The organism is Mycobacterium neglectum, from assembly GCF_002591975.1.
In the GTDB taxonomy this organism is placed as follows: Bacteria; Actinomycetota; Actinomycetes; order Mycobacteriales; family Mycobacteriaceae; genus Mycobacterium; species Mycobacterium neglectum.
Genome location: NZ_NVQE01000044.1, coordinates 1 through 47,126, shown reverse-complemented (window position 1 = coordinate 47,126; position 47,126 = coordinate 1). Strand labels below are relative to the sequence as shown.

The 47,126-nt window shown below is 65.4% G+C and carries 43 protein-coding genes; 20 read left to right on the top strand and 23 right to left on the bottom strand.

Annotated features, from left to right (window positions below; translation table 11 throughout):
• Positions 1-166: 166 nt before the first annotated feature.
• Positions 167-1,291 (bottom strand): dual-specificity RNA methyltransferase RlmN, encoded by a 1,125-nt coding sequence (rlmN, locus tag CSQ99_RS25330; RefSeq protein ID WP_099041755.1) that lies wholly within the window; start codon positions 1,289-1,291, stop codon positions 167-169.
• Between the two features lie 69 nt (positions 1,292-1,360).
• Between rlmN and CSQ99_RS25325 the strand changes: the two genes are divergently transcribed.
• Positions 1,361-2,320: a DMT family transporter gene (locus CSQ99_RS25325; protein ID WP_425437875.1), complete on the top strand. Its 960-nt coding sequence runs from the start codon at positions 1,361-1,363 to the stop codon at positions 2,318-2,320.
• On the opposite strand, the gene CSQ99_RS25320 is transcribed toward CSQ99_RS25325, so the two are convergent.
• The 4 genes from CSQ99_RS25320 to CSQ99_RS25305 all read right to left on the bottom strand — a co-directional run bounded on the left by CSQ99_RS25320 (position 2,228) and on the right by CSQ99_RS25305 (position 5,325).
• Positions 2,228-3,106, bottom strand: a complete 879-nt coding sequence (locus CSQ99_RS25320) for a phosphatidate cytidylyltransferase (protein WP_099041753.1) — start codon at positions 3,104-3,106, stop codon at positions 2,228-2,230. The genes CSQ99_RS25325 and CSQ99_RS25320 overlap by 93 nt on opposite strands.
• Positions 3,106-3,663: a ribosome recycling factor gene (gene frr / locus CSQ99_RS25315; RefSeq protein ID WP_099041752.1), complete on the bottom strand. Its 558-nt coding sequence runs from the start codon at positions 3,661-3,663 to the stop codon at positions 3,106-3,108. Before frr ends, CSQ99_RS25320 begins: the two co-directional genes overlap by 1 nt.
• Positions 3,664-3,703: 40 nt before the next feature.
• Complete coding sequence (gene pyrH / locus CSQ99_RS25310; protein ID WP_099041751.1) at positions 3,704-4,561, bottom strand: UMP kinase; 858 nt, start codon at positions 4,559-4,561, stop codon at positions 3,704-3,706.
• Between the two features lie 86 nt (positions 4,562-4,647).
• Complete coding sequence (locus CSQ99_RS25305; RefSeq protein ID WP_099041750.1) at positions 4,648-5,325, bottom strand: class I SAM-dependent methyltransferase; 678 nt, start codon at positions 5,323-5,325, stop codon at positions 4,648-4,650.
• Positions 5,326-5,361: 36 nt separating this feature from the next.
• Here CSQ99_RS25305 and CSQ99_RS25300 point away from each other — a divergent pair, with 36 nt between their 5' ends.
• The 3 genes from CSQ99_RS25300 to CSQ99_RS25290 all read left to right on the top strand — a co-directional run bounded on the left by CSQ99_RS25300 (position 5,362) and on the right by CSQ99_RS25290 (position 8,127).
• A complete protein-coding gene (locus CSQ99_RS25300) occupies positions 5,362-5,796 on the top strand; it encodes a MarR family winged helix-turn-helix transcriptional regulator (RefSeq protein WP_176561215.1) in 435 nt (144 codons plus the stop codon).
• A 130-nt stretch (positions 5,797-5,926) separates the two neighbouring features.
• Positions 5,927-6,904: an arginase family protein gene (locus CSQ99_RS25295; RefSeq protein ID WP_099041749.1), complete on the top strand. Its 978-nt coding sequence runs from the start codon at positions 5,927-5,929 to the stop codon at positions 6,902-6,904.
• Positions 6,905-6,999: 95 nt separating this feature from the next.
• Positions 7,000-8,127, top strand: a complete 1,128-nt coding sequence (locus CSQ99_RS25290) for a glycerate kinase (RefSeq protein ID WP_099041748.1) — start codon at positions 7,000-7,002, stop codon at positions 8,125-8,127.
• Between the two features lie 2 nt (positions 8,128-8,129).
• On the opposite strand, the gene CSQ99_RS25285 is transcribed toward CSQ99_RS25290, so the two are convergent.
• From CSQ99_RS25285 to rpsB, 4 genes are all read right to left on the bottom strand, one after another.
• Complete coding sequence (locus CSQ99_RS25285) at positions 8,130-8,915, bottom strand: class I SAM-dependent methyltransferase (protein ID WP_245909085.1); 786 nt, start codon at positions 8,913-8,915, stop codon at positions 8,130-8,132.
• Positions 8,894-10,336 carry an amidase gene (locus tag CSQ99_RS25280; protein WP_099041747.1) on the bottom strand — a complete coding sequence of 481 codons (1,443 nt, stop codon included), beginning with the start codon at positions 10,334-10,336 and terminating at the stop codon, positions 8,894-8,896. Before CSQ99_RS25280 ends, CSQ99_RS25285 begins: the two co-directional genes overlap by 22 nt.
• A gap of 115 nt (positions 10,337-10,451) precedes the next feature.
• Entirely contained in the window at positions 10,452-11,267 is an 816-nt protein-coding gene (tsf, locus tag CSQ99_RS25275) for a translation elongation factor Ts (protein ID WP_099041746.1), read from the bottom strand.
• A gap of 12 nt (positions 11,268-11,279) precedes the next feature.
• The gene (gene rpsB / locus CSQ99_RS25270; RefSeq protein ID WP_099041761.1) at positions 11,280-12,125 is read right to left on the bottom strand and encodes a 30S ribosomal protein S2; all 846 of its coding nucleotides are present in this window, start codon (positions 12,123-12,125) and stop codon (positions 11,280-11,282) included.
• 283 nt (positions 12,126-12,408) lie between these two features.
• On the opposite strand from rpsB, the gene CSQ99_RS25265 reads away from it, so the two are divergent.
• From CSQ99_RS25265 to CSQ99_RS25230, 8 genes are all read left to right on the top strand, one after another.
• A complete protein-coding gene (locus CSQ99_RS25265) occupies positions 12,409-12,894 on the top strand; it encodes a M23 family metallopeptidase (RefSeq protein WP_099041745.1) in 486 nt (161 codons plus the stop codon).
• A 285-nt stretch (positions 12,895-13,179) separates the two neighbouring features.
• A complete protein-coding gene (locus CSQ99_RS25260; RefSeq protein WP_099041744.1) occupies positions 13,180-14,163 on the top strand; it encodes an ABC transporter substrate-binding protein in 984 nt (327 codons plus the stop codon).
• Positions 14,164-14,194: 31 nt separating this feature from the next.
• Positions 14,195-15,682 carry a sugar ABC transporter ATP-binding protein gene (locus CSQ99_RS25255; RefSeq protein WP_099041760.1) on the top strand — a complete coding sequence of 496 codons (1,488 nt, stop codon included), beginning with the start codon at positions 14,195-14,197 and terminating at the stop codon, positions 15,680-15,682.
• Between the two features lie 50 nt (positions 15,683-15,732).
• Entirely contained in the window at positions 15,733-16,815 is a 1,083-nt protein-coding gene (locus CSQ99_RS25250; RefSeq protein WP_099041759.1) for an ABC transporter permease, read from the top strand.
• Complete coding sequence (locus CSQ99_RS25245; RefSeq protein ID WP_099041743.1) at positions 16,812-17,813, top strand: ABC transporter permease subunit; 1,002 nt, start codon at positions 16,812-16,814, stop codon at positions 17,811-17,813. Before CSQ99_RS25250 ends, CSQ99_RS25245 begins: the two co-directional genes overlap by 4 nt.
• A complete protein-coding gene (locus tag CSQ99_RS25240) occupies positions 17,810-18,847 on the top strand; it encodes a LacI family DNA-binding transcriptional regulator (protein WP_245909083.1) in 1,038 nt (345 codons plus the stop codon). Before CSQ99_RS25245 ends, CSQ99_RS25240 begins: the two co-directional genes overlap by 4 nt.
• A complete protein-coding gene (araA, locus tag CSQ99_RS25235; protein WP_099041742.1) occupies positions 18,844-20,355 on the top strand; it encodes an L-arabinose isomerase in 1,512 nt (503 codons plus the stop codon). Before CSQ99_RS25240 ends, araA begins: the two co-directional genes overlap by 4 nt.
• Positions 20,352-21,299 (top strand): aldose 1-epimerase family protein, encoded by a 948-nt coding sequence (locus CSQ99_RS25230; protein ID WP_099041741.1) that lies wholly within the window; start codon positions 20,352-20,354, stop codon positions 21,297-21,299. The genes araA and CSQ99_RS25230 overlap by 4 nt, the downstream gene beginning before the upstream one ends.
• Here CSQ99_RS25230 and galK read toward each other — a convergent pair.
• The 6 genes from galK to CSQ99_RS25200 form a co-directional block, all read right to left on the bottom strand.
• Positions 21,296-22,507 (bottom strand): galactokinase, encoded by a 1,212-nt coding sequence (galK, locus tag CSQ99_RS25225; protein WP_099041740.1) that lies wholly within the window; start codon positions 22,505-22,507, stop codon positions 21,296-21,298. The two genes, CSQ99_RS25230 and galK, sit on opposite strands and share 4 nt — an antisense overlap.
• Positions 22,504-23,643 carry a galactose-1-phosphate uridylyltransferase gene (galT, locus tag CSQ99_RS25220; RefSeq protein WP_099041739.1) on the bottom strand — a complete coding sequence of 380 codons (1,140 nt, stop codon included), beginning with the start codon at positions 23,641-23,643 and terminating at the stop codon, positions 22,504-22,506. The genes galK and galT overlap by 4 nt, the downstream gene beginning before the upstream one ends.
• Positions 23,644-23,649: 6 nt before the next feature.
• Positions 23,650-24,909 carry a multiple monosaccharide ABC transporter permease gene (gene mmsB, locus CSQ99_RS25215; RefSeq protein WP_425437874.1) on the bottom strand — a complete coding sequence of 420 codons (1,260 nt, stop codon included), beginning with the start codon at positions 24,907-24,909 and terminating at the stop codon, positions 23,650-23,652.
• The gene (mmsA, locus tag CSQ99_RS25210; RefSeq protein WP_099041738.1) at positions 24,906-26,447 is read right to left on the bottom strand and encodes a multiple monosaccharide ABC transporter ATP-binding protein; all 1,542 of its coding nucleotides are present in this window, start codon (positions 26,445-26,447) and stop codon (positions 24,906-24,908) included. Before mmsA ends, mmsB begins: the two co-directional genes overlap by 4 nt.
• Positions 26,444-27,526 (bottom strand): multiple monosaccharide ABC transporter substrate-binding protein, encoded by a 1,083-nt coding sequence (gene chvE, locus CSQ99_RS25205; RefSeq protein ID WP_099041756.1) that lies wholly within the window; start codon positions 27,524-27,526, stop codon positions 26,444-26,446. Before chvE ends, mmsA begins: the two co-directional genes overlap by 4 nt.
• A gap of 150 nt (positions 27,527-27,676) precedes the next feature.
• On the bottom strand, positions 27,677-28,630 hold the full coding sequence (locus CSQ99_RS25200; protein WP_245909081.1) for a zinc-dependent alcohol dehydrogenase: 954 nt from the start codon (positions 28,628-28,630) through the stop codon (positions 27,677-27,679).
• 229 nt (positions 28,631-28,859) lie between these two features.
• On the opposite strand from CSQ99_RS25200, the gene CSQ99_RS25195 reads away from it, so the two are divergent.
• The 3 genes from CSQ99_RS25195 to CSQ99_RS25185 all read left to right on the top strand — a co-directional run bounded on the left by CSQ99_RS25195 (position 28,860) and on the right by CSQ99_RS25185 (position 32,350).
• Positions 28,860-29,909, top strand: coding sequence for a LacI family DNA-binding transcriptional regulator (locus CSQ99_RS25195; RefSeq protein ID WP_245909080.1), 1,050 nt, complete (start codon positions 28,860-28,862; stop codon positions 29,907-29,909).
• Between the two features lie 84 nt (positions 29,910-29,993).
• Entirely contained in the window at positions 29,994-31,667 is a 1,674-nt protein-coding gene (araB, locus tag CSQ99_RS25190) for a ribulokinase (RefSeq protein ID WP_099041735.1), read from the top strand.
• Positions 31,664-32,350 carry an L-ribulose-5-phosphate 4-epimerase gene (locus CSQ99_RS25185; RefSeq protein ID WP_099041734.1) on the top strand — a complete coding sequence of 229 codons (687 nt, stop codon included), beginning with the start codon at positions 31,664-31,666 and terminating at the stop codon, positions 32,348-32,350. Before araB ends, CSQ99_RS25185 begins: the two co-directional genes overlap by 4 nt.
• Positions 32,351-32,408: 58 nt before the next feature.
• On the opposite strand, the gene CSQ99_RS25180 is transcribed toward CSQ99_RS25185, so the two are convergent.
• From CSQ99_RS25180 to CSQ99_RS25155, 6 genes are all read right to left on the bottom strand, one after another.
• Positions 32,409-33,311, bottom strand: coding sequence for a tyrosine recombinase XerC (locus CSQ99_RS25180; RefSeq protein WP_099041733.1), 903 nt, complete (start codon positions 33,309-33,311; stop codon positions 32,409-32,411).
• A 33-nt stretch (positions 33,312-33,344) separates the two neighbouring features.
• Positions 33,345-34,505: an alpha-hydroxy-acid oxidizing protein gene (locus tag CSQ99_RS25175; RefSeq protein ID WP_099041732.1), complete on the bottom strand. Its 1,161-nt coding sequence runs from the start codon at positions 34,503-34,505 to the stop codon at positions 33,345-33,347.
• A gap of 24 nt (positions 34,506-34,529) precedes the next feature.
• Positions 34,530-35,381, bottom strand: a complete 852-nt coding sequence (locus CSQ99_RS25170) for a siderophore-interacting protein (protein WP_099041731.1) — start codon at positions 35,379-35,381, stop codon at positions 34,530-34,532.
• A gap of 68 nt (positions 35,382-35,449) precedes the next feature.
• The gene (gene dprA, locus CSQ99_RS25165) at positions 35,450-36,571 is read right to left on the bottom strand and encodes a DNA-processing protein DprA (protein ID WP_099041730.1); all 1,122 of its coding nucleotides are present in this window, start codon (positions 36,569-36,571) and stop codon (positions 35,450-35,452) included.
• Complete coding sequence (locus CSQ99_RS25160) at positions 36,568-38,079, bottom strand: YifB family Mg chelatase-like AAA ATPase (protein ID WP_099041729.1); 1,512 nt, start codon at positions 38,077-38,079, stop codon at positions 36,568-36,570. Before CSQ99_RS25160 ends, dprA begins: the two co-directional genes overlap by 4 nt.
• Positions 38,079-38,459, bottom strand: a complete 381-nt coding sequence (locus tag CSQ99_RS25155) for a YraN family protein (protein WP_099041728.1) — start codon at positions 38,457-38,459, stop codon at positions 38,079-38,081. Before CSQ99_RS25155 ends, CSQ99_RS25160 begins: the two co-directional genes overlap by 1 nt.
• Before the next feature lie 122 nt (positions 38,460-38,581).
• Between CSQ99_RS25155 and CSQ99_RS25150 the strand changes: the two genes are divergently transcribed.
• Positions 38,582-39,400, top strand: a complete 819-nt coding sequence (locus CSQ99_RS25150; RefSeq protein WP_099041727.1) for a DUF1206 domain-containing protein — start codon at positions 38,582-38,584, stop codon at positions 39,398-39,400.
• An 18-nt stretch (positions 39,401-39,418) separates the two neighbouring features.
• On the opposite strand, the gene CSQ99_RS25145 is transcribed toward CSQ99_RS25150, so the two are convergent.
• Complete coding sequence (locus tag CSQ99_RS25145; protein ID WP_099041726.1) at positions 39,419-40,120, bottom strand: DUF899 domain-containing protein; 702 nt, start codon at positions 40,118-40,120, stop codon at positions 39,419-39,421.
• A gap of 84 nt (positions 40,121-40,204) precedes the next feature.
• The gene (locus CSQ99_RS25140; protein WP_099041725.1) at positions 40,205-40,597 is read right to left on the bottom strand and encodes a heme-binding protein; all 393 of its coding nucleotides are present in this window, start codon (positions 40,595-40,597) and stop codon (positions 40,205-40,207) included.
• Positions 40,598-40,803: 206 nt separating this feature from the next.
• Here CSQ99_RS25140 and CSQ99_RS25135 point away from each other — a divergent pair, with 206 nt between their 5' ends.
• The 4 genes from CSQ99_RS25135 to CSQ99_RS25120 are packed head-to-tail and all read left to right on the top strand — an operon-like array spanning position 40,804 to position 46,957.
• A complete protein-coding gene (locus CSQ99_RS25135; protein ID WP_099041724.1) occupies positions 40,804-41,820 on the top strand; it encodes an iron ABC transporter substrate-binding protein in 1,017 nt (338 codons plus the stop codon).
• Entirely contained in the window at positions 41,821-43,398 is a 1,578-nt protein-coding gene (locus CSQ99_RS25130; protein WP_099041723.1) for an ABC transporter permease, read from the top strand.
• On the top strand, positions 43,395-44,438 hold the full coding sequence (locus CSQ99_RS25125) for an ABC transporter ATP-binding protein (protein WP_099041722.1): 1,044 nt from the start codon (positions 43,395-43,397) through the stop codon (positions 44,436-44,438). Before CSQ99_RS25130 ends, CSQ99_RS25125 begins: the two co-directional genes overlap by 4 nt.
• Positions 44,435-46,957, top strand: a complete 2,523-nt coding sequence (locus CSQ99_RS25120) for an AMP-binding protein (RefSeq protein WP_099041721.1) — start codon at positions 44,435-44,437, stop codon at positions 46,955-46,957. Before CSQ99_RS25125 ends, CSQ99_RS25120 begins: the two co-directional genes overlap by 4 nt.
• Positions 46,958-47,126: the final 169 nt, after the last annotated feature.

Here is a 47,126-nt window from a genome sequence, read left to right as displayed (position 1 = left end):
CCTGCCACCCATGGCGGCACCCCTTCGGCCACCAAATCCCAGTACCGACGCAGCACTGACTTCAACACCAAAGGACGAGCCATCAACACTCCTACGCGAAGTGTTGCAATCACCCATTGAAATCAGGCGAGTAGCCGTCTGCAAAACGTGTATTTCGTCGAATAACTCAGCTTTCGGCGGCCAATTGACCGCAGGCGGCGGCGATTTCGCGGCCGCGGGTGTCACGCACCGTGCACGACACGCCCCGCTCTCGCACGCGCTTGACGAACTCGCGCTCTGCGGCTTTGGGACTGGCGTCCCATTCGCTGCCCGGCGTCGGGTTCAGCGGGATGAGGTTGACGTGCACCAACGGTCCGAGCGCTCCGTGCAATCGCTTGCCCAACAGATCGGCCCGCCATGCCTGGTCGTTGACGTCACGGATGAGCGCGTACTCGATCGACACCCGCCGACCGGTCACATCCGCGTAATACCGTGCCGCGTCAAGCACTTCGGCGACCTTCCACCGACTATTGACTGGGACCAGCGTGTCGCGCAGTTCGTCGTCGGGCGCATGCAATGAGAGCGCCAGCGTCACACCGAGCCGTTCGTCGGCCAGCTTGCGGATCGCCGGGGCGAGGCCGACCGTCGACACGGTGACCGAACGCGCCGAGATGCCGAATCCGTTGGGCGGCGCCGCGATGATGCGTCGCACCGCCGCGAGCACGCGGTTGTAATTGGCCAGGGGCTCACCCATGCCCATGAACACGATGTTGGACAGCCGGCCACCGCGCGCGGGCGGCGCTATGCCCTCACCGTCGCGGTCGCGCAGTTCGACCGCCGCTGCTCGCACCTGCTCGAGGATCTCCGCGGTCGACAGGTTGCGCTGCAGCCCGCCCTGGCCCGTGGCGCAGAACGGGCAGGCCATGCCACAACCGGCCTGCGACGAGATACACACGGTGTTGCGCTGCGGGTAGCGCATCAGAACCGATTCGAAGGTCGAACCGTCGACCGCGCGCCAAAGCATCTTGCGGGTCTCGCCCTTATCGCATTCGATTTCACGGACCGCGTCGAGCAGCTTCGGGAATAGTGCATCTCCGATCTGATCGCGAAGGTTCGCCGGCAGGTCGGTCATCTGATGCGGATCGGCGATCAGCCGCGCGTAGTACTGATTGGCCAGCTGCTTACCCCGGAATGCGGGCAGCCCAAGGTCCACAACAGCGGCGGTGCGCGCGTCGTCGTCGAGGTCGGCGAGGTGACGCGGCGGCATCGCACGTCGCGGAGCATCGAAAACAAGAGGCAGGGAAATGGCCATGAGGTTTCACCAGTATCTCATTGGTGAGCGCCTGAAATTAATTCGCGAACTCAGGCGTTGGTCGCAACTATGGTTCCTATGCCCACCAGGACCATGCCGCTCGGCTCGGCGTCGGCACTGACGTTCTTTTATGCTCTCGGCTATCCCGTTGGTGCACTTGCTGTTTCGGTGATGTCCCCGATGGCGGTGCTGGTGTTCCGATTCGGCCTGGCCGCGGCCATCCTGGCGATGTGGGCCACGTTGGCGCGGGTGAGCTGGCCCACAGGCCGCACCCTGGTGCATGTACTGATCAGCGGCCTGCTTGCGCAAGGACTGCTGTTCACCTGCCTGTATATCGCGCTGATGCATGGCGCGCCCGCCGTACTCGGTGCAGTGATCATTTCCATGAATCCCGTCGTCACGGCGGTGTTGGCGGCGATGTTCCTCGGCGAGGCGCTCACCAGGACCCGGATCGTCGCGCTGGGGCTTGGCGTGGTGGCGGTGCTCGCGTCCTGTGCGGGACGGCTGATCGCGGTCGGCGGGGTCGATCCCGCGGTCCTGCTCATCCTCGTCTCGCTGTTCAGCGTGGCCGCCGGCGGCGTTTACCAGCAGAAGTTCTGCTCAGGCGTGGACTTCCGGGCGACAGCGGCACTACAGAACGCCGCCTGCATCCTGCCGGTCGTAGCCCTGGCCGCGGCGATGCCGTGGACGGTCAACGATCCGTGGAAGGCGGTAGGCGCCGTCGCGGCGGTGGTGCTGCTGAACGCGGTGCTGTCCATGACCCTCTACGTGCGCGGCATCAACGAGTACGGCGCGGCCGCGGTGGCGATGTTGTTCGCGGTGATCCCGGCGGTCGCGGGTGTACTGGCGTGGGCGATGCTCGGTGAACGCCCCGATATCGGGATCGCCGTCGGCCTCGTCGTCGGCGCCGCCGCATGTTGGCTCAACGCCAAGGGTTCACGCCAACGTTGTCAGCACGATCCAGCCGGCGACCGCAGAGGGCAGCATCGCGTCGATCCTGTCCATGATTCCCCCGTGACCGGGCAATAGCGTGCCCATGTCCTTGATACCGAGGTCGCGCTTGACCTGCGACTCGACCAGGTCACCGAGGACGCCGGTGATGACCAGCATCAGGCCCAGCGGAATCCCGACCCACGCGGGCTTGTCGAGCAGGAATGTCACCGACAGCACGGCCGCGGCGACACCGAACAACACCGAGCCGCACAGGCCCTCCCACGACTTCTTCGGGCTGATCGCGGGCACCATGAGGTGCTTGCCGAACAACACTCCGGCGACGTAGCCGCCGATGTCGGCGAATACGACGGTGACGATCACGATGAACGTCCGAACGCCGCCGTCCTCCTGGAAGATCAGCAGCGCACTGAAACTGGCGAACAGTGGAACCCATGTCGCCAGCAGGACCGTCGCCGAAATATCGCGCAGATAGTTGACCGGCTGTTCGCGGACCCCCTGCCCGACCAGTCGCCACACCATGCACACGACGATCGTGCCGCCGTAGGCTCCCAGTGTCCCCGCGACGCCGTAGGGCCAACTCAGCCAGATCATGGCCTGGCCGCCGATCAGCAGTGGAACCACGGGAAGGGCGTAGCCGGCCTCACCGAGCCGGCGAACGACCTCGTAGGTGGCGATCGGGATCGCCACGGCGAGCACCGGCAGCCATCCGATGGGTGCGAACAACAGAACGCCGATTGCGATTGCGCCGAGGACGACACCCACACCGATGGCGGCGGGCAGATCACGACCGGCTCGGGACGTCTTCTTGGGCGGCTCGTCGACCGGGGTATCTGTCACGGGAGTCATGTGCTGTTCGGTCACTAGACCTCCAGCAACTCGCCTTCTTTGTGCTTGACCAATTCGTCGATCTGGGTGCTGTAGGTGTGGGTGGTCTTGTCGAGATCCTTCTCGGCCCGGCTGACCTCGTCCTCGCCCGCCTCCCCGTCCTTCTTGATGCGGTGCAACTCCTCCATCGCCTTGCGCCGGATGTTTCGTACCGAAACCCGCGCGTCCTCCCCCTTGGCCTTCGCCTGCTTGACCAGATCGCGGCGACGCTCCTCGGTCAGCTGCGGGATGGAGACCCGGATGACGTTGCCGTCGTTGGTCGGGTTCAGGCCGAGGTCCGAGTTGCGGATCGCATCCTCGATGTTGCGCAACTGATTCGACTCATAGGGCTTGATCACGACCAGCCGCGGCTCGGGGACGTTGATGCTCGACAGCTGCGTGATCGGCGTCGGCGAGCCGTAGTAATCCATGTTGACGCGGGAGAACATGCCGGGATTCGCGCGCCCGGTCCGGATGGACGAAAGGTCGTCGCGCGCCACCGACACCGCCTTCTCCATCTTCTCTTCGGCGTCGAAGAGGGTCTCCTCGATCACGTTGCTCTCCTTATGACGGGCTCCTCGCGGGCGCGCGCTGTTAGGTGGTGACCAGTGTTCCGATCTTCTCACCTGCGACGGCACGCGCGATATTGCCGTCGGTGAGCAGATTGAACACCAGGATCGGCATGCCATTGTCCATGCATAAGCTGAATGCGGTCGCATCGGCGACCGCCAGGCCGCGGTCGATGACCTCACGATGGCTGATCGCGGTCAGCAACTCGGCGTCGGGATGCACCCGCGGATCAGCCGTGAACACTCCGTCGACGGCCTTGGCCATCAGCACCACCTCGGCGCCGATCTCGAGCGCTCGCTGCGCGGCCGTCGTATCTGTCGAGAAGTAAGGCAATCCCATGCCCGCGCCGAAGATGACCACGCGTCCCTTCTCCAGGTGCCTGCGGGCGCGCAGGGGGATGTATGGCTCGGCGACCTGGCCCATCGTGATCGCGGTCTGAACGCGCGTTGCGATCCCCTGCTTCTCCAGGAAATCCTGCAGCGCAAGGCTGTTCATCACGGTGCCGAGCATGCCCATGTAATCGCTGCGCGTTCGCTCCATGCCACGCTGCTGTAGCTGTGCTCCGCGGAAGAAGTTGCCGCCGCCGATGACGACGGCAACCTGCACACCGCTGCGAACGACTTCGGCAATCTGTTGGGCCACCTGCTGCACGACATCGGGGTCCAGGCCCACCTGGCCACCGCCGAACATCTCGCCACCGAGCTTGAGCAGCACGCGGGAGTAGCCCGGCCGCAGCGGCGAATCGCCAGAGGTAACAGGGTCGGCACCGTTGGGGCTGGTTGGCTCGGGAGCCGCTCCGGCGGCGACATTAGGCTTGGGAGCCGCTCCGGCGGCGACATCAGGCTCCGGAGCCGCCGGGCCGGTGACATTAAATTCCGCCATCCGACTCCTTCGGGGTCCTCGCTGAGATTCCCCTAATCCTGCCTCATGGCGGCTCTCCGGCCCTTAGGCGGGGTGGCGCGTCGCCGTTAGCCGGGCAAATGTGCGGTCAGCAGGAAGGCGGGCACCGACCTGCGGCCCTTTGGCTCATCCCGCACGTCGATCACCGGAAAGAACTGCTCGAAGCCCTCCGGGAAGACGCCGTGGATCCGCGCCGGCCTGATCTCGTCGATGGTCCAGTATTTGGACACGATGTCGCGCAATTCGTCCTCGGTGACCGGGTTGGCCGGGCCGTCGGGCATCCCGGCCTTGTCGAATACCAGCACGAAGTACGACGCGCCGGGGGCGGCGGCCCGCACGATGGACCGTTGGTAGCCCTCGCGTAGCTCCACCGGCATCGAGTGGAACAGGGTCGAGTCGACGATCGTGTTGAACCGGCCGTCGTAGCCACCGAAATCGCTGATGTCGGCGACCTCGAAGGTGGCGTTGTCCAGGCCACGCTTGGCCGCCTCCGCCTTCGCCAGTTCGATCGCCGTCGGTGACTGATCCAGCCCCACCGTGGTGGATCCCTTTTCGGCCAGATACAGCGAGATGGCCGCCTCGCCGCAACCCGCATCGAGAACGTCGCCGGAGAATTTTCCCTGCTCGATCAGCACCGCGAGCTCCGGTTGCGGCTCGCCGATGCTCCACGGCGGCTTCACCCCTGCCATCTCCGGCGCCTCGCCCCGGTAGGCGGATTCGAACATTTCATTCGTGGGTTGAGTCATGAATCCGGTATATCAATCTGATTGATATGTGTCAAGATGGTTGATATGGACGACCTGCTCGACGATCAGCCGCTGGGATATCTCCTGGCCCGGGTGACGAACGCCCTGCGCGCAGAGGTGAACGCGGCCGTCCTGGATCCGATGGGACTCGCGTTTCCGCAGTACATCTGCCTGCGGATCCTGTCGAAGTACCCGGACCGGACCAATGCGGAACTTGCCCGCTACACCAACGTCACCCCGCAGGCGATGAATATGGTGGTGCGCCGCCTCGAAGACCGCGGACTGGTCACACGGCCGGCAAGCGTGACGTCGGGACGGTCACTTCCCGCCCGGTTGACCCGCGAGGGCGAGGACCTGCTGAAGCGCACTGAGACGGGAGTGCGTTCCGCCGAGCGGAAACTGATGGCGGGATTGACCGCCGAGCAGCAACACGAATTCAAGCGCGTTCTCGTGACACTCGGCTCGGACTAGGCTCTGCGAAAGCGGTGTGTCCTATCCCATTAACGAAACAACTGACGCGTGCGACAATCTTGTCGTAACGAGAGGCGCGCGCGCCGGACGCGCCTTTGCTCACACACTCGACGACGAGGGGTGCGCCGCTATGAGCTTTACACCTACCGCTGATGAGGCCCTGAATCTACTCGAAGGGTACTTTTACTGGAGCGGCTTCCCGAGGTTGCTGGGTTGCGAAATCGAGACAGATTTCACCAAGGCCGACATCGCGTTGGTGGGACTACCGCTGGCGGTCAATCCAATCGAGCGGACCCAGTATCTGGCGCCCCGCGCCGTCCGCCACCGATCTCAGGCGTATCACCGTGGACACCGCGAATTCGGGATCAACCCCTTCGAGCTGGCGCGGATTCGAGATTTCGGCGACGTGCCGATTCCCACACCGACAATCGCCGATCAAGCGGTCCTCGACATCGAGAAGTTCTACGCGCGGATGGATGCAGCCGGAGTCCTTCCGTTCACCGTGGGCGGAGACCACGCCTGCACGCTTCCGGTGCTGCGCGCGATCGCCGGCCCGAACTCGCGACGCAAGGGGCCGATCGGAATCATCCATTTCGACTCGCACACCGATACATACGGCGATTCAGCGGGCGTGCATTGCCATCCAGGGAACGGCTTCCGGATCGGCAATGAAGAGGGCTTGATCGATGCGTCCCGTTACGTGCTCGTCGGCCTCAACGGCCCGATGGTGCATCCGAACATGGACGACTACTCCAAGGATGCCGGTTACCGGTTGCTTTCCCTCACCGAGATCGAGGACATCGGGATACCCGCCGCGGTGCAGGAGATTCGCAACGTGGTGGGCGACGGACCGGTCTACGTGACAGTTGATTTGGATGTGCTGACGCTAAGCGATGCACCGGCCGTCGCCGACCCCGAGGCGGGCGGACTGACCATGCGGGAAATGCAGAAGATCTTGCGCAGCTTCCGCGGTATGGACGTCGTCGGCGGCGACGTGGTGTGCTTCGTGCCCCATCTCGACCCGGCGCAGATCACCGCGCTCCATATCAGCGCGATCATGCATGAGATCGTGACGGTCATGGCCGAAGGTGTCGCCAGGACGCGGTAGCTCCACGTCGGGTCGCGCTGGCAGCAAGAGCGTCAGTGTGGTCAACTGTGGCCAGACGTCGTCCGTTTTCACTGACCCGAACGCTGATCCCGTTGATGAAGATAGTCCTGGCTCCTGACTCGTTCAAGGAGTCGATGAGCGCGACCGAGGCGGTCGCCGCGATGCGTGCCGGTGTTCTCGAGGTGATACCCGACGCCGAATGCGTCGGTGTTCCCATGGCCGACGGCGGAGAGGGCACTGTCGACGCTGTCGTCGACGCTCTGCATGGCCAGCACGTGGAGGCCGAAGTCTTCGATCCGCTTGGCCGACCGATCAACGCACGCTACGGCTACATCCCGCTTCGTCAGCTGGCGGTTATCGAAATGGCGGCCGCCTCCGGACTGGAACTCATTCCGCCGGACCAGCGAGACGTGTTGCGCGCCAGTACTTTCGGTGTCGGTCAGCTCATCCGGTCCGCACTCGATCGCGGGGCCGAGGAGCTGCTGATCGGACTCGGTGGATCGGCCACCAACGACGGCGGCGCCGGAATGCTCACCGCGCTGGGTGCGTCGTTCGTCGGCGCCGACGGCACCCCGCTGGCACCCGGCGGCGCCGCGCTGCGACACCTCGACCGCATCGACGTGTCCGGTCTGGACCCCCGGCTGGAGCATATCCGCATCCACGTGGCCTCCGACGTCACCGCACCACTTCTGGGATCCACCGGCGCCTCCGCGGTGTTCGGGCCTCAAAAGGGAGCCACACCAGCGGATGTGGAGATTCTGGAATCCGCGCTGACCCAGCTGGCCACCGTGACCTCGACTACGCTGGGGAAGACGAGCCCGCAGCGCCGGGGGGCCGGCGCTGCCGGTGGTTTGGGCTTCGCGCTGGTCGAGTTCCTCGGCGCCGAGAGCAAGCCCGGCGTCGACGAGGTCGCCGAGACCGTCGGTCTCGAGCGCGCGCTCCGCGGCGCCGCCTGGGTGTTCACGGGCGAAGGTAGCGTTGACGCTCAAACCGTCATGGGCAAAACACCTTTCGGCGTCGCCCAGACCGCGGGTCGGACCGGCGCGCGGGTAGTCATCTTCGCAGGCCGCGTGGCACCCGATGCCTCGGTGCTACTGGAGCACGGGGTGGAGCGCCTCGTCGCGATCACCGCGGAGGGCACACCTATCGAGCAGGCGCTGCGCGAGGGCGCCCAATCCCTGACGCGCGCCACCGCCGACTTCTGCCGCCACATCATCGGCTGACGTCAGAGAGGCCGTCGACCGATCCCAGCCATCATCATCGGCGTGCACACTCGGAGTTCCTCCTTGAATCGGGCAGATGCCGTCTCGGCGTCCTCGGCTGTGATCAATCCGGCATCGACGAGCCCACCGCGAAGGCTTTCGAAGGTCAACCGGAAGAAATCGAAACCCGGCGAGTCGGAATCGATGATGCGAACCCTGCCCTCGCCGCAGACCTCGGTGAACCCGGCGCCGGCGAGGTCGCCGATCACACGATTGCCGTAGTTTCGCTCGAATCCGGCTTGAGCCATGAAATCCAGAATCGAATCGGTGATCTTGCCGAATCGCTCGTCTTCATCATCGAAGCGGAAGGCGCTCCAGTCGTAATCCTCGATGACGATCCAGCCCCCGGGGCGCAGGGCGCTCGCCAACCGGTCGAGAATTTGTCGCCGATCAGTGAGATGTTCGAGGACAAGGCGCGAATGGACCAGATCGAATTCGGCCAGAGGCAGCTCGTCTTCGCGAATATCCATGCAGCGAACCGTGATCGAGTCACCGGCCAGGTGCTCGAAGAATCGGGTGTCGATGTCGACGGCAGTGACATGAGCACCGCGGCTCGCCATCCACTCGACGAGCGATCCGCCGCCCGCGCCAACCTCGAGACACTTCCAGCGCGGGCCGATGCCGAGGTCGTCGAGGAGCACCCGACTGCCCGGATCCCATAGCGCCTCCATGCCGGAGAGCCGTTCACGCTCGTGGGCGAACCCCTGATCGAGGATGTAGTCGCGGGTCATGACTGGATCCGCGCCCACGGGTGCGCCTCTTCGAGTTCGTAGGCCAACTCCAGCAGGCGGGCCTCGCGGCCGCGCGGACTCGACAGCATCATGCCGACCGGCAGGCCCGCAGAAGATTCCGCCAGCGGCAGCGAGATCGCAGGATCGCCGGTCGCGTTCTGCAGAGGGGTGAACGCCGCCCAGTCGACAAGTCGTTCCATCACGGTGTCGAAGTCCTGCAACGGGTCGAGGTGACCGATCGGTGGTGTGGCCTCGGCGAGCGTGGGCATCAACACGGAGTCGTATTGCTCGCCCAGTCTGGCAGTGATGCGGTATGACGCGGATAGCCTACGAATGGCCAGCGGCACCCTGTACAGGTTGCGCGCGGCCTTGCGGTCCAACCCGAGCGTGATGTTGTCCAGGCGCGTGCGATCGAAGCTGGGGCCGAACATCCGACGTCCCCCGCGGACCACCGCCATCGCCAAAAACGACCAGTAGACCAGGAAGTCGTCCTTGAAGCGGGCAGGGACCGGGTTATCGATCTCGGTGACCCGATGCCCCAGTTCCTCCAGCATGGCCGCTGTCTTCAGGGTCAGCTCGCGGATCTCCGGTGCCGAATCACGCGAAATCGATTGCGTGCACACGGCGATGCGGAGTCGCTGCTTGCTGGGCCGCGTAACATCGCCGATCGGTGCGAGCTTGGGGTTGCGATATACGCGCTCGGCTTCACGTAGGAACGCGGCGGTATCGCGCACCGATCGGGACACCACACCGTTGGCCACCAGGTGAAGCGGCATCTGGGCCGTCTCCTTGTCCAGCGGGATGCGGCCACGCGTCGGCTTCAATCCGACTAAGCCGTTGCAGGCAGCTGGAATTCGGATCGAACCGCCGCCGTCGTTGGCGTGAGCGATCGGAACGACGCCGGCTGCGACGAACGCGGCGGAGCCCGACGATGATGCGCCTGCGGTGTACTCCGTGTTCCACGGATTACGCACCGGTCCGATGCGCGGATGTTCGGCCGAACCGCTAAAGCCGAACTCCGACATCTGCGTCTTGCCCAACGGCACCAGCCCGGTGCCGAGGAACACTCGAGCGAATGCCCCGTCCGCGGACATGGGGTGCGGGTCCCACGCATCGGTGCCCTGCATCGTGGGCCAGCCCTTGACGGCGACGTTGTCCTTGATGAAGGACGGCACCCCGTCGAAGTAGCCGCCGAAGGCTCTCGTCGCAGCGGCGCGCATCCGGGCACGGTCGTACGCCTCGAACGCCAGACCGTTCAGCGCCGGGTTGACGGCCTCGGTGCGGGCGATCGCCGCATCGATGAGTTCGGCGGCCGATACGGTGCCCGCCCGCAAAGCCTCGACGAGGCCGACGGCGTCAAGGTCGCCAAGGGCGTCGTCGCCGAAGGCATGGCATCGGCCGTCTGCGCTTCGGCCGATGGCCTCATCACCACGTGTCATGTAGCGACGGTACCAAGTCGTACCACCGCGACGTACGAATGTGCGGCATTGCCGCCCATGGGCGAGAAACGCAAAAGACCCCCAGAAACCTGGGGGTCTTCGCGATAGAGCGAGGTTACGCCTGGCCGACCTCGAAGCGCACGAACCGCGTGACGGTAACGCCCGCCTCGTCGAGCAGCGCCTTCACCGTCTTCTTGTTATCGGACACCGACGGCTGATCCAGCAGCACGACGTCCTTGTAGAAACCGGTGACCCGGCCTTCGACGATCTTGGGCAGCGCCTGCTCGGGCTTGCCCTCTTCCTTGGCCGTCTCCTCGGCGATGCGTCGCTCGTTGGCGACGATGTCCTCGGGCACGTCCTCACGCGTGAGGTACTTCGCCTTCAACGCCGCGATCTGCAGTGCCACGGCGTGCGCCGCGTCCTTGTTCGACCCCGCGTACTCGACCAGCACACCCACAGCCGGCGGCAGGTCGGCGGCACGCTTGTGCAGGTACGTCTCGACGGTGCCGTCGAAGTAGGCGACACGGCGCAGTTCGAGCTTCTCGCCGATCTTCGCCGACAGGTCGGCAATGATCTGCTCGACCGTGGTGTCCCCGACCTTCGCGGCCTTGAGTGCCTCGATGTCGGTTGCCTTTGCCGCGGCAGCGGCGGCCACGATCTGGTCGGCAACAGACTGGAACTCGGCGTTCTTCGCGACGAAGTCGGTTTCCGAGTTCAGCTCGATCAGCGCACCGTCCTTCGCAGCGACGAGGCCCTCGGCGGTCGCACGCTCAGCGCGCTTTCCGATGTCCTTGGCGCCCTTGATGCGAAGAAGTTCGACCGCCTTGTCGAAGTCGCCGTCGGCTTCGACAAGTGCGTTCTTGGAGTCGAGCATGCCGGCGCCGGTGAGGTCGCGAAGGCGCTTCACATCGGCAGCGGTGTAGTTCGCCATATCAGCCTTTCCCTATGACTCTTGGGGTGTCTCGGTGGCGGGGGCGGCTTCGGCCCCGCCAGCCGCACCGGCCTGGGTGGATGCGGTCGCACCGGCGAGCAGTTCCTGCTCCCACTCGGCGAGCGGCTCGGCACCCTCGGCCTCGGGCTTGTCACCGTCACGGCCTGCGCCTGCGCGGGCCTGTAGACCCTCGGCGACCGCGGAGGCCACCACCTTGGTCAGCAGTGCGGCCGAGCGGATCGCGTCATCGTTGCCCGGAATCGGGTAGTCGACGAGATCGGGATCGCAGTTGGTGTCGAGGATCGCGATGATCGGGATGTTCAGCTTGCGAGCCTCCGCGACCGCGAGGTGCTCCTTGTTGGTGTCCACGACCCAGATTGCCGAAGGCACCTTCTGCATGTCGCGGATACCGCCGAGGGACCGCTCGAGCTTGTTCTTCTCGCGGGTCAGCATCAAGATTTCCTTCTTGGTGCGACCCTCGAAGCCACCGGTCTGCTCCATGGCCTCGAGTTCCTTGAGGCGCTGCAGGCGCTTGTGCACGGTCGAGAAGTTGGTGAGCATGCCGCCGAGCCAGCGCTGGTTCACGTAGGGCATGCCGACGCGGGTCGCCTCTTCGGCGATCGACTCCTGAGCCTGCTTCTTGGTGCCGACGAACATGATGCTGCCGCCATGGGCGACAGTCTCTTTCACGAACTCGTAGGCTTTGTCGATGTATGTCAGCGTCTGCTGCAGATCGATGATGTAGATGCCGTTGCGGTCGGTGAAGATGAACCGCTTCATCTTGGGATTCCAGCGACGGGTCTGATGCCCGAAGTGGGTGCCGCTGTCAAGCAGCTGCTTCATGGTTACAACAGCCATATCGGCCATGTCCTCTGGTTGTCGGTTGTCGTCCGGCGTCGGGGTGATGCCGAACCCTGGTGCCCGCTGGGATGCCAACCCGTCGGTGAGACGGGACCGTTGGCATCCGGATTGACCTTGTTGGAACCGGGTCATGTGCAGACACGCGAAGTCAGCCCGCGCAAGCGAGCTGCGGATAGGAGTTTACACGCTGAAACGGGTGCTTTTTCCACAGTGACCTGGCGGTCCACAGATCGCGGCCGGCGGCTGGCCTGGCGGCGGCCCGTCACGGTGAGCTGGGATCATGCGATGGATAGCGCTGTTGGCGGCGGCCCTCGCCCTAGCAGCACCGGCCTCCGCCGATGGCGAGCGACTGGAATGGCCGCTGAGGCCACGACCAGCGGTTATGCGCACATTCGATGCCCCGTCACCTGACTGGAAACCCGGCCACCGCGGCGTCGATCTGGCCGGGGTGCCGGATCAGCGGGTGTACGCGGCGGCGCCAGGGACCGTGGTGTTCGCCGGTGAGCTCGCCGGCCGGCCTGTGGTGTCGGTCGGCCATCCCGGCGGGTTGCGCACCAGCTATGAGCCCGTTTCGGCGTCCGTGCGGGCCGGCCAGCGGGTCGAGGCGGGCACGATGCTCGGCGAACTGCAGGACGGCCATGCCGGCTGCCCCGCAGTCGCCTGCCTGCACTGGGGTGCGATGTGGGGCCCCGCGTCGCAGGCCGACTATTTGGACCCGCTGGGCCTCGTCGTGAGCACGCCGATCCGCCTCAAGCCGGTGCGATAGCCGGCCCACCTCCTTGTCGAGACTGCTGACAGATCGCGAAATCACGGGAAATCGCGATCTGCCAGGGCCCCCGCGAAGCTGGCGACAGTCTCGACACACGGTCAGGCGCGGCGGTGTTGTGAGCGATCACAACTTCGACAACAGCACTATGAGCTGGGCATGCGAGCCTTGACAACCTCAAAAAGTGAACGCTAACATTTTGGCTCTGTAATGCGGGCCACTTTCGTCTTCTCTTGTGATGCGAGACATCTCTGGGGATACCCGCCGGACACAAAGGAGTGACGGATGAAAAAGGCGTTGATGGCGGCGATTGGGGCGGCGCTGATCGCAGCGACTGCAGCATGCGGAAGCGGGCCCGCGCCGGACGGAGGCGGAGGCGGAGGTGACGACGGCACCATCACGATGGGCTTTTCCCAAGTCGGCGCCGAGAGCGGATGGCGGACCGCCAATACCAAGTCGGTGCAGGAGGCCGCCGAGGCCGCAGGCATCGATCTGAAATTCTCCGATGCGAATGGAAAGCAGGAGAATCAGATCTCGGCGATCCGGTCGTTCATCCAGCAGGGTGTCGACGTGATCGCCTTCAGTCCGGTGGTACGGACCGGTTGGGACGCCGTACTCCAAGAGGCCAAGAACGCCAACATTCCCGTGATCTTGACCGATCGGGCCGTGGACACCCAGGTGCCTGATGCTTTTGAAACGTTTGTCGGCGCCGACTTCGTCGACGAGGGCAAGCGTGCCGGGCAATGGGTCGTCGATCAGTACCAGGGACAGACGCAGCCGGTGAATATCGTTGTGCTCGAGGGCACCACCGGGGCCGATCCGGCCATCGATCGCAACACCGGATTCAATGAGGCCATCGCAGTGGCGCCGAACCTGACAGTGATCGCCTCGCAGACAGGCGATTTCACCCGCTCTGGCGGCAAGCAGGTGATGGAGGCGTTCTTGAAGGCCAATCCCGACATCGACGTCGTGTTCGCGCAGAACGACGACATGGGCCTGGGCGCGGTCGAGGCCATTCAGGCGGCGGGTAAGGCACCCGGCGAGGACATCAAGATAGTCGCCGTCGACGCGACGAATGACGGTATGAGTGCGCTGGCCGAAGGCAAGTTCAACTTTCTCGTTGAGTGCAACCCCCTTCTCGGTCCGCAACTGATGGAGTTGGCGCAGCAGGTAGTGGCCGGCGAACCGGTGCCACAGCGCGTCGTGGTGCCCGACCAGACCTTTGATCAGCAACAGGCGATCGAAGCATTGCCGAGCAGGCAGTACTGAGCCCGTGGTTGCCACCACGCCGATCGTGCAGATGCACGACATCAGCGTGACATTCCCTTCGGTCAAAGCGCTCGAGAGCGTGGACTTCCAGTTGTTCGGGGGCGAAGTCCACGCATTGATGGGCCAGAACGGCGCCGGCAAGTCGACGCTGATCAAGGCGCTCACAGGTGTGTATGACATCGACTCCGGCGTCATCACCGTCGACGGGACGGCGCAGCGGTTCACAACACCACGCCAGGCGCAGGACGTCGGAATCTCCACGGTCTATCAGGAGGTCAACCTGTGCCCCAATCTGACCGTGGGCGAGAACATCCTGCTGGGCCGCGAACCACGGCGCTTCGGTCGGATCATCTACCGGGCATTGCACGATCAGGCAGGCACCCTGTTAAACCAATTGGAACTCGACGTCGATCCCAGGTCGACGCTGGGCTCACACCCGATTGCCGTTCAACAACTGGTCGCGATCGCGCGAGCCACCGCGGTGTCGGCCAAGGTGCTGGTCCTCGACGAGCCGACATCCAGCCTGGACGCCGACGAAGTCAGCGAACTCTTCCGCGTCGTTCGCCGACTCCGCGATGCGGGCACGGCGGTGCTGTTCGTCTCCCACTTCCTCGACCAAGTGTACGAGATCGCAGACCGAATGACGGTGCTGCGCAACGGAAAGACCGTCGGCGAGTGGATGGTAGCTGACCTGGATCCTCATCGCCTCATCGCCGCGATGCTGGGCCGCGAACTCGACGTTCTCGACGAAATCGCCGACGAAGCTTCAGAACTCAGAGTCGATACTTGCGCGGCGCCGATCGTGTCGGTCGAACGGATCGCACGGACACCGCGCATCAAGCCGACGGATCTGACGTTCCGCGCGGGCGAAGTGGTCGGACTTGCCGGACTGCTCGGGTCCGGCCGCACCGAGTTGGCCCGACTGGTGTTCGGCGCCGACCGGGCGACCGGCGGACGCATCCTCGTCGACGGCGTCTCGACGTCCATCCGGTCACCTCGGTCGGCCATCGCAGCCAGGTTCGCGTTCAGCTCCGAGAACCGGAAGGGTGAAGGGATCGTCGCCGAGCTATCCGTCCGCGACAACTTGGTGCTGGCATTGCAGGCACGACGCGGGTTCGCCAGGCCACTGTCGAGCCGGACGAAGAACGAACTCGTCACGCGTTACATCGAAATGCTCGACATCCGGCCCGCCGAACCCGATATCGCCATCAAGGATCTCAGTGGCGGCAACCAGCAAAAGGTGCTTCTCGCTCGCTGGCTGATCACGGCACCGCGGCTGTTGATACTCGACGAACCGACGCGCGGCATCGACATCGGAGCCAAGGCCCAGATCCAGAAACTGATCACCGAGCTGTCTGCCGACGGTATGGCAGTGCTGTTCATTTCCGCCGAACTCGACGAGGTCGCCCGAATCAGCAACCGCATCGCGGTGTTGCGCGACGGCCTCACGGTGACCGAGATCGACGGCGGTTGTGCCGTATCCGATCTCACCGAACTCATCGCAACAGGTAACCGGTGATGGCGCGGGCGCTGACGAAGAACCCGACGCAAAGTCCTGCCGTCCGGAAAATGCTTGCCTCACCGTTGATCTGGCCAGCGTTGGCCTTGCTCGCACTGATACTCATCAACGTCGTTCTCACCCCGCAGTTCCTGTCAATTCGGGTACACGACGGGCATCTGTACGGCAGCATGATCGACATCCTGCGCAACGGCGCGCCGACCATGCTCGTCGCCTTGGGGATGACCCTCGTGATCGCCTCGCGTGGAATCGATCTCTCAGTAGGCGCGGTGGTCGCCATCTCCGGCGCGCTCGCATGTTCACATTTGGCCTCCGCGGCCGACGCGGCAAGCGCCACGGCCATCGCGACAGCCATGGCCGTGGCCCTGGGTGCCGCGGCCGTGCTCGGGCTGTGGAACGGCGCACTGGTCTCTGTCTTCGGCATCCAACCGATCATTGCAACGCTGGTGTTGATGACGGCCGGCCGCGGTATCGCTCTGCTCATCACCGAGGGCCAGATCCTCACCGTTACCAGTGAACCGTTCAAGGCGCTCGGCGCGGGATACGCGTTCGGGCTGCCGATTGCGGTTCTGGTGAGCCTGAGCGTGTTCGTCTGCGTCGGACTGGTTACGCGGCGCAGTGCATTGGGCATGCTGTTGGAAGCCGTCGGCGTCAACCCCGAAGCAAGCAGGCTCGCCGGGGTACGGCACCGCTCCATCGTGTTCGCCGTGTACGTCTTTTGTGCGTTGTGCGCCGGTGTCGCGGGACTGATGATCGCATCCAACATCTCGGCTGCCGACGCGAACAACGCCGGGTTGTGGATCGAGATGGATGCCATCTTGGCCGTCGTCATCGGCGGGACGTCACTACTGGGTGGCAAGTTCAGCCTGACCGGAACTCTACTGGGCGCGTTGATCATTCAGACGTTGACCACCACGGTCTACACCGCGGGCATCACACCGGAGACCACGTTGGTCTTCAAGGCCGCTGCGGTCATCATGGTGTGCCTGCTACAGGCGCCAAAGTTCCGGCAGATGTTGCGCCGCAAAGGCCGTAACGACACCGCGGGGCAGACGCGCAAACCCGCCGCGGCTCCCGACCCCGCGGCGACCGAGAACGCCGCGACAACGTCGGGGAAGGTGAACGCCTCGTGAGTGTCGACACCGCACCGCGGCCCCGTTTCCTCGCCCCCGCCGCAGTCAACCGCCTCCGGGGCCGATATATCTCGCCGTTGGCATCGGCACTCTTGTTCGTCGCATTGTTCGGGTTCGTCGTGATGCGCTACGACTTCGCGAGTCCGACGCAGCTCTTCCTGAACCTGTTCATCGACAATTCCTATCTGATTGTGCTCGCAGTGGGAATGACGTTCGTGATCCTCACTGGTGGAATAGATCTCAGCGTCGGATCGGTTGTCGCACTAACCACCGTCGTCCTGGCCAAGACCCTGCAGGCCGGCTGGCCCACACCGGTGGCCCTCGTGGTGGTGCTGGCGATCGGTCCCCTGCTGGGTCTGGTCATGGGTTTGATCATCGAGTACATCGAGGTGCAGCCGTTCATCGTCACATTGGCCGGAATGTTTCTGGCCCGCGGACTGTGCTACGTGGTCAGCGTCGACACCCTGCCGATCAACGACCCCTTCCTGCGGGGGCTCGGTATGAAATACCTGTATGTCTGGGATGCGAACTTCATCCGCCCCGCCGTCGTCGTAGCGCTGGTGGTGGTAGCGGTGGCCGCGTACGTGCTGCACCAAACTCGCGGCGGACGAACGATCTACGCGATCGGAGGTAACCGCCAGTCGGCGACCCTCATGGGGCTGGCAGCGGCGCGCGCACGCGTGTCGGTCTATGTGGTCAGCGGCTTCTGCGCATCGCTTGCCGGCTTGCTGCTGGCCGTGCAGAAGCTATCCGGATACAGCCTCAACGGTGTCGGGCTCGAACTCGATGCCATCGCGGCGGTGGTGATCGGCGGCGTGTTGCTTTCCGGCGGAGTCGGTTTCGTCATCGGCTCGGTGATCGGCGTACTGGTGCTCGGCACCATACAGACCCTGGTCACCGCGCAGAACCTCGACTCGTACTGGACACGAATCGTCACCGGCGTGCTACTCCTGCTGTTCGTGCTGGTGCAGCGCGCCCTGTCCAGGAAGTCACCGTGACCCCCGATCCGGCATCGCGGCGCCCGGTGATGGCGGACGTGGCGCGCCTGGCAGGGGTATCGCATCAGACGGTTTCGCGAGTGATCAACGGATCCAGCAACATCAAGCCGGCCACCAGATCCCGTGTAGAGCATGCGATCGCGGCATTAGGCTACCGGCCAAACACAGCCGCGCGCGCGTTGGTCACCCGACGCTCCAAGACCATCGGCATCATCGCCAGTAACACCTCTCAGCACGGCCCGGCCAGCATCCAGCACTCGCTGCAAGAGGCCGCCAGGGCCGCCGGTTACTTCAGTAGCGTGGTGACGCTGTCGGCGGTCACCCACGAAGAACTTCGCGACGCCCTCGACTATCTCGACCGCCAATCGGTCGAAGCGATCGTCATGATCGCAACGCAGCATGACGCACTTGCGGTGGTGCGTGCCGAAACCACTTCCACGCCATTGGTTGTCGTCGAGGGTGAGCTGTCCGGTCGCGGGCTTTCGGTCGGTGTCGATCAGATGGCCGGCGCACGGCTGGCCACCGAACATTTGGTCGAGCTCGGACATCGCCGCATCGTTCACGTCTCTGGCCCGCGAAGTTGGACTGAGGCCCGCGCCCGCCACGCCGGCTACGTCGATGTGATGCACGCGGCCGGGCTGCCGGTCGACACCGACTTCGAAGGCGACTGGAGTCCCTCGTGCGGCTACGAGATCGGCCGCCGACTCGCCAGCCGCGCCGACTTCACCGCAGTGTTCGCGGCCAACGACCAGATGGCGATGGGTGTGCTGCACGCCTTTGTGCAGTCAGGACTTCGAGTGCCCCAGGACGTCAGCCTCGTCGGGTTCGACGACATCCCGGAGTCGGCCTATACCAATCCGTCATTGACGACGATCCACCAGGATTTCCATCTAGTCGGGCAGCGGGCCATCGACGTTGTCACCGCAATTCTCAACGGGGTTTCGATGGCCACCCCCCTGATACCCCCTGAGCTGGTGATACGGGGTAGCACGTGCGGCCCCGCGCCGGAGCGCCAGAAAGGACACACGACATGATCGGTTCCCGCATCGTCGACAGCGAGGTGTGGTTCGTCACCGGCAGCCAGTCAATGTACGGCTCCGAAACCCTCGAACAGGTCGCAAACCAGTCGCGCGAGATCGCCGCTGTACTCGACGACGCCGCCGAAATACCGCTGCGTGTGCGCTGGATGCCAACTGTCGTGTCCTCCGACGCGATCGCCGCATTGATCTCCGACGCCAATCGGTCTCCGAACTGCGTTGGGGTCATCGCCTGGATGCACACGTTCTCCCCCGCCAAGATGTGGATCCGCGGCCTGCGTGAGCTGCACCGCCCGCTGCTACACCTACACACCCAATTCGGTGTCGAATTGCCATGGGCAACCATCGATATGGACTTCATGAACCTGAACCAGGCCGCGCATGGTGATCGCGAGTTCGGCTACATCCAATCGCGACTGTCGGTACCCCGCAAGACCGTCGCCGGTCATGTCAGCGACCCTGCGACCCGGCGCCGGATCGGCGCTTGGGTACGTGCGGCGCTGGGCCGCGCCGAGATCAGCACGCTGAAGGTGGCGCGTTTCGGCGACAACATGCGCAATGTCGCGGTGACCGACGGCGACAAGGTGGAAGCCGAAGCACACTTCGGCGTTTCGGTGAACAGCTATGCCGTCAACGACCTCGTCGACTCCGTCGCACGCGTCGCGGAGGAAGACGTCGACAAACTGATCCGGGAATACCGCGATCGCTATGAGGTGGCCGACGAACTGCTGCCCGGCAAGTCCCGACATTCATCACTGCGTGACGGCGCACGCATCGAACTGGGTCTGCGACGATTTCTCGAGCAGGGCGGATTCCAGGCCTTCACAACGAATTTCGAGGACCTTGGCGGACTTCGTCAACTGCCCGGACTGGCGGTTCAGCGGCTGATGGCCGACGGCTACGGGTTCGGCGGCGAGGGCGACTGGAAGACGGCGGTCATGCTGCGGACCATCAAGGCGATGGCCGAGGGTCTCCCCGGAGGCACATCGTTCATGGAGGACTACACCTACGACCTGACGCTGGGACGGGAACGCATACTCGGTGCCCATATGCTCGAGGTGTGCCCGTCGATCGCGGGTGCGCGCCCGACCCTGGAGGTTCATCCGCTGTCGATCGGCGACCGCGATGACCCGGTGCGACTGAGGTTCACCGCGGCTCCCGCCAACGCGGTGATCGTCGGCATCGCCGATATGGGTTCGCGATTCAGATTGGTGGCCAACGAGGTTCGTGTCGTTGAACCCGATGCGCCGCTACCCAAACTGCCGGTCGCGTGCGCGGTCTGGCAGCCGCTGCCGAATTGGGCGATCGCCACGGAGGCGTGGTTGACCTCCGGCGCACCCCATCACACTGTGCTGACAACCGCTCTGGGCACCGAATCGATCGAGGATTTCGCGACAATGACAGGGACTGAGTTGCTCGTCATCGATGCCGACACCACGATGCGATCCTTCGCCCGCGAATTGCGTTGGAACGACGCTTATCACCATCTGGCGGTCGGTCTGTGACGACGATACGCGACGCGCCTCGCACATGCGGCGACGAATATGAACTCAGTCTGCAGTCGACGCGCACGGTGCGAGCGGTGATCACCAGTGTCGGCGCGGGGATCCGGTCCCTGTCCGTCGACGGCGTCGCTCTATGCCCTGACTACGACACGAGGGACGTCCGGCCGTTCTACAGTGGCGTCGCGCTCGCGCCGTGGCCCAACCGGATCCGTGACGGCCGGTGGAGCCACGACGGCGTCCCCCACCAACTCGACATCACCGAGCCCGACCTGGGCAACGCGCTACACGGCCTGCTGTGCTTCACCGAGTACCGGATCGTGCATCGCGGTCCCGGCGAAATCTCACTCGCGGCACCTGTTCATCCACAACACGGCTATCCCTTCCACCTCCATACCGAAGTCCGCTACGTATTGACCGACGACGGCTTGCGCGTCACCCACTTCGTGCGCAACTCAGGTGATGCCAGTGCGCCCGTCGCGCTGGGAGCACATCCGTTCCTGACAGTCGGCGACGTGCCCGCGGACCAGCTCATCCTCACCGTTGCCGCCGACTCCCACATCGAGGTCGATTCGCGCCTCAATCCGGTAGGAGTGCACCGGGTGGACGGCACCCGGTGGGACCTGCGCTCCGGATGCGCAGTAGCAGAACTCGACCTCGATGATGCGTGGACCGATCTGCACATTGTCGCCGGGACCAGCACACACACCCTTTATGCGCCCGACGGACGATCTGTATCACTGTGCGCGGACCAGACATTCGGCCATGTGCACGTATTCGTCACCCGGCGCTACCCCCGTGCAGGCAGAGTGGTCACCGCAGTGGCGGTGGAACCGATGACTGCACCGGCCGACGCGTTCAACAGCCAGTCCGGCCTGCGTTGGCTGGCGCCGGGCGAGGCGTTTTCAGCATCCTGGTCGATCCGCTATCGGGAGGACGGGCCCTAGATTCGCCGCGCCGCAGCGGATGCGGCGACGATCATCATGTCCGGAGCGGGCAGATCGGCTGCCCGCGCAGCGCGGGCGACGGCGTCAGCGACTGTATCGACGCGGCCGGTGTCGACCAGCGCGATCGCCGACCCGCCGAATCCGCCGCCCATCATCCTTGCTCCGAGCGCACCCGCACCGAGCGCAGCGTCGACTGCCGAGTCGAGCTCAGCGCAGCTGACTTCGAAGTCGTCTCGCAGCGAGCGGTGGGAAGCACTCAACAACGGCCCGATGCCCCCCAACTCCCCCGCGCGCAGCCGGTCCACGACCGAATTGACCCGCCGGTTCTCGGTCAGCACGTGGCGCAGCGCGGGTCGAAGGCCGGGATTGCCCACAGTCGCCAGATCGAGGATGTCGTCGACGTCGGGTGCGTCACGCAACGTCGGAAGGTCCATCGCGGCGCACACCCGCTCCACCCGCGCCCGGCGGCGCGCATAGCCGCCGTCGGCGAGCCGGTGCGGAGCGTTGGTATTGATGGCCAGTAGCCGCAACCCGGCCGCCTCGGCGTCGAACGGATGGTGTTCGACGGTGAAGTCGGCGCAGTCGAGCACCATCAGATGACCGTCGCGGGCGCGTAGTGACACCGACTGATCCATTCCGCCGGTGGGGGCCCCAACCACGATGTTCTCGGCGGTCACGCAGTCTCTGGCCAAGACCACTCGCTCCGGCGGTCCGGTTTGCGCACCACACTGATCGGCAACAGCAAGGGCAACAGCGCATTCCAGGGCGGCCGAACTGGAAAGGCCGGCGCCCTGCGGCACGGAGGAATGCACCGCGATGTCGAGCCCGGGCAGGGACGGAATAGTTCCACCGCGGAACATGGCCCACGGAACTCCGGCCGCGTAACCGGCCCAGTTCGCCGGGCGGCCTGGACCGATGTCGACGATCCGACCTGCCCAATGCAACAACTGTCCGGTCGAAACGCACCGCACGGTGTCGTCGTCGCGGATGCGCACGGCGACGGCGGTCGCGTATGGCAATGCGAAGGGCACAACGCGACCGCGCAGATAGTCGACATGCTCGCCGATCAGATTCACCCGCCCTGGCGCCAGCCAGACACCGTCAGGCGATCCCCCGAAGGCGGTGTTGAATGCCGCCGTCGCGCGGCCGGCAAGCTCGTCGTCGGGAATCGGCCACACCCATCGTGTCTCGGTTACCGCGTGACTCATGCGATCTCCCTCATACGATCGGCAATCCGCTCCGGGGTGGTGTCGTTGATCCAGGCGCCCATTCCCGATTCAGAACCTGCCAGGTACTTGAGCCGCCCCGGTGAACGCATCACCGAGAACAACTGCAGATGCAGGCGGCCCAGCTCACGATCATCGCCAACCGGCGCTTGGTGCCAAGCCGCGATATAGGGCGTCTCGTGCACACCTTCGAAGAACCGGTCTACGCGGGCCAACAGATCAAGATAGACCGTTGCCAATTCATCTTTTTCGCCTTCGGACACCGCGGTGAAGTCCGGTACGTCGCGGTGCGGGACGAGGTGGACCTCCAACGGCCAGCGCGCGGCCGCGGGCACGAAGGCCGACCAATGCTCACCCCGGTACACGACGCGACGACCCGAATGTTGCTCTGCAGCCAGCACATCGGCGAGCAGGTGGCCACCGGTGCTGGCGCGGTGCGCACGGGCCTGACGTAACAGAGCTTCGGTGCGTGGTGGCAGATATGGGTAGGCGAAGATCTGCCCGTGTGGGTGTGTGAGCGTTACACCGATTTCGCGGCCGCGGTTCTCGAAGCAGAACACCTGCTCGACTCCTGGCATCGCCGACAGGTCGGCCGTGCGATCAGCCCACACATCGATCACCATCCGCGCCCTGCGGTGCCCGAGCGTGGCGAAGCGCGCGGTCGGATCGCTGGTGAAGCAGACCACTTCGCAACGGCCGGCACCGGCCCGGAGCGGCCACAGTGGTTCGGAGTCGACGAAAGGCGCAAGACGCTGTGCGGCCGCCCGCGGCGAGAGCGCCGGGAACCTGTTCTCGAACACCACCACGTCGTAGTCGGCCGCGGGAATCTCCGTCGGCGCAGTACCTGCTCTTGACGGTGCGAGCGGTGATGCCTCCGGCGGAGGAAGGAAGGTCCGGTCCATCCGCTCGGCCGCCACGGCGATCCACTCGCCGGTCAGCACGTCGTAACGCAACTGGGAATCCGAAACAGCCGGCGGCAGCGCACGCGTGTCGGTAGCGGCGCGGTAGTCAGTGGACACCGCCGTCGCCTCATCGTCGTAGTAGATCAGTTCGCGTCCGTCGGCCAGGGTCGTGACCGTCTTACGGATGGTCGGTGTGTTCGGGCGAGGTGTTGGCATCGCCGCCTATTGTCCGCCCCTGCGCTTGTTGTAGACGTCGAATCCGACCGCCGCCAACAACACGAGGCCCTTGATCACCTGCTGCACGTCGCTGCCGATGCCGAGGATCGACATGCCGTTGTTCAGCACACCGAGCACCAGACCGCCGACAATGGCGCCGAAGACCGTACCAACCCCGCCGCTGGAGGACGCCCCACCGATGAAGGCGGCCGCGATGGCCTCTAGTTCGAAGTTGATACCAGCTTGCGGTGTCGCGGAGTTCAGCCGTGCGGCGAACAGGAGACCGGCCACCGCGGCAAGCGCCCCCATGTTAACGAACACCAACAGCGTGACCCGCCGGTTGCGCACGCCTGAGAGTGCGGCAGCCGCGGCGTTTCCGCCGACGGCGTACACCTGCCTGCCGAACACCGTGTTACGCATCAGGAATGCGTACACCAACGTCAGCACCACCAGGATGATTCCGACGATCGGGACACCGCGGTAACTGGCGAGCAGCAATGTGACCGCGCCGAGCGCGGCGACGATGCCCGCACATTTGGCGACGAACAACCACGGCGCCGACACCTGCTGCCCGAAGCGGATCTGGGATCGGCGACGGCGGATCTGCATGATCACCGCGACGACCATGATCACAGCGCCGAGAATGATTGTGGGCCAATGGTAGAGCGCCTTGGTACCCCACTCCGGCAGGAATCCGCTACTGATGCGTTCGAGCCCAGCCGGCATCGGGGCGATGGATTGTCCCTGGAGAAGATACTGGGTGGCGCCACGGAAGATCAGCATGCCGCCGAGCGTCACGATGAACGACGGAATCCCGACGTAGGCGATCCAGAAGCCCTGCCAGGCTCCGATGAGAGCGCCCATCGCGACGCACAACACGACCGCGAGAATCCACGGTATGTCGTTGCGCACCATAAGCACTGCCGACAGCGCGCCGGTGAAGGCCGCGATCGAACCGACTGACAAGTCGATGTGTCCGTTGATGATGACGATGACCATTCCGATCGCCAACACCAGAATATAGCCGTTCTGCTGAATGATGTTGGTGACGTTCAAAGGCTTGAGCAGGATTCCGTCGGTCCAGATCTGGAACAACGCGACGATGGCCACCAGCGCCACCACCATGCCCGACTGGCGGACGTGGGACATCAGAAACCGGGTCAGCCGATCCCGCAAACCAGTTCGGTGGGGCGGTGATTCGCCGTTCTGCGGTGAAGCCTGCGAACCGCCAGATGATGGCATCTCATTTCGGATGGTGGCGGTCACTGTCCGCGTCCTTTCATCATGTAGCGCATCAGGGTCTCCTGATCGGCGTCGGCGCGGTCGACCACGCCCGTGAGTCTGCCCTGGCTCAGTGTGTAGATCCGGTCGCAAAGGCCGAGCAGCTCCGGAAGTTCGGAGGAGATGACGATCACCGCCTTGCCTCGCGAAGCCAATTCATTGATGATCGCGTAGATCTCGTACTTGGCCCCGACGTCGATCCCGCGGGTCGGCTCGTCGAGGATCATCACGTCGGGATCGGTGAACAGCCACTTGGACAGCACGACCTTCTGCTGATTGCCCCCGGACAGCTTGCCTGTCACCGTCGATGCGGACGACGCCTTGATCCGCATGGATTCACGGAACCGTTCGCCCACCTGTGTCTCACCGTGGAAATCGATGATCGAGCGACGGCTGACTTTTGACAGCGACGGCAGGGTGATACTGGTGGCTATGTCGTCCATCAGATTGAGCCCCAGCTGTTTACGGTCCTCAGTGACGTAAGCCAATCCATTTCGAATCGCGGCCGACACCGTTGCGGTGCTGATCTCGCGGCCGCCCTTCCTGACGGTGCCGCTGACGTAGCCGCCATAACTGCGACCGAAGACACTCATCGCCAGCTCGGTGCGGCCCGCTCCCATGAGTCCGGCCAGACCGACGATCTCACCCGCCCGAACCTCGAAGGTCACGTCGTCGACGACCTTGCGCTGCTGGTCGATCGGGTGCAGCACCGTCCAGTTTGACACCGAAAACGCCACCTCACCGATCTCGCGGTGCTCACGGGGCGGGAAGCGGTCTGTCAAGTCGCGACCGACCATTGCGCGAACGACACCGTCTTCGGTGAGGTCGTCGTCTACGGGCACCGTTTCGATGGTGTGGCCATCGCGCAACGTGGTGACCGTGTCGGCGATCTGAAGCACCTCGTTGAGCTTGTGCGAGATGATGATCGAGGTGATGCCGTTGCTGCGTAGACCGGTGATCAGGTCCAGAAGATGGCGGCTATCGGAATCGTTGAGCGCGGCGGTCGGCTCGTCAAGGATGAGCAGCCGCACATCCTTCGACAGCGCTTTGGCGATCTCGACAAGCTGCTGCTTTCCCACCCCGATATCGGCGACCCGTGTCTGGGGGCTCTCATGCAAACCCACCCGGTCGAGCAGTCGCTGCGCGGCCGCCAGTGTGCGATCCCATGCGATGACGCCGAATCGCTGATTTTCGTTACCGAGGAACATGTTCTCGGCGATCGACAGGTAGGGCACCAGCGCGAGTTCCTGGTGGATGATCGCGATACCGGCACGCTCGCTGGAACGAATGTCCTTGAATTCACACCGCTTGCCGTCGAGCAGGATTTCCCCGTCGTAGCTGCCGTGCGGGTACACGCCGCTGAGGACCTTCATCAGGGTGGACTTACCTGCGCCGTTCTCGCCGCAGATCGCGTGGATCGCACCCGCCCGCACCGTCAGATCGACGTCCGACAGGGCCCTGACTCCGGGGAATTCCTTTGTGATTCCACGCATCTCGAGTAGGGCCGTCGGCGACTCGCTCATTGCACCTGGGCCTCGGAGTAGTACCCCGAGTCCACCAGCACCTGCTTGTAGTTGGACTTGTCGACGCTCACCGGCTGCAGCAGATAGGACGGCACCACCTTGACCCCGTTGTCGTAGGTCTCGGTGTCGTTGACCATCGGCTCCCCGCCGGTGAGCACGGCATCGGATTCCTGCACAGCGGCCTTGGCCAACTCCCGGGTGTCCTTGAACACCGTCTGGGTCTGCTCACCGGCGACGATCGACTGCACGGATGCCAGCTCGGCGTCCTGACCCGTCACGATCGGCAGGGGCTTGGCGGCGTTCCCGTATCCGGCGCTCTTGAGCGCCGAGATGACGCCACGCGAGATTCCGTCGTACGGGGAGAGCACCGCGTGCACGGGCACCGTCGTATATGCCTGCGACAGCAGGTTGTCCATCCGCGACTGCGCTAGACCGCCGTCCCAGCGCAGGGTAGCCACCTGGTCGAAATTCGTCTGTCCGCTGCGGACCACGAACTCGCCGCGGTCGATGTGGGGGGCCAGCACGCTCATCGCGCCGTCAAAGAAGTAAATCGAGTTGTTGTCGTCGGGCGACCCCGCGAACAGCTCGATGTTGAACGGACCCGCGCCTTGCCCCGGCTTCAGCTGTTCGACGATGTAATTAGCTTGCAGCACACCGACTTTGAAGTTGTCGAACGTCGCATAGTAATCGACGTCCGGAGTGCCTTTGATCAGCCTGTCGTAGCTGATTACCGGGATGTTGTTGGCCTTGGCGTTCTGCAGCGTGCTCGTCAGCGACGAGCCGTCGATCGGCGCGATCACCAGCAACTGCACACCCTTGGTGATCATGTTCTCGATCTGTGAGACCTGGTTCTGGACCACGTCGTCGCCGTACTGCAGGTCGGTCTGGTAACCGAGGGCCTCGAACTGGTCGACCATGTTCTGACCGTCGGCCACCCACCGCTCCGAGGACTTGGTTGGCATCGAGATCCCAATGGTGCCCTTTGCGGTGTCGGCGCTCTCGGACTCGTCGGCGCGGCCGCAGCCGGCCAACGCGAGCAGGGCGACCAGAAGGGCGCCGATCCAGCGGACCTTTCTCATGTTTCCTCCTGAACGGATTGCGGATGCGAGAACCGCAGCCGGGTAATCACCGAATGTGAGCGTTAACATTTCTGGGTCAGTATGTGACCGTGCTCACTGGATTGTCAATCTCGACTCCGTTGGCGGCACCGCTACCCGGGATCAAGCCGGTCACACGTCGACGAGGACCTTGCACCCGACACGGGCCTGCGCGCTGGTGAACGCCTCCGCCACCCGCGCCAGTGGAAAGCGGTGAGTGACGATGTGCGACAGGTCGATCACGCCACGATCCACCAGCGCGACCGCCCGCGGATAGGCGTCGTTCATGCGGCGAACCAGCGCCAGCGTGAGGCCCTTTCGACGGGCGGCACCGGCCGGAAGCACGGTTCGGTCGTCGTCGGGAATGCCACACAACACCACACGTCCGCCCGGGCGCGCCGCCCAGATTGCGGACGAAACGGCGTCTTCCGATCCCGCCATCTCGAAGACCACATCGGCACCACCCGCGGTGACCTCGAACAGCGCCGCCGCCATGTCGTCGACGCCGCCGGGATCAACCACCACGTCGGCTCCGAGGTCGGCGGCCAGCCGCCTGCGATGGGCCAGTGGTTCGATCACGGCGATCCGATCGACCCCTACGGCGCGCAGGGCCGCAACCAGCAACAACCCGATGGGCCCGGCGCCGACTACCACAGCGGAGGCACCGATTCGCACGTGCCCGAGATCGAGCGTATGCAGTGCCACACCGAGCGGTTCCAGCAGCGCTCCGGTCGCGTCGTCGATGCTGTCGGGCAACGGATGAAGTGCCCACGCGGGCCACGCGAGGTACTCACGAAGACCGCCGTCGCAGTCCCCGTGCCCGGCAAATTTCACCGACGGGCAGAGATTTCGATACCCGGATCGGCAGGTCCGGCAACGCAGGCAAGGCAACGCCGGGTCGACCGCCACCCGAACGCCATGACGCGGACCGCCTTCGATCACCCCGGCGAACTCGTGGCCGACTACCAGGGGCCGGCTCAGCGTGGCATCGCCGATACCGCCTTCGGTGAACCAATGCAGGTCCGAACCACACAACCCAACGGCGGTGACGCGAACCAACTCCTCGCCTCCACCGATGGCGGGCACAGGTTCACTGTGACATCGAAGATCCCCGACGCCATGCAGCCTGGCGGCCGTCATTGCCCGCGAACTCGTACCGCCATCGACAGCCGTTCGCGCATCGGTCACGGGGCCGAAATGTTAGCGTTCACAAAGCGGCAGGTCAAGCGCGGCGCGCTCATTCACGGATCTGCATGCGGCGGCGTCTATGTTGATGACGGGCAAACGGGGCCCGTCGGAGTCGAGGAGGTCGACAGTGACACCACCGCCCGCCGGAAGCGGCAGAGGGGTCAACATGCTCGATGTCGCCCGGCTCGCAGGGGTGTCGCATCAGACTGTTTCACGGGTTCTCAACGGGTCACCCGCGGTCCGCGAATCCACCCGCGTGAGGGTCAACGCGGCGATCGATCAACTCGGTTACCGACGAAATCTTGCGGCCCGCGCCCTCGTCACACGACGGTCGGCAACGCTGGGCGTGGTGTGCTTCAACACCACCCTCTACGGACCCGCGAGCATGCTCTACGCGATCGAACTGGCGGCGAGCGCCGCCGGGTTCTTCGTCAGCGTCGCAACGGAATCGACGATCGACAGCAGCACGCTGCCGCGGGCGCTGGCGCGACTCACCGACCAATCCGTCGAGGGCGCGGTCGTCATCGCCCCGTTGGCCGCGACCCGCGACGCCCTTCGCGGCGTGCGGAACCCGGTGCCGATCGTCGCAGTGGACGCCACCCCCGGCCTTGGCCTGCCGGTGGTAGGCGTTGACCAGTTCGATGGTGCCCGCCAGATCACCCGCCATCTCCTCGACTGCGGCGCCTCGACGGTGTGGCATGTCGCCGGTGCCCCCGATTGGACCGAGACCGACGCGCGGCTCGACGGGTGGCGTGCCGAGTTGAACACAAACGGGCGCGTCGCTCCCGAACCGCTACGCGGCGATTGGACACCGCAATCGGGGTATCTCGCCGGTTGCCGACTCGCGAGCGATCCGGCCGTCGAAGCGGTCTTCGTCGCCAACGACCAAATGGCCCTCGGCCTGATGCGCGCGTTCTTCGATGCGGGCCGATCGGTCCCCGGTGACGTCCTGGTCGGCGGTTTCGACGACGTCCCTGAGGCGGCGTTCTACTCGCCTCCGCTGACCACCGTGCGGCAGGACTTCGAGGCGGTCGGGCGGCGCAGTGTCGAGCTGCTGATCGAACAGATCGAGCAGAGAGCGGACGGACAGGCCGACGTCGCCACCGCCGATTCCACCGGCCGCGCCAACCTGATCGCTGCCGAACTGATCGTCAGAGCCAGCACCCAGCGGTCCTGAGCGAAGACTTCTGGCGTTGACCCGTGCCCAGTGTTAACGTTAACATGTGAGCGCTAACACACCGGGTAGACAGGATGTTGAAACGTGAGCTCCCGCGAGAAATACACCGTCGGAGTCGATTTCGGCACCCTGTCTGGGCGCGCGCTGGTGGTCCGGGTCTCCGACGGCAGGGAACTCGCCAGCGCCGACCTCGCCTATCGACACGCGGTCATCACGGATCATCTGCCAGGGGATTCGACCACTGCCCTGCCGGCCGACTACGCGCTGCAGGTGCCGTCGGACTACCTCGACGTGCTGCGCACCGCGGTGCCTGAGGCGGTGCGGCGGGCCGGCATCGATCCCGCCGATGTCGTCGGCATCGGCACCGATTTCACGGCGTGCACCATGATTCCCACACTCGTTGACGGCACGCCACTCTGCGATATCGACCGCTGGCGCGACCGGCCACACGCCTACGTCAAACTCTGGCGTCATCACGCCGCACAACCACAGGCCGACCGCATCAATGCCCTTGCCCGCCAACGGAACGAGCCGTGGTTGGACCGGTACGGCGGATTGATCTCGAGCGAATGGGAATTTGCGAAGGCGCTTGAGATCCTCGACGACGATCCACAGATTTATGCCGCCATCGAGCGGTGGGTCGAGGCCGCCGACTGGATCGTGTGGCAGCTCTGCGGTACCTATGTGCGCAATGCCTGCGCCACCGGCTACAAGGCGATCCGGCAGGACGGCAGCTACCCGAGCCGTGAGTTTCTGGCGGCTCTCGACCCGGCTTTCGCCGATGTCGTCGTCGCCAAGATAGACCAGCCGATCGGGCGGCTGGGCGAACCCGCGGGGGTGCTGACCGACGAGGCGTCGAAGTGGACCGGCCTGCCGGCGGGTATCGCGGTCGCGGTCGGCAACGTCGACGCACACGTCACCGCCGCGGCGGCCGACGCCCTTGACCCGGGCATGCTGGTCGCCATCATGGGCACCTCGACGTGCCATGTCGTCAATGCCGAAGCGCTCCACAATGTTCCGGGAGTGTGCGGCGTCGTCGACGGCGGGATCGTCGATGGTCTCTTCGGCTATGAAGCCGGTCAATCCGGTGTCGGCGACATCTTCGCGTGGTTTGTCGAGCAATGTGTGCCGTCGCGCTACGAGCGGGAGGCCATCGCGAGGGGATGCACCGTGCACGAACACCTGACCGCGCTGGCGGCCGAACAGGAGGTGGGCCAGCACGGGCTGATCGCGCTCGATTGGCACAGCGGCAACCGGTCGGTGCTCGTCGACCACCGCCTTTCCGGCGTGATGGTGGGCCAAACGCTGGCCACCACGTGCGTCGATCAGTACCGGGCGTTGATCGAGGCCACCGCGTTCGGCACCCGCGTAATCGTCGAAACCCTTCAGCGCCATGCTGTTGCGATCACAGAACTGGTGGTCGCCGGCGGTCTGCTGAAGAACCGATTGCTGATGCAGATCTATGCGGACGTCACCGGCCTGCCGTTGTCATGCGTCCCTTCCGCCCACGCACCGGCGCTCGGCGCGGCCATCCATGCCGCGGCTGCATCGCGCTCCTACCCGTCGGTGCGCGCTGCTGCCGCCAGGATGGGCAGTCGCCATCACCGGGCTTACGAGCCCATCCCGGAGAACGTCGCCCGCTACGACGCGATGTACGCGCACTACCTGAAACTGCACGACTGGTTCGGCCGCGGCGAGCCGATGATGCGCGAACTGCGCCGGGCCGGAGACCGCACGACCGTAGGAGCATTGCCATGACGCTCGCATCGTCAGCGCTGGACGAGGCCGTTGCACGCCTGCGCGACCAGGTCTGCGCCCTGCACGCCGAACTCACCCGCTACGAGTTGGTGATCTGGACAGCGGGCAATGTTTCGGCCCGCGTACCGGATTCAGACCTGATGGTGATCAAGCCATCGGGTGTGTCCTACGACGCGCTCACCCCTGACCGCATGGTGTTATGCGATCTGGAAGGGCGTTTGGTCGCGGGCGATCTGGCGCCGTCGTCGGATACCGCGGCGCACGCCTACGTCTACCGTCACATGCCCGAGGTCGGCGGCGTGGTGCACACGCATTCGACCTATGCGACGGCCTGGGCAGCACGCGGCGAGTCGATTCCGTGCGTGCTGACGATGATCGCCGACGAATTCGGCGGCGACATCCCGGTGGGTCCGTTCGCCCTGATCGGCGACGATTCGATCGGGCGTGGCATCGTGGACACGTTGCGAGCTAGCCATTCGCCTGCGGTACTGATGCGAAATCACGGACCGTTCGCGGTCGGAATCGACGCGCGGGCGGCGGTGAAGGCGGCGGTCATGCTCGAAGATGTCGCACGCACCGTGCACATCAGCCGTCAACTCGGTACGCCGCTGCCCATCGACGCCGCCGACGTCGAGCGTCTCCACGACCGCTACCGGAACTCGTACGGCCAGACCACGCCCTAACGGCGAATTCGGCGCGCTGACGCACCGTCGCGGTCGGTTTGCGCGCCCGATTCGCCAACTATGCGCGGGGGTGGGCCTGGTCGTGGACGGCGCGCAGGCGCGCGACCGTGACGTGGGTGTAGAGCTGCGTGGTGGCCAGCGTGGAGTGGCCGAGTAGTTCCTGCACGACGCGCAGATCCGCGCCGCCCTCGAGCAGATGCGTGGCTGCACTGTGCCGCAGGCCGTGTGGACCGATGTCGGGTGCGCCGTCGACCGCGGCCATCGTCTGGTGCACGACGGTGCGCGCCTGCCGCGGATCGAGCCGGCGGCCACGCGCGCCCAGCAGCAGCGCCGGACCCGAGCCCGCGGTGGCCAATGCCGGACGCCCGTCGGAAAGCCACGCCGTGAGCGCAGCCTGCGCGGGCGCGCCGAACGGCACCGTCCGCTGTTTGTTGCCCTTACCCAGCACCCGCAGCAGCCGTCGGAACGTGTCGACGTCATCGATGTCGAGGCCACAGAGCTCGCTGACCCGGATGCCGCTGGCATACAACAGCTCCACGATCAATAGGTCCCGCAGAGCCAGCGGATCTCCCTGTTGCGCACCGGATTTCGCTGCTGACATAGCATCAAGCGCCTGGTCCTGGCGCAGCACAGCGGGCAATGTACGGCGGGCCTTGGGCATCTGCAGCCGTACGGCCGGATCGCTCGCCATCAGACCCTGACGTACGGCCCACGCGGTGAATGTCTTGACCGCGGAAGTGCGTCGCGCCAGCGTCGTCCGCGCTGCACCCGTCCCAGCCAGCGCCGCCAGCCACGAACGCAGAATCGGCAGCGTCAGCCCCGCGACCCCGGCGTCGGGTGCGCGGTCGGCGACGAAGTCGAACAGCGACCGAAGATCGCCGAGATAGGCGCGACGGGTGTGGTCGGAGCGGCCACGCTCCAGCGCGAGGTACTCGTCGAATTCCTCGAGAATCGCTTCCACGCCGTCAACCGTCGCAGACAACGACCCCCCGACTCAGGTGACGCGCCGCAACGTCTCGGGAGTCAATTCCTTCAGCGACCGGTACCCGTCAACCGCCATGGTCAGGTCGGCTTCGGCGAGCAGCGAGCGCACCACATGCACGATGCCATCTTCCCCGCCGAGCGCGAGGCCGTAGGTGTACGGCCTGCCGATGGCGACCGCCGAGGCTCCCAGTGCCATCGCCTTGACGATGTCGACGCCGCTGCGGATGCCCGAGTCGAACAGCACCGGCGTCCCGTCGGCGGCTGCCACGACGCCGGGCAGACAGTCGATGGCCGGTATCCCTCCGTTGGCCTGGCGCCCGCCGTGGTTGGAGCAGTAGATGGCATCGACGCCGCCGTCTTTCGCGCGCCGCGCGTCGTCGGGATGGCAGATGCCTTTGACGAGGATCGGCAGCGTCGTCAGCGATCGCAGCCACGGTAGGTCGTCCCACGTCAGCGGATTTCCGAAGATCGATATCCACTTCATGATCGCGGCCTGAGGGTTCTCTTCCGGCGATTGCGACAGGCTGTCGAGGAACACCGGATCGGTCGTGTAGTTCGCCAGACAGTGGCCGCGCAGGAACGGGAAGTTCGACGTCGACAGGTCCCGTGGCCGCCAGCCGGGAATCCAGGTGTCCAGTGTCACGACGATGCCCTTGAACCCGGCAGCCTCAGCGCGGTGCACGAAACTGGCGGCGACGTCGCGGTCGTTCGGTGTGTAGAGCTGGAAAAACCCTGGAGTGTCGCCTAATTCGGCGGCCACGGCCTCCATCGGATCGGCCGACATGGTGGAGGCGATCATCGGGACACCCGTGCGCGCGGCGGCGCGCGCCGTGGCGAGATCGCCGTGACCGTCCTGCGCGCATAGGGCGATGACGCCGACGGGTGCCAGCATCGCAGGCGACGGGAGGCTCAGCCCGAGAAACTCCACCGACAAATCGCGCTCGGCGGCGCCCACGAACATCCGCGGCATCAGGCCCCAGTTGTCGAAGGCGGTGACGTTGACACGCTGGGTCCGTTCGTCACCTGCGCCGCCCGCGACGTAGGACCACATCGACGGGGGCATCGCCGCCTGCGCCTTGGCCTCCAGCTCCGCGAAAGACATGGGGAGCGACGGCAGGACCCCGGACAGGCCCTGGAAGTAGATCTCGAGCTCGTAATCGCTGTACGCCATGCCGCTAGCGTGCCAGTCGTGTGGTCACGCGTTGGCCTGTTCCGCCTTCGCGAGTTCGGCCTTCCACTGCCGGAAGGTCTCCTCGGTACGCCCGCGGCGCCAATACCCCGAGATCGACGACGCCCACTTGGCGTCCAAGCCCCGCTCCTTGCGGAAGTACGGCCGCAGATTGTGCATCACGGTCTGCGCCTCGCCGTGAACGAACACCTGCACCTGGCCGGGCAGCCACTGCGCACTCTTCACGGCCTCGATCAGCGGCGCGTGATCACCCGCGAGCTCCTCGGATACGAGGTCGGCGCGTCCGCCTCGATAGATCCAGGTGATGTCCACGCCCGGCGGTGCGGTCAACTCGATCTCGTCGTCGGGGCCACCCACCTCGATGAAGACCTGGCCGATAGCGTTGTCCGGCAACGCTTCCAACGCCGCGCTGATCGCCGGAACAGCTGCCTCATCACCGGCAAGCAGGTGCCAATCTGCCGCGGGATCAGGCGCATACCCCCCGCTCGGTCCCATCAGGTATGCCGGTTGCCCGGGTTTGGCCGCGGCAGCCCACGGCCCGGCGACACCGTGATCGCCGTGCACCACGAAGTCGATGGAGATCTCACGGCGCTCGGCGTCCACGCGGCGGACCGTGTACGTACGGACCGATGGCTGCTGTTCGGGGGGCAGGGTCTTGAAACTGTCCAGCGTCAGCGGCTGTGGCAGGGCGGCGACGTCGATACCGGCATGCACGAACACGATCTTGACGTAGGCGTCGGTCGAGTCGTTCGGCGTAAAGGTGTCAAAGCCGTCACCGCCAAGGACGACTCGGGTGAGATGCGGCGTCACCTGCTCGGTACGCACCACTTCGAACGTGTGGACTGGACGTCCTGCCACTGTTCCTCCTGTTGATTTACTCGTCACGTTCGAGGATACGAGCGCCGCCACGGTGCCGGTCGGCTACCTCATGTTGGGCGAACGAGCTTCCACCTACCCTCCCGGCGCACCGCCAAGCCGGACAACTCGAGCACCGCCAGCGGACCCAACACTTGCGTGGGCGGCAAGCCGGCGGCCACCGCGACCTCGTCGGAGGTGCGGGAGCCCCTGGCGGGAAGCGCGTCGTATACCCGCTTGTCGGTGTCGGCCAACCCGTCGAGCACAGACACCGGGCGCTGCTCATCGGGAGCGAGTTCGCCCACGTGGCCGATCAATTCGACCACGTCCTCGGCGCGGGTGACCACATTCGCTCCGGCCCGCAGCAGGGCGTGGCATCCCACCGACACCGACGACGTCACCGGACCCGGCACGGCGCACACCGAGCGGCCGAGCGCACGGGCCCAAGCCGCGGTGTTGGCCGCACCGCTGCGAGCACCCGCCTCGACGATGACAGTGGCACCGGCAAGGGCGGCGACCAACCGGTTACGGGTAAGAAAGCGGTGCCGAGCGGGGCGTTCGCCGGGCGGATACTCGCTGATCAAGAGACCCTGGTCGCGAACCCGTCGCAACATCGCGGCATGTGCGGCCGGGTATGGTACGTCGACTCCGCCTGCGAGTACCGCGACCGTCACTCCGTCGGCCGCCATTGCGGCGCGGTGAGCGGCGCCGTCGATCCCGAATGCCCCGCCCGATACGACCGCCGCATCGCGTATCGCCAAACCCGCAGCGAGATCAGCCGCGACGAACTCGCCGTACGCGGTGGCGGCCCTGGTGCCGACAATGGCGGCGGCACGGTAGGAAACCTCATCGAGGGACGCAGACCCGACGGCCCACAGCACCATCGGTTCGTGCGCTTGCGGCCGGTCGTCGATGCTACGGAAGGAATTGAACGCCAACAACGGCCATTCGGCATCGTCCGCGGCGACAAGCCGTCCGCCCATCCGGTCCAGTATCTCCAGATCTTTTGCTGCACAGTCGATCTGGCGTCTCGCCTCGGTCCGCCGGGCAACGTCGTTGTCGACGTCGCCAGAGCGCACCCGTTCGGCCGCCTCCACCGGGCCAACCTGCATCGCCAACGCCCTCAGCTCGGGGCACGGCGGCTCCGCGACGCGCGACAAATAGGCCCACGCGCGTGCGATCTCGTCAATCATCGCGCTCCCCCGTTCTGTCGAAAGCTCAATGCGGTGTTGACGTCCTCCAACACCGGCGAGGTTCGTCCCGCAAGGTCGCTCAGCGTCCAAGCGACCCTCAAGCTGCGGTCCGCACCGCGCATGCTGATCTGCTTCCCGTCGAGGGCATTGCTCAGCGGCTTCATCACCGTCGCGGGAAGCCGAAACTCCTTGCGCAGCAGGGCCCCACTGACCTCCGCATTGGTGCGGATGCCATGGGGACGCCATCGTTCGGCCGCGGCCTCACGCGCTGTCGCGACGCGCTCGCACACGGCGGCTGTGGACTCACCCTCCTGCTGTCCGTACGCACCAGCGCGCTCCGAGTGCATCTCGACAGCCAGGTCGACCCGATCGAGCAATGGCCCGGACAGCTTGCCGAGGTAGCGCCGCTTGACCTGGCCCGGACAGATGCAGTCCCGCGGATCTGCCGGCGCGCACGGACACGGGTTGGCGGCCAGCACCAGTTGGAAGCGTGCCGGGTAGCGCGCGACGCCGTCGCGGCGGGCCAGCCGAATCTCACCGTCCTCCAGCGGAGTGCGCAACGCCTCCATGACGCTGACGGCGATCTCGGCGCACTCGTCGAGGAACAGCACGCCGCGGTGGGCACGGCTGACCGCACCGGGGCGGGCCATCCCGCTGCCACCACCGACCATCGCCGCCACGGTTGAGGTGTGATGCGGCGCCACGAACGGTGGCCGGGTGATCAGAGGCGTGCCGCCCGAAAGCAGGCCCGCGACGGAGTGGATCGCTGTCACCTCGAGCGCCTCATTTTCGTCCAGCGCCGGCAACAGTCCCGGGAGCCGGTGCGCCAGCATCGTTTTCCCGACGCCCGGCGGGCCGGTCAGCATCAAGTGGTGCGCACCCGCGGCAGCGACCTCGACCGCATACCTAGCCTGCGTCTGGCCGATCACGTCGGCCAGATCGGCCGTAGGCGACGGCGCCGAACACGGCCTGTCGATGCTCTCCTCGAGTTGCGCCTTGCCCGCGAGCCACAGCTGCAGTTGGCCGAGCGTGCGCACACCCCTGACGTCAATCCCGTCCACCAGGGCAGCCTCAGCCAAGTTGTCGACGGGCACGACGACAGTCGGCCACCCCTCGCGCTTCGCAGCGAGTACGGCGGGCAGCACCCCCTTGACCGGCCGCACGCGGCCGTCGAGCGCCAGTTCGCCCAGCAGGACGGTCTTTTCCAGTCGCGCCCACCCCGCCTTGGTGCTCGCCGAAAGCACCGCGAGCGCCAGCGCGATGTCGTACACCGACCCCATCTTGGGCAGCATGGCGGGAGAGAGCGCCAGCGTCAGCCGTGCCTGCGGCCACTCGTTGCCGCAGTTGTGGATCGCCGCGCGCACCCGTTCCCGCGACTCCTGCAACGCGGCGTCGGGCAGTCCGACCAGGTACACACCGGGTAGGCCCGACGCAATGTCGGCCTCGATCTCCACGATGTGCCCATCGAGGCCACGAACCGCCACCGAGAATGCTCGTCCCAGGGCCATCAGCCCACTCCCTTCAGGTGAGTGATCTCAGGGATGGGCCGCCGCCCGATGCGCACACCGATGACGTCGATACGCACCGCGGCCCATCTGGCGTCCTGGCGAGCCAGCCACAGCCCGGCCAGGCGCCGCAACCGACGCACCTTCTCCGGTGTGACGGCCTGTTCGATGCCCCCGTACCGATCGCTGGTGCGCGTCTTCACCTCGACGAACACCACGATGCGCGCGGCGTCGTCGGCCGCGACCACGTCGAGTTCGCCATAACGGCAGCGCCAGTTGCGTCCGAGCACCCGTAGCCCCAAGGACTGCAGATGCTCGACCGCCAAACGTTCTCCGAGTGCGCCGATCTCGGCGTTGCTCCACGACATCTTCGAAACAGTCATGGCGTTACCGTGCGGGGTGGCCCCGACAATGTGCACCCGTCGGCTCGCACCTATCCCCAATCGCCGATTCATCCACAGCCCGATAAGTTTCGTCACCGTCAAAAGGGGGGTACTGCAACGGCATGGCCAACAAGACCCTGAACGGCGCGGCAGATCGTGCGACCGACAACGACGCGTTCGAATACGCCGCGCGGGCGGGCTTCGCCACCAGCGGCGTGCTGCACCTGCTGATCGCCTACATCATCGTGCGCATCGCCTTAGGGTCCGGCGGCAACGCCGATCAGTCCGGCGCGCTGGCTGAGTTGGCCAGTCAGACCGGCGGCACCGTGATCCTCTGGGTGGCCGCGGTCGGCCTTGTCGCGCTTGGCTTGTGGCGGGTGGCCGAAGCCATCGTCGGCTCCAAGCCCGGCGAGGGTTCCGGGCCCAGCCAGGACGACACCCCGGCCTGGAAACGCGCCAAGTCTCTCGGGCTGGCGATCGTGAATTTCTCCATCGCGCTGTCGGCGGCGCGCTTCGCGATGGGAAGCGGTCAGCAGAGCAGTCAGCAGAACAGCGGAATGAGTGCGCAGTTGATGCAATCGGGCTGGGGCAAGGCGCTTCTCATCGCGGTCGCACTCGGGCTCATCGGGGTGGGTGGCTATCACGTCTACAAGGGTGCTTCGAAGAAGTTCTTGAAGGATCTGCGGGTGTCGGGCGGCACTGGAATCAACGCCGTCGGCGTCGGCGGCTACGCGGCGAAGGGTCTGGTGCTGGCCGGCGCGGGTGTGCTGGTGATCGTCGCGACACTGCAGGCAGATCCATCGAAGGCGTCGGGCATCGATGCGGCGGTCAAGGCTTTGGGCAACGCCCCGTTCGGCAAGTTCCTGCTCATCGTGGCCGCACTCGGCATCGCGGCGTTCGGCGCCTACAGCTTCGTGCGCGCACGCTTCGGGCGCATGTGAGACACACGTGACGAGTGGTCAGCCGCCGTTTCCGTAGAGCCGCGCGACATCGGGGCTGTCCAACCATCCCGAGTACGTCGGCCGCGACGGCCACCCCTCCGGTGAGTCCAGCCACTCCTCCTGCCGCCCCCACGGGAGGATGTCCTTCAACCCGAAGGTGTAGCTGAGCTGCTCCACACCGCGACCGTTGGTATGCCAGGTCCGGTAGACCGTCTCGCCGTCACGCAGGAAGACGTTTACCCCGAACCCCTCGTTGGGTGCGGCGTCCACATCCGCACCGAACGAACTGTCGGCCGACGAGTACCAGTCCATCTGGTTGCCGACCTTCTCCCGGTAGGCCAGCGCCTCGTCGATGGGCCCGTTGGTCACGATCACGAAGCGGGCATCGTAATTGTCGAGAAAATCGAGCCGGGTGAACTGCGAGGTGAAACTGGTGCAGCCACCGCATTGCCATTCGGCGCCGTCGTTCCACATGTGGTTGTAGACGATGAGTTGCGCCCGTCCATCGAAGACGTCGACAAGCCGGATCGGGCCGTTCGCACCGATCAGCGTGTAGTCGTCCATTTCGACCATCGGCAGCCGCCGGCGTGCCGCCGCGATCGCATCAAGTTCCCGCGTCACCGCCTTCTCCCGGCGCCGAAGATCATCCAGTGCGGCGCGCCATGTCTGACCATCGACGACGGGGGGCTTCCCCACCGTCGCCGTCGATTCAGTAGTCATCGGCTTCCCTTCGATGTGCCGGATCTCGTCTAGAGAGATCGACTACCCGCGCCACCGAAACTCATCGGCCACCCGCCGCGGAGATCAGGCCCCGGACATCGTGTCGAACAGCGTCGCGAGCTGCCCCGGGCTGACCGCGATGCCGCATTGGTTACGCAGGTCCTGCAGTGGAGCAGCGATCCGCCGGAGGTCGAGGAACTCGCCGGGGTTGGACGTGAAGTAACCCCGCACATTGGCGCGCGCCACATCCGGTGGCTCCGTGGCGGCGGCGGTCAACACGTTGTTGGCACCTGGGTGGCCGGCAAGGTAGCCGCCCGCCTCGGCCAGCACACCCCCCGCGACCGTGCTGAGCCCACTGGCGGTGCAGTCGGCGGCGGTAGCCACGGGCGCGGTGAACACGGCTGCAGAGACCCCGAGCACACAAGCGGCGGCCATTGAAATGACGCGCGACTGTCGGCGGTGAGCTGACTTCTTCATTCAGTGTCCTCAAGGTCGGTGCCGACGGATCAGGTCGCCGCCGACTTCAGAGCCAACGTACCCGCAGCATGCGCGTCGAGAAACCCGCTCTGAGCATGACGAACGGAAGAAAGATCGGGCCGCACCGGGGCGACACAGGGCAGGGTATGTTCATTTAGGTAAACCTCAGCTAAAAGCGCCGGGTCGGCGCGGGAAGGACCGCCTGGATGCGCCCCCGTTGGAGCCGGATCGCCGCCCTCGTTTCGACCGCAGCCGTGGTGCTTGCGGCGACCTCATGCTCGGGTTCGAGCGAGAGCGACGAGCTACTGATCTACAACGCTCAGCACGAGTCGCTGACCAAAGAGTGGATCGACGCGTTCACCAACGAGACCGGCATCAAGGTCACGTATCGCCAGGGCGGCGATACCGAACTCGGTAACCAGCTCGTGGCCGAGGGCGATGCGTCGCCCGCCGACGTGTTCTTGACCGAGAACTCGCCGGCCATGGCGGCGGTCGAAAAAGCCGGACTGTTCGCCGATCTCGACCCGGCCACCCTCGATCAGGTTCCGGAGCAGTACCGCCCGGCCACCGGCAAGTGGACCGGTGTGGCAGCGCGCAGCACCGTATTCGTCTACAACACGTCCAGGCTGACCCCCGAGCAATTGCCGAAATCGCTGCTGGACCTTCAGTCACCCGAGTGGAAGGGCCGGTGGGGCGCGCCGCCGACGAAGGCAGACTTCCAGGCAATCGTCGCAGCGCTGCTGCAGCTCAAGGGTGAGGCCGAGGCCGCGAAGTGGCTGGCGGCGATGAAGTCCGGCGCGACGCTCTACAGCGACAACATCGCCACGCTGAAGGCGGTCAACGCAGGCGAGGTCGACGGCGGCGTGATCTACCACTACTACTGGTTCCGCGATCAGTCGAAAACCAAAGAGATGAGCGCCAATACGGCGCTGCACTACTTCAAGAACGAGGACCCCGGCGCCTTCGTGAGCCTGTCCGGCGGCGGCGTCCTCGAATCCAGCAACAAAAAGGACGAGGCCCAGCAGTTCATCAAGTTCATCACCGGCAAGGCGGGCCAGGAGGTGCTGGAGAAGGGCACCTCGTTCGAGTATCCGGTCGCCAGCGGTGTGCCCGCCAATCCCGCGTTGCCGCCGTTGGACACGCTGCAGGCACCGGCGGTGGACCCGTCGACGCTGAACTCCCAGCAGGTGACCGACCTGATGACGAAGGCGGGCTTGTTGTAGGTGACTGCTGCTCCCCCCGTTCCGGTACCCACTGCGGAGTCCACGCGGTCTGAGGCGACCGCGAGGCCCGGTCCGCTGGTCTCGGCGACGGTCGCGATTCTGGTCGCAGCCACCTGCATTCCACTCGGTTACGTGGTGTGGGGCACGGTGTCGGTCGGGTGGACGCGCGCCTACGAACTGGTAGTCCGACCGCGGGTCGGTGAGCTGCTGATCAACACCGTCGCACTGGTCTGCATCACGGTGCCGCTCTGCGTGCTGATCGGTGTCGGCCTGGCCTGGCTGACGGAACGTACCGACCTTCCTGGCCGGGGCTTCTGGCGTCCGTTGTTCGTTGCGCCGCTGGCTGTTCCGGCGTTCGTCAACAGTTACGCCTGGGTCGGCGTGATCCCCTCGATCCATGGGCTACCTGCCGGAGTCCTGATCACCACGCTGTCGTATTTCCCCTTCATGTATCTGCCCGTCGCGGCGACCCTGCGTCGGCTCGATCCCGCCGTGGAGGAATCTGCGCGTGCGCTCGGTTCGGATTCGCTAGGCGTGTTCATCCGCGTCGTGTTGCCGCAGCTACGACTGGCGGTCCTCGGCGGCGGACTGCTCGTCGGCCTCCACTTGCTTTCCGAATTCGGCGCCTTCGCGATGATCCGCTTCGACACCTTCACCGTCGCGATCTTCCAGCAGTTCCAGGTCACCTTCGACGGTGCGGCGGGCAGCATGCTCGCCGGTGTTCTGGTGCTGCTGTGCCTGGTGCTGCTTAGCGTCGAGGCGGCCGCGCGCGGCAAGATCCGATTCGCCAGGATCGGCTCTGGTGCGCCCCGGGCCGCCACCCCGAACCGACTGGGCTACAGCACAATCCCCGCGCTGGGGGCGTTGGTCGGTCTGGCTGCACTTTCGCTCGGCGTTCCGATGTGGACGCTACTGCGCTGGCTGTGGATCGGTGGTACCGAGGTGTGGGACTTCGCCGAACTCGGCAATTCGCTCGCCCAGACCATCGGGCTGGCCGGAACGGCCGCGATCATCACAACGGTACTGGCCTTCCCCGTCGCGTGGGTCGCGGTGCGGTCCAACGGCCTGTTGGCCCGCGCAGTCGAGGGCGCCAACTATGTCACCAGCTCACTGCCGGGCATCGTCACCGCGCTGGCGCTTGTCACAGTCGCCATCCACTACGCCCGGCCGCTGTACCAGAGCGTGCCGCTGATCGTGTTCGCCTACGTCCTGCTGTTCATGCCGCGCGCACTGGTCAACGTTCGAGCCGGCCTGGCCCAGGTCCCACCGAGCCTCGAGGAGGCCTCCCGGTCGCTCGGCGCTTCACCGTCGGAGACGTTCTTCCGCGTGACACTGCGGCTCACCGCGCCCGCCGCGGCGGCGGGCGCATCGCTGGTATTCGTCGCGGTGGCAACCGAATTGACCGCGACGCTGCTGCTGGCACCGACCGGCACCCGAACGCTGTCGATGATGTTCTGGTCGTGGAGTAGCGAGCTCGATTACGCGGCCGCCGCGCCGTACGCAACGGTGTTGGTGCTGCTGGCAGTACCCGTGACCGTCCTGCTCTTCCGTCAATCGATGAAGGTGGCCTCGCTATGACCGAAGCCATGGTCGACATTCGGGGACTCGCGAAGTCGTTCAACGGCCACGTCGTACTCGACCACATCGACCTGCAGCTGGAGCGGGGCAGCTTGACCGCAGTCGTCGGCGCTTCCGGCTGTGGAAAGACGACGCTGCTGCGGCTCATCGCCGGCTTCGAGACGCCTGGCGACGGCACGATCACCCTCGACGGCCGCCAGATCGCAAGCCCGGACCGTGCGGTGGCACCGCACTTGCGCAGCGTCGGCTACGTCGCACAGGACGGCGCATTGTTCCCCCACTTGACCGTCGGCCAGAACGTCGCCTACGGCATTCGCGGCGAAGGCCGCGACAAGGTACGCAGCCGTGTCGGCGAACTGCTCGAAACCGTCTCGCTCAACGCGTCATTCGCGGACCGCCGCCCACATCAGCTCTCGGGCGGTCAGCAGCAGCGCGTCGCGTTGGCCCGTGCGCTCGCCCGACAACCGGTGCTGATGTTGCTCGACGAACCATTCAGTGCGCTTGACACCGGGCTACGCGCATCCACCCGAAAGGTGGTCGCCGGGTTGCTTGCCGACACCGGCATCACATCGCTGCTCGTAACCCACGATCAGGAGGAGGCGCTGTCGATCGCCGATCAGGTCGCGGTGATGCGCGAAGGACGCTTCACTCAGGTCGGCTCACCTCAGTTCGTGTACCGGCAGCCCAATGACCGGTTCACGGCCGAGTTCCTCGGCGACAGCATCACGCTGCCCTGCGTGGTGTCATCCGGCATGGCCGACTGCGCGATCGGACGGGTGGCGGTGCGCGCTGAGGACGGCCCGGGAACACTGTTGTTGCGGCCCGAACAGCTGGTGGCGAAAGTCGTTTCGGACAGTGGCGATTTGAACGGTGTCGGCAAAGTGCTGGCTGTCGAATTTCTCGGCCACGATGTGCTTTTGACCATCGATCCTGCCGGCGACATCGAACCCATCGTCGTACGCCAGGCCAGCCTCGAACCGCCATCGATCGACGCGAAGGTGCGTATCGAGGTGGTGGGCACCGGAGTGGTGTTCACGTGAGTGCGCTCATCGCGCATCTGCGTGGCCACGGCGAGCGTGTCGCGGTGCTCACCGACACCACGCAGCTGACGTACCGCGAACTCGCGGATAGGGTCGCCGAGACCGCGCAGACCCTCGCCGGACCACGCCGCCTCGTACTTCTCGAAACCCGCAATGACATCCCCACGCTGGTGCACTATCTCGGCGCACTGGCAGCCGAGCATGTGGTGCTGCCCGTCGATGCGCGGCGCGACCACACCGCGATCGAAGAGAGGTACGCGCCCGACATCGTCATCGACGATCGCGGCATCCACCATCGCCACGCAGGTGGAATGTCGCCGCCCTCGCGGCTCCAGGACGAACGCCCACTGCACGACGACCTCGCCCTGCTGATGTCAACGTCGGGCAGCACGGGCTCTCCGAAGCTGGTGCGACTGTCGCACACCAATCTTGTCGACAACGCAGCAGTTATCGCCGAATACCTCAGTATCCGCGAAACCGACAGGGCTGCAACAACACTGCCGATGTCGTACTGCTACGGACTTTCGGTGATTCACAGTCACCTGGCGGTGGGTGCAGGCCTGATTCTGACCGACCGCTCGGTGGTCGACGAAGAGTTCTGGGAGCTTTTCCGCCGGCACCGCGGAACGTCATTCGCGGGGGTACCGTACACCTTCGAACTACTCGAGAGCGTCGGCTTCGACGCCGCGGACCTGCCCCACCTGCGGTACGTGACCCAGGCCGGCGGCAGGATGCCACCCGAGCGCGTTCTTAGATTCGCCGAACTCGCGCAGAAGGCGGGTTTCGAACTGTTCGTGATGTACGGCGCAACCGAGGCAACAGCCCGGATGTCCTACCTGCCACCAGAACTCGCCTTGTCCCGGCCGAATACGATCGGCCGACCGATACGGGGCGGGTCGTTCACGATCGAACCACTGGACGGATGGGCCGACGACGTCGGCGAGCTGGTCTACCGCGGCCCCAACGTGATGATGGGTTACGCGCATGGGCCCGACGATCTGGCAGTTGGCAAGACGGTCGAAACTCTCCGGACGGGCGACCTCGCCAGGCTTTGCCCCGACGGACTGTACGAGGTGGTCGGCCGCAACAGTCGATTCGTCAAGATGTACGGCCTGCGCATCGATCTCCAGCAGGTCGAGGCCGCACTGCGCCGTCAAGGCATGCCGGCGTTCTGCACCAGCGACGACGACCTCATCGTGGTCGCCACCGCAGGTGGGCAGGAGGACCGCGAAGTCCAGCGCGCGGCGGCCGAGGCGGCGGGATTACCTGCGGGTGCCGTCCGCGCGGTCGGGGTCGAGGAGCTGCCGCTGCTGCCATCGGGCAAGCCCGATTACGAGACAGTGCGCCGGTTGGCGCGTATCACCGATCAGCCCCAGGCGACGGACCTGCACGGGTTGTTCGCCGATGTATTACAGGTCGACGCGGGCACGCTCGATCCAGAGGCCAGCTTCGTCGACCTCGGCGGCAACTCCTTGTCGTACGTCACGATGACAGTGCGGCTGGAACGGGCAATCGGTCAGCTGCCCGCGGACTGGCAGAACATGCCGATCCGGCAGCTCGAAAGCTTCTCGAAGCCGGCGCGCCGCAGTTGGCTGGCGACCCTGGAAACCAGCGTCGCGCTCCGTGCCGCGGCAATCGTGCTCATCGTCGGATCGCACGCCGAGCTGTTCGAGTTGTGGGGTGGCGCGCACATTCTCCTTGGCGTGGCCGGGTACAACTTCGGCCGCTTCTGCCTCACGCCGGTTCCGCGCAACGACCGCGTGCGGCATCTGGGTAACACGATCGCGTGGATCGCGGTGCCATCGGTGTTGTGGGTCGTGATCGCATTGCTGCTGACCGACCACTACACGTGGACCAATCTGTTGCTGGCCAACAAGTTTCTCGGTCCGCACGACAGCATGACCGCGGGGCGGCTGTGGTTCGTCGAGGTACTGGTGTGGACACTCGTGGTGCTGGCGCTGGTGTTCTGGCTGCCGTTCATGGATCGTCTCGAACGCCGTCTTCCGTTCACTGTCGCCGTCGTGTTCCTCGTCATCGGTCTGGCTTTGAGGTATGACATCCTCGGGCTGGATCTCGGCCGCGACGCGTGGTTCACCATGCTGGCCTTCTGGTTCTTCGCGATCGGCTGGGCGGCGTCGAAAGCGACGACGACGCTGCAACGCGTCGCGGTGTCCGTCGTCCTGATCGTCAGCCTGCATGGCTATTTCGGCACCACACTGCGTGACGTGACGGTGATGGTCGGACTGCTCCTGCTCATCTGGGTGCCGACGATCCGTTGTCCAGCCACCCTCACGGTGCCAATCGGGGTGCTTGCGGAGGCGTCGCTGTACACCTATCTGGTCCACTACCAGGTCTATGCGCTTTTCGAGGGCCACCCTGCCGTCGGAGTCCTCGCGTCACTGGCCGTTGGGGTGCTGCTCACCTATGTGGTGACGGTGCTGCGCCGCGGGCTGCGTGGCCGGTTCAGTTCGCTGCGCTCTGACCCATCAACCCGAAGCAGAACTGTCAGCCAAATCTGAAATCTCTTCTGTCACTTTGGTTTCAGTTGTCACAGACCACAGCGTGTTGCCTCATGTCAAGATGCGCGCGAGGGTGGTTTCGTTGCCTCATGTGATTGTGCGCGCTTGGGGATGCGGGCTCTGGTGGCGTGGTCGGACTTGCTCGTCGTCACTTTGAGGAGCCGGGCGG

Excerpts from the sequence above, each read along its gene's own strand:
- rlmN (WP_099041755.1), bottom strand. The coding sequence starts at position 1,291 with ATGGCCATTTCCCTGCCTCTTGTTTTCGATGCTCCGCGACGTGCGATG.
- CSQ99_RS25325 (WP_425437875.1), top strand. The coding sequence starts at position 1,361 with ATGGTTCCTATGCCCACCAGGACCATGCCGCTCGGCTCGGCGTCGGCA.
- pyrH (WP_099041751.1), bottom strand. The coding sequence starts at position 4,561 with ATGGCGGAATTTAATGTCACCGGCCCGGCGGCTCCGGAGCCTGATGTC.
- CSQ99_RS25305 (WP_099041750.1), bottom strand. The coding sequence starts at position 5,325 with ATGACTCAACCCACGAATGAAATGTTCGAATCCGCCTACCGGGGCGAG.
- CSQ99_RS25300 (WP_176561215.1), top strand. The coding sequence starts at position 5,362 with ATGGTTGATATGGACGACCTGCTCGACGATCAGCCGCTGGGATATCTC.
- CSQ99_RS25295 (WP_099041749.1), top strand. The coding sequence starts at position 5,927 with ATGAGCTTTACACCTACCGCTGATGAGGCCCTGAATCTACTCGAAGGG.
- CSQ99_RS25290 (WP_099041748.1), top strand. The coding sequence starts at position 7,000 with ATGAAGATAGTCCTGGCTCCTGACTCGTTCAAGGAGTCGATGAGCGCG.
- CSQ99_RS25280 (WP_099041747.1), bottom strand. The coding sequence starts at position 10,336 with ATGACACGTGGTGATGAGGCCATCGGCCGAAGCGCAGACGGCCGATGC.
- tsf (WP_099041746.1), bottom strand. The coding sequence starts at position 11,267 with ATGGCGAACTACACCGCTGCCGATGTGAAGCGCCTTCGCGACCTCACC.
- rpsB (WP_099041761.1), bottom strand. The coding sequence starts at position 12,125 with ATGGCTGTTGTAACCATGAAGCAGCTGCTTGACAGCGGCACCCACTTC.
- CSQ99_RS25265 (WP_099041745.1), top strand. The coding sequence starts at position 12,409 with ATGCGATGGATAGCGCTGTTGGCGGCGGCCCTCGCCCTAGCAGCACCG.
- CSQ99_RS25260 (WP_099041744.1), top strand. The coding sequence starts at position 13,180 with ATGAAAAAGGCGTTGATGGCGGCGATTGGGGCGGCGCTGATCGCAGCG.
- CSQ99_RS25255 (WP_099041760.1), top strand. The coding sequence starts at position 14,195 with ATGCACGACATCAGCGTGACATTCCCTTCGGTCAAAGCGCTCGAGAGC.
- CSQ99_RS25250 (WP_099041759.1), top strand. The coding sequence starts at position 15,733 with ATGCTTGCCTCACCGTTGATCTGGCCAGCGTTGGCCTTGCTCGCACTG.
- araA (WP_099041742.1), top strand. The coding sequence starts at position 18,844 with ATGATCGGTTCCCGCATCGTCGACAGCGAGGTGTGGTTCGTCACCGGC.
- galK (WP_099041740.1), bottom strand. The coding sequence starts at position 22,507 with ATGAGTCACGCGGTAACCGAGACACGATGGGTGTGGCCGATTCCCGAC.
- galT (WP_099041739.1), bottom strand. The coding sequence starts at position 23,643 with ATGCCAACACCTCGCCCGAACACACCGACCATCCGTAAGACGGTCACG.
- mmsA (WP_099041738.1), bottom strand. The coding sequence starts at position 26,447 with ATGAGCGAGTCGCCGACGGCCCTACTCGAGATGCGTGGAATCACAAAG.
- chvE (WP_099041756.1), bottom strand. The coding sequence starts at position 27,526 with ATGAGAAAGGTCCGCTGGATCGGCGCCCTTCTGGTCGCCCTGCTCGCG.
- CSQ99_RS25185 (WP_099041734.1), top strand. The coding sequence starts at position 31,664 with ATGACGCTCGCATCGTCAGCGCTGGACGAGGCCGTTGCACGCCTGCGC.
- CSQ99_RS25175 (WP_099041732.1), bottom strand. The coding sequence starts at position 34,505 with ATGGCGTACAGCGATTACGAGCTCGAGATCTACTTCCAGGGCCTGTCC.
- dprA (WP_099041730.1), bottom strand. The coding sequence starts at position 36,571 with ATGATTGACGAGATCGCACGCGCGTGGGCCTATTTGTCGCGCGTCGCG.
- CSQ99_RS25160 (WP_099041729.1), bottom strand. The coding sequence starts at position 38,079 with ATGGCCCTGGGACGAGCATTCTCGGTGGCGGTTCGTGGCCTCGATGGG.
- CSQ99_RS25155 (WP_099041728.1), bottom strand. The coding sequence starts at position 38,459 with ATGACTGTTTCGAAGATGTCGTGGAGCAACGCCGAGATCGGCGCACTC.
- CSQ99_RS25150 (WP_099041727.1), top strand. The coding sequence starts at position 38,582 with ATGGCCAACAAGACCCTGAACGGCGCGGCAGATCGTGCGACCGACAAC.
- CSQ99_RS25145 (WP_099041726.1), bottom strand. The coding sequence starts at position 40,120 with ATGACTACTGAATCGACGGCGACGGTGGGGAAGCCCCCCGTCGTCGAT.
- CSQ99_RS25140 (WP_099041725.1), bottom strand. The coding sequence starts at position 40,597 with ATGAAGAAGTCAGCTCACCGCCGACAGTCGCGCGTCATTTCAATGGCC.
- CSQ99_RS25135 (WP_099041724.1), top strand. The coding sequence starts at position 40,804 with ATGCGCCCCCGTTGGAGCCGGATCGCCGCCCTCGTTTCGACCGCAGCC.
- CSQ99_RS25125 (WP_099041722.1), top strand. The coding sequence starts at position 43,395 with ATGACCGAAGCCATGGTCGACATTCGGGGACTCGCGAAGTCGTTCAAC.